The 57,671-nt window shown below is 64.4% G+C and carries 49 protein-coding genes and 1 tRNA gene; 37 read left to right on the top strand and 13 right to left on the bottom strand.

Features of this window, described 5'->3' with window-relative positions; all coding sequences use genetic code 11:
* Positions 1 to 37: 37 nt before the first annotated feature.
* The 8 genes from QM685_RS26885 to QM685_RS26850 all read left to right on the top strand — a co-directional run bounded on the left by QM685_RS26885 (position 38) and on the right by QM685_RS26850 (position 7,176).
* The gene (locus QM685_RS26885) at positions 38 to 868 is read left to right on the top strand and encodes a 3',5'-nucleoside bisphosphate phosphatase (RefSeq protein WP_415121146.1); all 831 of its coding nucleotides are present in this window, start codon (positions 38 to 40) and stop codon (positions 866 to 868) included.
* 139 nt (positions 869 to 1,007) lie between these two features.
* Positions 1,008 to 1,643, top strand: coding sequence for an L-threonylcarbamoyladenylate synthase (locus tag QM685_RS26880; protein WP_415121144.1), 636 nt, complete (start codon positions 1,008 to 1,010; stop codon positions 1,641 to 1,643).
* 47 nt (positions 1,644 to 1,690) lie between these two features.
* Positions 1,691 to 2,353, top strand: coding sequence for a site-2 protease family protein (locus QM685_RS26875; protein WP_415121142.1), 663 nt, complete (start codon positions 1,691 to 1,693; stop codon positions 2,351 to 2,353).
* Between the two features lie 7 nt (positions 2,354 to 2,360).
* Positions 2,361 to 3,563, top strand: coding sequence for a tryptophan--tRNA ligase (locus QM685_RS26870; RefSeq protein WP_415121140.1), 1,203 nt, complete (start codon positions 2,361 to 2,363; stop codon positions 3,561 to 3,563).
* A 4-nt stretch (positions 3,564 to 3,567) separates the two neighbouring features.
* Positions 3,568 to 4,164 carry a class I SAM-dependent methyltransferase gene (locus QM685_RS26865; RefSeq protein ID WP_415121138.1) on the top strand — a complete coding sequence of 199 codons (597 nt, stop codon included), beginning with the start codon at positions 3,568 to 3,570 and terminating at the stop codon, positions 4,162 to 4,164.
* A gap of 43 nt (positions 4,165 to 4,207) precedes the next feature.
* Complete coding sequence (gene dapA / locus QM685_RS26860; RefSeq protein ID WP_415121136.1) at positions 4,208 to 5,125, top strand: 4-hydroxy-tetrahydrodipicolinate synthase; 918 nt, start codon at positions 4,208 to 4,210, stop codon at positions 5,123 to 5,125.
* A gap of 129 nt (positions 5,126 to 5,254) precedes the next feature.
* On the top strand, positions 5,255 to 6,394 hold the full coding sequence (gene bamC / locus QM685_RS26855; protein ID WP_415121134.1) for an outer membrane protein assembly factor BamC: 1,140 nt from the start codon (positions 5,255 to 5,257) through the stop codon (positions 6,392 to 6,394).
* Between the two features lie 8 nt (positions 6,395 to 6,402).
* Positions 6,403 to 7,176, top strand: a complete 774-nt coding sequence (locus tag QM685_RS26850) for an MBL fold metallo-hydrolase (protein WP_415121132.1) — start codon at positions 6,403 to 6,405, stop codon at positions 7,174 to 7,176.
* Positions 7,177 to 7,309: 133 nt separating this feature from the next.
* Here QM685_RS26850 and QM685_RS26845 read toward each other — a convergent pair whose 3' ends face one another.
* Positions 7,310 to 8,008 carry a Bax inhibitor-1/YccA family protein gene (locus tag QM685_RS26845; protein WP_415121130.1) on the bottom strand — a complete coding sequence of 233 codons (699 nt, stop codon included), beginning with the start codon at positions 8,006 to 8,008 and terminating at the stop codon, positions 7,310 to 7,312.
* Positions 8,009 to 8,274: 266 nt separating this feature from the next.
* On the opposite strand from QM685_RS26845, the gene ndk reads away from it, so the two are divergent.
* From ndk to QM685_RS26760, 17 genes are all read left to right on the top strand, one after another.
* Positions 8,275 to 8,700 (top strand): nucleoside-diphosphate kinase, encoded by a 426-nt coding sequence (gene ndk / locus QM685_RS26840; RefSeq protein WP_415121128.1) that lies wholly within the window; start codon positions 8,275 to 8,277, stop codon positions 8,698 to 8,700.
* 217 nt (positions 8,701 to 8,917) lie between these two features.
* Positions 8,918 to 10,069, top strand: a complete 1,152-nt coding sequence (gene rlmN / locus QM685_RS26835; protein ID WP_415121126.1) for a 23S rRNA (adenine(2503)-C(2))-methyltransferase RlmN — start codon at positions 8,918 to 8,920, stop codon at positions 10,067 to 10,069.
* A 215-nt stretch (positions 10,070 to 10,284) separates the two neighbouring features.
* Positions 10,285 to 11,400 (top strand): helix-turn-helix domain-containing protein, encoded by a 1,116-nt coding sequence (locus QM685_RS26830; protein WP_415121124.1) that lies wholly within the window; start codon positions 10,285 to 10,287, stop codon positions 11,398 to 11,400.
* Between the two features lie 85 nt (positions 11,401 to 11,485).
* Positions 11,486 to 12,802, top strand: a complete 1,317-nt coding sequence (gene ispG, locus QM685_RS26825; protein WP_415121122.1) for a flavodoxin-dependent (E)-4-hydroxy-3-methylbut-2-enyl-diphosphate synthase — start codon at positions 11,486 to 11,488, stop codon at positions 12,800 to 12,802.
* A gap of 21 nt (positions 12,803 to 12,823) precedes the next feature.
* Positions 12,824 to 14,164: a histidine--tRNA ligase gene (gene hisS / locus QM685_RS26820; RefSeq protein WP_415121120.1), complete on the top strand. Its 1,341-nt coding sequence runs from the start codon at positions 12,824 to 12,826 to the stop codon at positions 14,162 to 14,164.
* 66 nt (positions 14,165 to 14,230) lie between these two features.
* The gene (locus tag QM685_RS26815; protein ID WP_415121118.1) at positions 14,231 to 14,860 is read left to right on the top strand and encodes a YfgM family protein; all 630 of its coding nucleotides are present in this window, start codon (positions 14,231 to 14,233) and stop codon (positions 14,858 to 14,860) included.
* Between the two features lie 78 nt (positions 14,861 to 14,938).
* Positions 14,939 to 16,084 (top strand): outer membrane protein assembly factor BamB, encoded by a 1,146-nt coding sequence (gene bamB, locus QM685_RS26810; protein ID WP_415121116.1) that lies wholly within the window; start codon positions 14,939 to 14,941, stop codon positions 16,082 to 16,084.
* 460 nt (positions 16,085 to 16,544) lie between these two features.
* On the top strand, positions 16,545 to 17,882 hold the full coding sequence (der, locus tag QM685_RS26805; RefSeq protein WP_415121114.1) for a ribosome biogenesis GTPase Der: 1,338 nt from the start codon (positions 16,545 to 16,547) through the stop codon (positions 17,880 to 17,882).
* A gap of 166 nt (positions 17,883 to 18,048) precedes the next feature.
* Positions 18,049 to 18,285, top strand: a complete 237-nt coding sequence (gene hfq, locus QM685_RS26800) for an RNA chaperone Hfq (protein WP_006051315.1) — start codon at positions 18,049 to 18,051, stop codon at positions 18,283 to 18,285.
* A 57-nt stretch (positions 18,286 to 18,342) separates the two neighbouring features.
* Positions 18,343 to 19,530 (top strand): GTPase HflX, encoded by a 1,188-nt coding sequence (gene hflX / locus QM685_RS26795; protein ID WP_415121109.1) that lies wholly within the window; start codon positions 18,343 to 18,345, stop codon positions 19,528 to 19,530.
* A gap of 49 nt (positions 19,531 to 19,579) precedes the next feature.
* On the top strand, positions 19,580 to 20,977 hold the full coding sequence (hflK, locus tag QM685_RS26790; protein WP_415121107.1) for an FtsH protease activity modulator HflK: 1,398 nt from the start codon (positions 19,580 to 19,582) through the stop codon (positions 20,975 to 20,977).
* Positions 20,978 to 20,990: 13 nt separating this feature from the next.
* Positions 20,991 to 21,896 (top strand): protease modulator HflC, encoded by a 906-nt coding sequence (gene hflC, locus QM685_RS26785; RefSeq protein ID WP_415121105.1) that lies wholly within the window; start codon positions 20,991 to 20,993, stop codon positions 21,894 to 21,896.
* A gap of 44 nt (positions 21,897 to 21,940) precedes the next feature.
* Positions 21,941 to 22,132: a DUF2065 domain-containing protein gene (locus QM685_RS26780; RefSeq protein WP_415121103.1), complete on the top strand. Its 192-nt coding sequence runs from the start codon at positions 21,941 to 21,943 to the stop codon at positions 22,130 to 22,132.
* A 169-nt stretch (positions 22,133 to 22,301) separates the two neighbouring features.
* A complete protein-coding gene (locus QM685_RS26775) occupies positions 22,302 to 23,453 on the top strand; it encodes an ATP phosphoribosyltransferase regulatory subunit (RefSeq protein WP_415121101.1) in 1,152 nt (383 codons plus the stop codon).
* A 185-nt stretch (positions 23,454 to 23,638) separates the two neighbouring features.
* Positions 23,639 to 24,985 carry an adenylosuccinate synthase gene (locus QM685_RS26770; protein ID WP_415121098.1) on the top strand — a complete coding sequence of 449 codons (1,347 nt, stop codon included), beginning with the start codon at positions 23,639 to 23,641 and terminating at the stop codon, positions 24,983 to 24,985.
* 18 nt (positions 24,986 to 25,003) lie between these two features.
* Positions 25,004 to 25,576: a phosphoribosyltransferase gene (locus QM685_RS26765; RefSeq protein WP_415121096.1), complete on the top strand. Its 573-nt coding sequence runs from the start codon at positions 25,004 to 25,006 to the stop codon at positions 25,574 to 25,576.
* Between the two features lie 352 nt (positions 25,577 to 25,928).
* Positions 25,929 to 27,815, top strand: coding sequence for a potassium transporter Kup (locus tag QM685_RS26760; RefSeq protein WP_415121094.1), 1,887 nt, complete (start codon positions 25,929 to 25,931; stop codon positions 27,813 to 27,815).
* Between the two features lie 224 nt (positions 27,816 to 28,039).
* Here the strand turns inward: QM685_RS26760 and QM685_RS26755 are convergent, their stop codons facing one another.
* The gene (locus QM685_RS26755) at positions 28,040 to 30,385 is read right to left on the bottom strand and encodes a Tex family protein (protein WP_415121092.1); all 2,346 of its coding nucleotides are present in this window, start codon (positions 30,383 to 30,385) and stop codon (positions 28,040 to 28,042) included.
* 180 nt (positions 30,386 to 30,565) lie between these two features.
* On the opposite strand from QM685_RS26755, the gene QM685_RS26750 reads away from it, so the two are divergent.
* The 3 genes from QM685_RS26750 (at position 30,566) to QM685_RS26740 (ending at position 34,449) form a co-directional block, all read left to right on the top strand.
* Complete coding sequence (locus QM685_RS26750; RefSeq protein ID WP_415121090.1) at positions 30,566 to 31,726, top strand: hypothetical protein; 1,161 nt, start codon at positions 30,566 to 30,568, stop codon at positions 31,724 to 31,726.
* A gap of 149 nt (positions 31,727 to 31,875) precedes the next feature.
* On the top strand, positions 31,876 to 32,094 hold the full coding sequence (locus QM685_RS26745; RefSeq protein WP_415121088.1) for a DUF465 domain-containing protein: 219 nt from the start codon (positions 31,876 to 31,878) through the stop codon (positions 32,092 to 32,094).
* A gap of 63 nt (positions 32,095 to 32,157) precedes the next feature.
* Positions 32,158 to 34,449 (top strand): ATP-dependent DNA helicase, encoded by a 2,292-nt coding sequence (locus QM685_RS26740; protein WP_415121086.1) that lies wholly within the window; start codon positions 32,158 to 32,160, stop codon positions 34,447 to 34,449.
* A gap of 224 nt (positions 34,450 to 34,673) precedes the next feature.
* On the opposite strand, the gene QM685_RS26735 is transcribed toward QM685_RS26740, so the two are convergent.
* Both QM685_RS26735 and QM685_RS26730 read right to left on the bottom strand, forming a co-directional pair.
* Complete coding sequence (locus QM685_RS26735) at positions 34,674 to 34,949, bottom strand: hypothetical protein (RefSeq protein WP_415121084.1); 276 nt, start codon at positions 34,947 to 34,949, stop codon at positions 34,674 to 34,676.
* 232 nt (positions 34,950 to 35,181) lie between these two features.
* Positions 35,182 to 36,435, bottom strand: coding sequence for a JmjC domain-containing protein (locus QM685_RS26730; RefSeq protein ID WP_415121082.1), 1,254 nt, complete (start codon positions 36,433 to 36,435; stop codon positions 35,182 to 35,184).
* Between the two features lie 32 nt (positions 36,436 to 36,467).
* Here QM685_RS26730 and QM685_RS26725 point away from each other — a divergent pair, with 32 nt between their 5' ends.
* Complete coding sequence (locus tag QM685_RS26725) at positions 36,468 to 37,010, top strand: FKBP-type peptidyl-prolyl cis-trans isomerase (protein WP_415121080.1); 543 nt, start codon at positions 36,468 to 36,470, stop codon at positions 37,008 to 37,010.
* On the opposite strand, the gene QM685_RS26720 is transcribed toward QM685_RS26725, so the two are convergent.
* From QM685_RS26720 to QM685_RS26705, 4 genes are all read right to left on the bottom strand, one after another.
* Positions 36,990 to 38,429: a hypothetical protein gene (locus QM685_RS26720; protein ID WP_415121078.1), complete on the bottom strand. Its 1,440-nt coding sequence runs from the start codon at positions 38,427 to 38,429 to the stop codon at positions 36,990 to 36,992. The genes QM685_RS26725 and QM685_RS26720 overlap by 21 nt on opposite strands.
* Positions 38,416 to 41,103, bottom strand: a complete 2,688-nt coding sequence (gene mutS, locus QM685_RS26715) for a DNA mismatch repair protein MutS (protein ID WP_415121076.1) — start codon at positions 41,101 to 41,103, stop codon at positions 38,416 to 38,418. The genes QM685_RS26720 and mutS overlap by 14 nt, the downstream gene beginning before the upstream one ends.
* A gap of 166 nt (positions 41,104 to 41,269) precedes the next feature.
* Positions 41,270 to 42,568: a lysophospholipid transporter LplT gene (gene lplT / locus QM685_RS26710; protein ID WP_415121075.1), complete on the bottom strand. Its 1,299-nt coding sequence runs from the start codon at positions 42,566 to 42,568 to the stop codon at positions 41,270 to 41,272.
* Between the two features lie 270 nt (positions 42,569 to 42,838).
* Positions 42,839 to 43,642, bottom strand: coding sequence for an inositol monophosphatase family protein (locus tag QM685_RS26705; protein WP_415121074.1), 804 nt, complete (start codon positions 43,640 to 43,642; stop codon positions 42,839 to 42,841).
* Positions 43,643 to 44,050: 408 nt separating this feature from the next.
* On the opposite strand from QM685_RS26705, the gene QM685_RS26700 reads away from it, so the two are divergent.
* Positions 44,051 to 44,884 (top strand): RNA methyltransferase, encoded by an 834-nt coding sequence (locus QM685_RS26700; protein WP_415121072.1) that lies wholly within the window; start codon positions 44,051 to 44,053, stop codon positions 44,882 to 44,884.
* Positions 44,885 to 45,195: 311 nt separating this feature from the next.
* On the top strand, positions 45,196 to 46,041 hold the full coding sequence (gene cysE / locus QM685_RS26695) for a serine O-acetyltransferase (protein ID WP_415121070.1): 846 nt from the start codon (positions 45,196 to 45,198) through the stop codon (positions 46,039 to 46,041).
* 54 nt (positions 46,042 to 46,095) lie between these two features.
* On the opposite strand, the gene QM685_RS26690 is transcribed toward cysE, so the two are convergent.
* The 4 genes from QM685_RS26690 to QM685_RS26675 all read right to left on the bottom strand — a co-directional run bounded on the left by QM685_RS26690 (position 46,096) and on the right by QM685_RS26675 (position 49,007).
* Positions 46,096 to 46,893, bottom strand: coding sequence for a UDP-2,3-diacylglucosamine diphosphatase (locus QM685_RS26690; protein WP_415121068.1), 798 nt, complete (start codon positions 46,891 to 46,893; stop codon positions 46,096 to 46,098).
* Positions 46,894 to 46,952: 59 nt separating this feature from the next.
* Complete coding sequence (locus QM685_RS26685; protein WP_415121066.1) at positions 46,953 to 47,447, bottom strand: peptidylprolyl isomerase; 495 nt, start codon at positions 47,445 to 47,447, stop codon at positions 46,953 to 46,955.
* A gap of 125 nt (positions 47,448 to 47,572) precedes the next feature.
* Positions 47,573 to 48,154, bottom strand: a complete 582-nt coding sequence (locus QM685_RS26680) for a peptidylprolyl isomerase (protein ID WP_415121064.1) — start codon at positions 48,152 to 48,154, stop codon at positions 47,573 to 47,575.
* 52 nt (positions 48,155 to 48,206) lie between these two features.
* Positions 48,207 to 49,007 (bottom strand): tetratricopeptide repeat protein, encoded by an 801-nt coding sequence (locus tag QM685_RS26675; protein ID WP_415121062.1) that lies wholly within the window; start codon positions 49,005 to 49,007, stop codon positions 48,207 to 48,209.
* A gap of 250 nt (positions 49,008 to 49,257) precedes the next feature.
* On the opposite strand from QM685_RS26675, the gene cysS reads away from it, so the two are divergent.
* The 6 genes from cysS to QM685_RS26645 all read left to right on the top strand — a co-directional run bounded on the left by cysS (position 49,258) and on the right by QM685_RS26645 (position 56,396).
* Entirely contained in the window at positions 49,258 to 50,655 is a 1,398-nt protein-coding gene (gene cysS / locus QM685_RS26670; RefSeq protein WP_415121060.1) for a cysteine--tRNA ligase, read from the top strand.
* Between the two features lie 47 nt (positions 50,656 to 50,702).
* On the top strand, positions 50,703 to 51,809 hold the full coding sequence (locus QM685_RS26665; protein WP_415121058.1) for a DNA-3-methyladenine glycosylase family protein: 1,107 nt from the start codon (positions 50,703 to 50,705) through the stop codon (positions 51,807 to 51,809).
* A gap of 128 nt (positions 51,810 to 51,937) precedes the next feature.
* Positions 51,938 to 52,909, top strand: coding sequence for an acetyl-CoA carboxylase carboxyltransferase subunit alpha (locus tag QM685_RS26660; protein ID WP_415121056.1), 972 nt, complete (start codon positions 51,938 to 51,940; stop codon positions 52,907 to 52,909).
* A 63-nt stretch (positions 52,910 to 52,972) separates the two neighbouring features.
* A complete protein-coding gene (gene tilS / locus QM685_RS26655) occupies positions 52,973 to 54,454 on the top strand; it encodes a tRNA lysidine(34) synthetase TilS (protein WP_415121054.1) in 1,482 nt (493 codons plus the stop codon).
* A gap of 417 nt (positions 54,455 to 54,871) precedes the next feature.
* Positions 54,872 to 56,122 carry an aspartate kinase gene (locus tag QM685_RS26650; RefSeq protein ID WP_415121052.1) on the top strand — a complete coding sequence of 417 codons (1,251 nt, stop codon included), beginning with the start codon at positions 54,872 to 54,874 and terminating at the stop codon, positions 56,120 to 56,122.
* Positions 56,123 to 56,302: 180 nt separating this feature from the next.
* Positions 56,303 to 56,396 (top strand) — tRNA-Ser (locus tag QM685_RS26645).
* A 567-nt stretch (positions 56,397 to 56,963) separates the two neighbouring features.
* Here the strand turns inward: QM685_RS26645 and QM685_RS26640 are convergent.
* Positions 56,964 to 57,590: an RraA family protein gene (locus QM685_RS26640; RefSeq protein WP_415121050.1), complete on the bottom strand. Its 627-nt coding sequence runs from the start codon at positions 57,588 to 57,590 to the stop codon at positions 56,964 to 56,966.
* Positions 57,591 to 57,671 lie beyond the last annotated feature (81 nt).

The raw sequence follows: 57,671 nt of genomic DNA, 5'->3' as shown, positions 1-57,671 counted from the left end.
ACCGCAGAACCTTTCCAGAACCACGATGAACGCCGCGATGAACGCCGATCTTCACTGTCACTCCACCGTTTCCGATGGCCAGTTCGCGCCGGCCGACGTCGCGCGCCGCGCGCACGCGAACGGCGTGACGCTGTGGGCGCTTACCGATCACGACGAAGTGGGCGGTCAGCACGAGGCGCGCGCCACCGCCGAAGCGCTCGGCATGAGCTATCTGAGCGGCGTCGAGATTTCGGTCACGTGGGCGGGGCGCACCGTGCACATCGTCGGGCTCGGCATCGATCCGACCAGCCAGATCCTGATCGACGGTCTCGCCCGTACGCGCGACGGCCGCGCCGCGCGCGCCGAAGCGATCGGCGAGCAACTGGCCACGCTCGGCATTCCAGATGCGTACGAGGGCGCGCTGCAATACGTGTCGAATCCCGACATGATGTCGCGCACGCATTTCGCGCGCTTCATGGTCGAGCACGGTCACTGCGCAAATACCCAGGAAGTGTTCGACCGCTATCTCGGCGACGGCAAGCCGGCCTACATCGCGCACCGCTGGGCCAAACTCGCCGACGCGCTCGGCTGGATCCAGGCCGTGGGCGGCGTCGCGATCGTCGCGCATCCGGGCCGCTACGCGTATTCGCAGCTCGAATTCGACACGTTCTTCGGCGAATTCATCGACCTCGGCGGCAAGGCGATCGAGGTCGTGACAGGCAGCCATACGCCCGACCAGTACCGCGAATACGCGGACGTCGCGCGCCGCTTCGGCTTCGAGGCCTCGCGCGGCTCCGACTTTCACGCCCCCGGCGAAGGCCGCATCGAACTCGGCGCGCTGCCGCCGCTGCCCGCCGATCTCAAGCCCGTCTGGGAACGCTGGCTGTGACCGCGCGCCGTGCCATGACGGCACGTCACGCGCGGTTCATGCGCCCCCGCCCATCCACGGTGCCAGCCCGGTCCACACGCGCTCCACTGCTCACCGCACCCAATCCGCCACGGTTCATCCGCGGTTACCGTAAGCCACCATGTCCCAATACTTCCGGCTTCATCCCGACAATCCGCAGCCACGCCTCGTCAAGCAGGCCGTGCAGATCATCAACGACGGCGGCGTGGTCGCGTTGCCGACCGATTCGACCTATGCGCTCGCCTGCCATCTCGACGACAAGGACGCGGTCGAGCGTCTGCGACGCATTCGCGGGCTCGACGAAAAACAACTGCTATCGCTTCTCGTGCGCGATCTGTCGGAGCTCTCCAATTTCGCGATGGTGGACAACCGGCAGTACCGGCTGATTAAATCGGTGACCCCAGGCCCCTATGTATTCGTGCTGCAGGCGACGAAGGAAGTGCCGCGGCGCGTGTCGCATCCATCGCGCAAGACGATCGGCCTGCGCGTGCCGGATCACGCGATCACGCTTGCGATTCTCGAGGAACTCGGTCAGCCGCTGCTCGGCACGACGCTGATCATGCCCGGCGAAACCGAGCCGCTGAACGACCCCGAGGAAATCCGCGCGCGTCTCGAAAAGCAGCTCGATCTGGTGATCGACGGCGGCGCGTGCGTCTGCGAGCCGTCCACCGTGATCGATCTGACCGGCTCGGAGCCGGTGCTGGTGCGGGCAGGGCGCGGCTCGCTCGCGCCGTTCGGCCTCACCGAAGCGGCATGAGCGAAAGCCGACGGAGGCGCGCAAGCGCGTTGTTACAATAGCGAGCTATGGATTCTTCCCTGATACAGACCATCGCGGTATACGCGCTGCCGGTGATCTTCGCGATCACGCTGCATGAAGCCGCGCATGGCTACGTCGCGCGCTGGCTCGGCGACAACACCGCCTACGTGCTCGGCCGCGTGTCGGTCAATCCGATGCGGCACATCGATCCGCTCGGCACGATCGCAATTCCACTGCTGCTCTATTTCGCGACGAGCGGCGCGTTCATGTTCGGCTACGCGAAACCGGTGCCGGTCGCGTTCGGCAATCTGCGCAATCCGCGCTGGGGCAGCTTGTGGGTCGCGGCGGCGGGGCCCGCGTGCAATTTTGTCCAGGCGCTGATCTGGGGCGTGTTCGGCGTCGCGCTCGCGGTGCTCAATGTCGACGAACCTTTTTTCACGCGCATGGCGGCCGCGGGTGTCGGCGTGAATCTCGTTCTCGGCGTGCTGAACCTCTTTCCGCTGCCGCCGCTCGATGGCGGCCGTGTGCTGATGGCGCTGCTGCCGCCGCGGCAGGCGCTGACGCTGTCGCGGCTCGAGCCGTACGGTTTTTTCATCGTGATGGCGCTCGTCATGACGGGCACGTTGACGCGTTACTGGCTGAACCCGCTCGTGACGTTTGGCTACCACGCGCTGACCGCAGTTCTGACTCCACTTGTTTCGCTTTTCTAATACAACCATGTTCCCAGACCGTATCTTCTCCGGTATGCGGCCCACCGGGTCGCTGCACCTCGGCCACTATCACGGCGTGCTGAAAAACTGGGTGCGGCTGCAGTCCGAATACCCGTGCTTCTTCTGCGTGGTCGACTGGCACGCGCTGACCACGCACTACGAAACGCCCGAAGTGATCGAAAAGAACGTGTGGGACGTGCTGATCGACTGGCTCGCCTCCGGCATCGATCCGGCGCAGGCGACGCTGTTCATCCAGAGCAAGGTGCCCGAGCATGCGGAACTCGCGCTGCTGCTCGGCATGAGCACGCCGCTCGGCTGGCTCGAACGCGTGCCGACCTACAAGGAGCAGATGGAAAAGCTCAAGGACAAGGATCTGTCCACCTATGGCTTTCTCGGCTATCCGGTGCTGATGGCGGCGGACATTCTGCTCTATCGCGGCTCGCTCGTCCCGGTCGGCGAAGACCAGGTGCCGCACGTCGAGATGACGCGTGAAATCGCGCGCCGCTTCAACCATCTGTATGGCCGTGAGCCGGGCTTCGAGGAGAAGGCCAACGAGGCCGCGAAGAAGCTCGGCGGCAAGCGTTCGAAGCTTTATCACGAGCTGCGCAACGCGTATCAGCAGGAAGGCGACGACGAGGCGCTCGAGCGCGCGCGGGCGATGCTGCAGGAGTCGCAGAGCCTGTCGATGAGCGATCGCGAGCGTCTGTTCGGCTACCTCGAAGGCTCGCGCAAGATCATTCTCGTCGAGCCGCAGGCGATGCTGACGGAGGCGTCGCGTATGCCGGGTCTCGACGGCCAGAAGATGTCGAAGTCGTACGGCAACACGATCGGCCTGCGTGAAGACGCGGAAACGATCACGAAGAAGGTCCGCACGATGCCGACCGACCCGGCCCGCGTGCGCCGCACCGATCCGGGCGATCCGGACAAGTGTCCGGTGTGGCAACTGCATCAGGTCTACACCGACGAAGCGACGCACGAGTGGGTGCAGAAGGGTTGCCGCTCCGCGGGCATCGGCTGTCTCGAATGCAAGCAGCCGGTCATCGAAGGGATTCTGCGCGAGCAACAGCCGATGCTCGAGCGCGCGCAGAAGTACATGGACGACCCGTCGCTGTTGCGCGCCATCGTCGCCGACGGCTGCGACAAGGCACGCCGTTTCGCGACCGAGACGATGCGCGACGTCCGCGAGGCGATGGGCCTGTCGTACAACTGAGTCGATGAACACGCTCGCTGTCCCGCACGGCTTGGGCGAGCCGTCGCGCTGGGTGTGCCACTGGACGCATCTGGTCGCGCCGGGCGGCGCGGTGCTCGACGTCGCGTCGGGCGCGGGGCGGCACGCGCGTTTTTTCGCGTCGCGCGGGCATCCGGTGACCGCGCTCGATCGCGACGCGGCCGCGCTCGATTTGCTGCGCGACGCACCGCTCGTCACGCCGCTCGTGGCCGACCTCGAAGGCGCGCCGTGGCCATTGCCCGGCGACGCGGCGTTCGCCGCCGTCATCGTGACGAACTATCTGCACCGGCCGCTCTTTCCACAGTTGCTGCGCGCGCTCGCGCCCGGCGGCGTACTGGTTTACGAGACCTTCGCGCAAGGAAACGAAAGCGTCGGCAAACCTTCCAATCCGGCATTTCTGCTCGCCCCCGGTGAGCTTCTCGACAGGGTGCGCGGCCAGCTCCGGGTGGTCGCGTTTCAGGATGGATTTCTCGCGCAGCCGCGTCCGGCTTACGTTCAGCGGATCTGCGCAATTCGGGAGGCGGCGCGTCCAGACGACCCCACAAAGGCGGTACCTCCACCTTGTTACGAGTTGGCTGGCTAATCCGCTACAATCGCGGTTTACCTGATCAAATTCATGGCTTTTCATGACTAACGGCAACCAGAGCGGTCTCCAGGACGGCGTTCAGATCCGCGGCAGCATTCCTGCCATCATCACCCCGATGCTCGAAGACGGCAGCCTCGATCTGCCGGCGTTTCGCAAACTGATCGACTGGCACATCGAGGAAGGCACGGACGCGCTCGTCGTCGTCGGCACGAGTGGCGAATCGGCCACGCTGTCGGTCGAGGAACACGTGCTGATGGTCAAGACCGCGGTCGAGCACGCCGCGGGCCGGATTCCGGTGATCGCGGGAGCGGGCGCCAATTCCACCGCCGAAGCAATCGAACTTACACAGCACGCGAAAGACGTCGGCGCCGACGCCACGCTGCAGGTCGTGCCGTACTACAACAAGCCGACCCAGGAAGGCATCTACCGCCATTTCGCGAAGATCGCCGAAAGCGTCGATTTGCCGGTCATCCTTTACAACGTGCCGGGCCGCACCGTTGCCGACATGAGCAACGAGACCATTCTGCGCTGCGCGCAGGTGCCGGGCATCGTCGGCGTCAAGGAGGCGACCGGCAACATCGACCGCGCCGCGCACCTGATCAAGTCGGCGCCGTCGCATTTCGGCATTTATAGCGGCGACGATCCCACCGCAATCGCGTTGATGCTGCTCGGCGGCCACGGCAATATCTCGGTCACCGCGAACGTCGCGCCACGCGCGATGAGCGAGCTGTGCAAGGCCGCGCTCGCCGCGGACGCGAAGACGGCGCGCGAAATTCATCTGAAACTCCTGTCGCTGCACAAGTACCTGTTTGCCGAAGCGAATCCGATTCCGGCGAAGTGGGCGCTGCAGCAACTGGGGCGTGTGCAGGGCGGCATCCGCCTGCCGCTCACGCCGCTCGACGCGCAATACCACGAAGTGGTGCGCGGCGCGCTGCGCGAAGCGGGCCTGCTCGGCTGAACGGGGCGACCGCCCAGCCGCCAGCGCCCGCACAAGACCGCCACCGGCATTTCCTTAACCGACGTCGCTTCAGCCCACGTTCCCGGCAGAAAGAACCAGGCATCGCGTTCCAGCATCACGAAGGACCTCATGAAACGTTCCGCACTTTCCCTCCACGCAACCCGCATGGCGGCGCTGGCGCTTGCCCTGACGACGCTCGCCGGCTGTGACACGCTGAACGACTGGTTTGCCTCCGACCGCGTCGACTACAAGACCACGGCGAGTGCGCCGCCGCTTGCCGTGCCGAGCGATCTGAGCACCACGCCGACCGACCAGCGCTATGTGGCGCCGCCCGCCAATCTGGCGTTGGGCGGCGCGACGACGCGCACGGTCACGGCCGCCGGCAATGCGATCGAAGGCCAGCCGACCGGGCAGGATCCGCTCGGCATGCACATCGAGCGCGACGGCGATCGGCGCTGGCTGGTGGTCGACGGCCGCTCACCGGAACAACTGTGGCCGCAGTTGCAGGAGTTCTGGCAGGACAACGGCTTCGTGCTGAAGACCGACGCGCCGGCCACCGGCATCATGACGACCGACTGGGCTGAAAACCGCGCGAACATTCCGGACGACTGGTTCCGTCGCACGGTGGGCAAGCTGATCGACTTTGCGTATTCGTCGGGCACGCGCGACAGCTTCCGCACGCTCGTGTCGCGCGGGCCGGGCGATACCACGGACATCTCGATCACGCATAGCGCGATGGAGGAAGTGATGACGGGGCAGGACAAGACGTCGTCGCGCTGGGAAGAGCGTCCGCGCGATCCGGCGCTCGAAGCGATGTTCCTGGCCAGGCTGATGGAGAAGTTCGGCCTGACCGAGGCGCAATCGAAGCAGTTGCTGACCGACGCGCGTCCGGGCGCCGTGCCGGCCACGATCGAGCAGAACGCGGGCGCCTCGACGCTCGATCTGCAGGAGTCGTTCGACCGCGCCTGGCTGCGCGTGGGCCTCGCGCTCGACCGCACCAACTTCACCGTCGACAACCGCGACCGCGAGAAGGGCATCTACTATGTGCGCTACGCGGATTCGATGCAGGAGCTGAAGAAAGAGGGGCTCTTCGGCAAATTGTTCTACAGCGGTAATTCGGCGCGCAAGCCGGGCCAGGAATTCCTCGTCAACGTGCGCGCGAAGGGCGATTCGGTCACGCAGGTCGCGGTGCTGGACGCGAACGGACAGATCGATACGTCGTCGGACGCGCAGCGCATCGTGTCGTTGCTGCATGCGCAACTGAACTAAGACAGGCCGTGCGCTTTGCGAGTCTGGGCAGCGGCAGTGAAGGTAACGCGCTGCTGGTGGAAGCGCACAGCGGCGCGACCGCGACGCGCGTGCTGCTCGATTGCGGCTTTTCCGCGCGGGAAGTCGAGCGGCGTCTGACGCGGCTCGGTGTGAGTGCCGAGAGCCTCGACGCGATTCTGATCACGCATGAACATAGCGATCATATCGGCAGTGCACTGACGCTGGCCCGCAAGTGGTCGATTCCGTTGTACATGAGCTGGGGCACCGCCCGCGCGGTGGGCGCCGACGAAGCCGATGTCGACCTGCAGGTGCTGTGGGGCGACGAGGCGGTGGCGATCGGCGACCTCAGCGTGCTCCCTTACACCGTTCCGCACGACGCCCGCGAGCCGCTGCAGTACGTGTTCTCGAACGGCGCGAGCCGGCTCGGCGTGCTGACCGACGTGGGTACGTCCACGCCTCATATCAGCACGGTGCTGAGCGGCTGCGACGCACTCGTGCTCGAATGCAATCACGACGTGCAGATGCTTGCGGGCAGCCGTTACCCGCCGTCGCTGAAGGCGCGAATCGGCGGCAATCACGGGCATCTGAACAACGAGGCGGCGGCCGCCATTCTGGCTTCGCTCGATCGTGCGCGCCTTCGGCATCTGGTCGCCGCGCATCTGAGCCAGCAGAACAATCTGCCCGAGCTGGCACAGGCGGCGCTGGCGGGTGTGCTGGGCGCCGCACCCACGGAGGTGGTGGTGGCATCGCAGAGCGAAGGCTTCGCGTGGTTGACGATCTGACGCCGGCCTGATTGCCGCTTGCGCTGCTGCGCGCGTCGCAGGTATCCATGCAATGAAAAAAGCCCATAACGATTGCTCGTTATGGGCTTTTCTTTCGAGCGCGGCGTTTGTGCGCGCCGCGGATTAGTCAGACTTAATTGCGGTTGCCGCCGAAAATGCCGAGCAGCGCAAGCAGGTTGACGAACACGTTGTACAGATCCAGGTAGATCGCGAGCGTCGCGGTGATGTAGTTCGTCTCACCGCCGTTCACGACGCGCTGCACGTCGAACATGATGTACGCGGAGAAGATCACGATTGCCATGACCGAAACCGTGAGCATCAGCGCCGGCAGTTGCAGGAACACGTTTGCGACCGAGGCGAGCAGCAGCACGATCACGCCCATGAACAGCCACTTGCCGAGCCCCGAAAAATCGCGCTTGCTGACGGTGGCGATGGTCGCCATCGACGCGAAGATCACACCAGTGCCACCGAACGCGAGCATGATCAGCGACGGGCCATTGGAGAAGCCGAGCACGAACGCGAGGATGCGTGACAGCATCAGTCCCATGAAGAACGTGAAGCCGAGCAGCACGAACACGCCGGCGGCGCTGTCCTTGGTGCGCTGGATCGCGAACATGAAGCCGAAGGCGATCGCGAAGAACGCCAGCATGCTCATTGCCGGACTGGTGGCGGCGAACAGCGAAAAGCCGGTGGCGAGGCCGACCCAGGCGCCGAGCACGGTCGGAATCATGGACAGCGCGAGCAGCCAGTAGGTGTTCCGTAGCACGCGGTTGCGTGTTTCGGCCGTACTCACCGCACCGTTGCGGCCAAACATATACGGATGATCGTTCATGGTCTCTCCTTACCTCAGAAGCGTGTTTCGATGGTGATTCGGCAATTCATGGAGTGCCGGCAGGCGCCACATTTACTCCTAAGATTAGCGCGGCGACAAGGAGTTTCAATACCCTCGATTGCCTACAGAACCTACGCTACCAGTATTTCGGTTCTTTTGCGCGCATCCTTTCGATATTGTAAGGGTTCAATCGCAATCATACACCGGAACATGCTACAATTGCGGATTCATTTGAATCTGTAACCTCTTAATTTTTTGGAGTTTTTATGGCGATCGAACGCACCCTGTCGATTATCAAGCCGGACGCAGTGGCAAAGAACGTGATCGGCCAGATCTACAGCCGCTTCGAGAACGCTGGTCTGAAGATCGTGGCATCGCGCATGGTTCACCTGTCGCGTGCTGACGCCGAGAAGTTCTACGCCGTGCACGCAGCGCGTCCGTTCTTCAAGGACCTCGTCGAGTTCATGATTTCGGGTCCGGTGGTTGTGCAGGTGCTGGAAGGCGAAAACGCGATACTGAAGCACCGCGACCTGATGGGTGCGACGGATCCGAAGAAGGCGGACAAGGGCACGATCCGCGCCGACTTCGCCGACAGCATCGACGCCAACGCGGTTCACGGCTCGGACGCGGCGGAAACGGCCGCTGTCGAAATCGCGTTCTTCTTCCCGCAAGTCAACGTCTACTCGCGTTAAGCGCTTACCGCTGGCGCCGTGCATCGGCGTCGGACGGGTAACCGCCAGCCGCCCCCGCGCCACGCGTTTCATGCAGCCGAACTGTTTTATCGCACGAATCGTACGCGGGACCCGGCAAAGTAGTAAGGTAAAAGCAGCAGGAATGGGCGCGAACGGCATTGCGTTCATGCAGCTTGTTGCATGAACGTAGTCTCGCACTGAAATGGCAGGATTCGATATGACGAGCAGTCCCACCGTCAACCTTCTCGACCTCGACGCCCAAGGGCTCGTCGCCTACTGCGACAGCCTGGGCGAAAAGCCGTTTCGCGCCAAACAACTGCAGCGCTGGATTCATCAATACAACGCTGCCGACTTCGACGGCATGACCGATCTCGCGAAGTCCTTGCGCGAAAAGCTCAAGGGGCGCGCTTCGATCACGATGCCGGGCATCGTCAGCGACCATATTTCGACCGACGGCACACGCAAGTGGCTGATCGACGTCGGCAACGGCAACGCCGTTGAAACCGTGTATATCCCCGAAGAAACGCGCGGCACGCTATGCGTGTCGTCGCAGGCTGGGTGCGCGGTCAACTGCCGGTTCTGTTCGACCGGCAAGCAGGGGTTCTCCCGCAATCTCACTACAGGCGAAATCATCGGCCAGTTGCGCATGGCCGAATTTGCGCTGCGCGCGTCGCGCGGCGATGCGACCGGTCGTGCGATGGGCGGCGACGGCAAGGGCGAGCGCGTCGTCACGAACGTCGTCATGATGGGCATGGGCGAGCCACTGCTCAATTACGACGCGGTCGTGCCCGCCATGCGCCTGATGCTCGACGACAACGCGTACGGCCTGTCGCGCCGGCGCGTGACACTATCCACGTCGGGCGTCGTGCCGATGATGGACCGGCTCGGCGCGGATCTGCCGGTGGCGCTCGCGGTGTCGCTGCATGCGTCGAACGATGCGCTGCGCGACGTACTGGTGCCGCTGAACAGGAAGTATCCGTTGCGCGAACTGATGGCGGCATGCGAGCGCTATCTGAAGGTCGCGCCGCGCGATTTCATTACATTCGAATATTGCATGCTCGATGGCGTGAACGACAGAGAGGCGCATGCGCGCGAACTGCTGGCCGTCACGCGCGACGTTCCATGCAAGTTCAATCTGATTCCGTTCAATCCGTTCCCCGAATCGGGCCTCATCCGCTCGAAGCCGGAACAGATCAGGCGGTTTGCGCAGGTGTTGATCGACGCGGGCGTCGTCACCACGGTGCGCAAGACTCGCGGCGACGATATCGATGCTGCCTGCGGTCAGTTGGCCGGCGCGGTGAAAGACCGCACGCGCCTTGCTGAGCGCACCGGGAAGGCAGCGAAGGTGATTGAGCTTCGCGCGGTGTAATCGCGCGGGACGGCGGATGTCGGCGTTCGGCGGAAAGACTGGCGAGCGCGTGAAATTCGCTCATGCCACCGCGGATTGAAAAGAAAGTTTGCAGAATCGATCGGGAGCGGCACACAAAGCCGCACATTTTGTTATAAACGGTTTGCGATTCGGACCCGGGGCTCGAGCCCGTCCAGTTGCACGAGTAAAAAAGAATCGACGCGAAAGGATTTGGGATGAGTGAGCCGCAGCACCCGCAGCCGCACGAGACAGACACGAGCGAAGGCCATCCGGCACCCGTTGCGCGGGCGGTGGTCCAGCCTGTCGTGCAGCCGGCCCTCGATTCGCTCGCGGCGGCTGGTGCGCGTTTGACCCAATTGCGTGAATCGAAGGGCTGGACGATCGAAGACGTGTCGGCTCGTCTGAAGGTGTCGGTCGTCAAGCTGAGCGCACTCGAGGCGGGCGACATCAGTCATCTGCCCGATACGACTTTCGCGCTTGGCGTTGTGCGCAGCTACGCGAAGATGCTCGGCGCCGATCCGGCGCCGTTTACGGCGGCGCTGCGGCGCGAAAAGGGCGTGCCGGCGCCGAATCTGTCGATGCCGGCGTCCTCGGGCAAGGATCTGCCGCGTGGCAAGGTATCGCTGACGCTCGGCGATAGCGGGCATAAAAGCCGTTCATGGTTGTGGGGGATCGCGGCGATCATCGTCGCGGTCATCGCGCTCGGCATGTGGCGTACCAATGGTGGCGATTCGTCCGCGTGGCTCGCGCGTCTGAAGGCTAGCGCCGGTTCGGCGAGCAGCAGCGATACAGGCGCGTCGGGTGCAGTCGCGCAAGGCCCGGCGGCACAGGCGCAAGATGGCGCATCGGCGCCGGAAGCGGCGGCCACGGCGGACAACGCGGCGAGCGCGGACAATGCGGCATCCGTGTCGGCAACGCCGATGCCCACGCCGCTCACCACCGGCACGGCGCCGAATTCGGTGCCAGCAATGAGCGGAACAACGGCGGCATCGAAGGCGGGCTCGCAGGCGCAGGCGACGGTAGCTGGCGCGAGCGCACCGGTGGTTGTAGCAGGCGCGGCGCCGGCGGTCACTGCCGCGCCGGGCGAGACGATCGTCGCGCTGCGCGTGACGCAGGACAGTTGGTTCAGCGTGCGCGGCAAGGACGGCAAGGAACTGTTCTCCGGCCTCGTGCATGCGGGCGATACGAAGGAAGTGAGTGGCGAGGCGCCGTTCAGGGTCACGGTCGGTAACAAGGCCGGTCTCGAATCGCTGACGCTCGACGGTCAGCCGGTCGATCCGGCGAAATATGCGGCAGCCAGGGGGAATGTGGCGCGCTTCGCGCTGCCTTGACAGATACGGTACGCGCCGCGGCCAGCCGGTCCGCGGCGCTTTTTCAATTCAGGCGCTGCGTTTTTGCGTAGCGTGTGTGGCGTAAATGGGTTTTTCGATGCAATCCGAAGCTCAATCCCAATCCTGTAGCAAGATCGTTTCAGACGAGCCGGTGTTCGGCGGCCCCGCGATGCGGCGCAAGTCGCATGCGGTCAACGTCCGCTGGGGCGGCCAACTCGTGACCATCGGCGGCGACGCGCCGGTGCGTGTCCAGTCGATGACCAACACGGATACCGCGGACGCGATCGGTACCGCGATCCAGATCAAGGAACTGGCGCAGGCCGGCTCGGAACTGGTGCGCATTACCGTCAACACGCCGGAAGCGGCGGCGGCCGTGCCGGCTATCCGCGAGCAGCTCGACCGCATGGGCGTGTCGGTGCCGCTCGTGGGCGACTTCCATTACAACGGCCATCTGCTGCTGCGCGATTACCCCGGCTGCGCGGAGTCGCTGTCGAAGTACCGGATCAATCCGGGCAACGTCGGTCATGGCGCGAAGCGCGACACGCAGTTCGCGCAGATGATCGAGGCGGCGGTCCAGTACGACAAGCCGGTGCGCATCGGCGTCAACTGGGGCAGCCTCGACCAGGACCTGCTCGCGAAGATGATGGACGAAAACGCGTCGCGCGCGACACCGTGGGAAGCGCAAAGCGTGATGTACGAGGCGCTGATCCAGTCGGCGATCGGCTCGGCGGAGCGCGCGGTCGAACTCGGCCTCGGGCGCGACAAGATCATCCTGTCATGTAAGGTGAGCGGCGTGCAGGACTTGATCGCCGTATACCGCGAGCTCGCGCGCCGCTGCGATTTCGCGCTGCACCTGGGTCTCACCGAAGCGGGCATGGGCTCGAAGGGCATCGTCGCGTCGACCGCGGCGCTGTCGGTTCTGCTGCAGCAGGGCATCGGCGACACGATCCGTATTTCGCTGACGCCGGAACCGGGTGCGTCGCGTACCGGCGAAGTGATCGTCGGTCAGGAAATCCTGCAGACGATGGGGCTGCGCTCGTTCACGCCGATGGTCATCGCGTGCCCGGGCTGCGGCCGTACCACCAGCACGCTGTTCCAGGAACTCGCTTCGCAGATCCAGACGTATCTGCGCACCCAGATGCCGGTGTGGCGCGATCAGTATCCCGGTGTCGAGCAGATGCACGTCGCGGTGATGGGCTGCATCGTCAACGGACCGGGCGAATCGAAGCAGGCCAATATCGGCATCAGCCTGCCGGGTTCGGGCGAGAATCCGGCCGCGCCGGTGTTCATCGACGGCGAGAAGGTCAAGACGCTGCGCGGCGAAAACATTGCGCAAGAATTCCAGCAAATCGTGAGCGACTACGTCGAGCGCCGCTATGGCCGCGCCGACGCGCTCAACTAAACATCGGCTATCGAACCACAGATGACTGAACAGAAGAAAAAGCTCGAGAAGCTCTCCGGCGTGAAGGGCATGAACGACATCCTTCCGCAGGAAGCCGGGCTCTGGGAATTTTTCGAAACCACCGTCAAGTCGATGCTGCGCGCGTATGGATACCAGAACATCCGCACGCCAATCGTCGAGCATACGCAATTGTTCACGCGCGGTATCGGTGAAGTGACCGACATCGTCGAAAAAGAGATGTACAGCTTCACCGACGCATTGAACGGCGAAAACCTGACGATGCGCCCTGAGAACACGGCGGCGGTGGTACGTGCGTCGATCGAGCACAACATGCTGTACGACGGCCCGAAGCGCCTGTGGTACATCGGCCCGATGTTCCGTCACGAGCGTCCGCAACGCGGCCGTTATCGCCAGTTCCATCAGGTCGGCGTCGAGGCGCTCGGCTTCGCGGGTCCCGATGCGGACGCTGAAATCATCATGATGTGCCAGCGTCTGTGGGACGATCTTGGCCTTACTGGCATCAAGCTCGAAATCAATTCGCTGGGTCTTGCCGAAGAGCGCGCCGCGCATCGCGTCGAACTGATCGCGTACCTCGAAAAGTACAGGGACGTGCTGGACGAAGACGCAAAGCGCCGTCTCTACACGAATCCGCTGCGCGTGCTCGATACGAAGAATCCGGCGCTGCAGGAAATCGCCCAGAACGCACCGAAGCTGATCGACTTTCTCGGTGACGAATCGCGCGCGCATTTCGAAGGCTTACAGCGCATCCTGAAGGCGAACAACATCCCGTTCACGATCAATCCGCGGCTCGTGCGCGGTCTCGATTATTACAATCTGACCGTTTTCGAGTGGGTGACCGACAAGCTGGGCGCGCAGGGCACGGTCGCCGCGGGCGGCCGTTACGATCCGCTGATCGAGCAGCTCGGCGGCAAGCCGACGGCGGCATGCGGCTGGGCGATGGGCATCGAGCGGATTCTCGAACTGCTGAAGGAAGAGGATCTCGTGCCCGAGGCGGAAGGCTGCGACGTGTATGTGGTCCACCAGGGCGACGCCGCGCGCGAGCAGGCGTTCATCATCGCGGAGCGTCTGCGCGACACCGGCCTCGACGTGATCCTGCATTGCAGCGCGGACGGCCAGTCGGCGAGCTTCAAGTCGCAGATGAAGCGGGCCGACGCGAGCGGCGCCGCGTTCGCGGTGGTGCTCGGCGAAGACGAGATCGCCAACGGCACGGTCGGCGTGAAACCGCTGCGTGATACGCAGTCCAACGGCGGTAAGAACGAGCAACAGAACGTGGCCGCCGAAGACTTGACCGAATTTCTAATCAATGCGATGGTTGCAACCGCCGAAGACGGCGACGACTGATCGCGATGTCGTCGGGCCGGCTGGCTCGACACGCACATGTAGCAAGAAAGAGGAAATCGCCGGGCGATGAGTTACCACGACGAACAGGAATCGATTGAAAATCTGAAGGCATGGTGGAAGCAGTGGGGCAATGCGACCACGTGGATCGTGCTGGTAGTGCTGTTGGCGGGCGCCGGCTGGAATGGCTGGAATTTCTGGCAGCGGCGCCAGGCGGCGGAAGCCGCGGTGCTGTATGACCAGGTGCAGCAGGCCGTGGCATCCGGCGACAAGGCGCAGGTCACGCGCGTCGCCACCGACATGGAAGACAAGTTCGGCCGCACCGCTTACGCGCAGATGACCGCGCTCGGCGCCGCCAAGGCACTGTACGTCGCTGGCGACGAAGCCGGCGCGAAAGCGCAGTTGCAGTGGGCCATCGATCACGCGAAAGACAACGAGTTCAAGCAGATCGCGAAGCTGCGCATGGCGTCGCTGCTGCTCGACGACAAGGCTTACGACCAGGGGCTCGCGCTGCTTGCCGAGCCGCAATCCGATGCGTTCAAGGGCGTCGTGGCGGACCGGCGCGGCGACCTGCTCGCGGCCCAGGGCAAGCGCGACGATGCGCGCACGGCCTACAAGCTCGCGCTCGACTCCCTCTCGAAGAACGACACTTCCGCGCGCCAGTTGATCCAGTTCAAGCTGGATGCGCTCGGCGGCTGAGCGTCCCGCGCGGCGCGCCGCGAGCCATGACCGGAACACGGTCTCCTTTAATCAATTTCCTGAATGCTTCGTCCACCGATGAATCTGCTGAAACGTTACGCCGTGCCCGTTATCTGTGCGATGACCGTTGTCACGATGGCGGCTTGCTCATCCACGAAAGACGAGCGCCGTGTGCCGACGCCGCTCACCGAGTTCAAACCCGTGCTGGAGGTGCAGCAGTCCTGGTCGGCAAGCGTGGGCAAGGCGGGCCGCTATCTGTTCTCGCCGGTCGCGGTCGGCAATGCCGTGTTCGCGGCTGGCGCGAACGGCACGGTCGCCAAAATCGATGCGCAAACCGGCAAGGACGTCTGGCGCACCAAGCTGCATGACGACCTGTCGGCGGGCGTCGGCAGCGACGGCACGCTCACGGCGGTCGGCGGCCTGAAGGGCGACGTGTACGTGCTCGACGCGGACGGCAAGCAACTGTGGACGGCCAGGGCGCCGGGCGAAATCATCTCGCCGCCGCTCGTCGGCAACGGTCTCGTGGTGGTGCGCACGATCGACGGTCAGATCGTTGCGTTCAACGCGCAAACGGGCGAGCAGAAATGGAACTTCCGTAACCGCGCGGTACCGCTCAACCTGCGCGTGTCGTCGGGCATGACGTTCGCGGGCGACGCGGCGGTGCTGGCCGGCTTCCCGGGCGGCTCGTTCGCCGCGATCAATCTGCAGACGGGCGACGCCTACTGGCAGACGCCGGTGTCCTATCCGAAGGGCGTGACCGAAGTCGAGCGTATCAACGACGTAACCGGGCCGCCGACGCTGGTGGGTTCGCAAACGTGCGCGGTGACGTTCCAGGGGCAGATTGGCTGCTTCGACGCGAACTCGGGCCGTGCGCTGTGGAGCAAGGCATTCTCGAGCACGACCGGTCTCGCGCAGGATGAGCGCAGCGTGGTAGCCGCCGACGACTGGTCGGTCGTGTCCGCGTTCGATGCGAGCAACGGCTCGGTGCTGTGGAAGAACGAGTCGCTGAAGAGCCGCGACCTGAGCGTGCCGATGCTGCTCGGCCGCGCGGCCGTGTTCGGCGACTACCAGGGTTATGTGCACTTCCTGTCCACTTCCGACGGCGCGCTCGTCGCGCGCGTGAAGACCGACGGCAGCGCGATTACCGCGGCGCCCGTGCTGGCCGGCGACACGCTGGTCGTGCAGACGCGCGACGGCGGTCTGTTCGGCTATCGCCCGCGCTGATCGCGCGAGGCGTGCTGTCTGGCGCGCGGGCCGGTTCTGCCGGCCGCGCGCTTTTTAATTAAGGTTTGAATCGGCTCCTGAGCTGGCCTTTGAGCAAGTTTGCCGGCCGCGTGATCGCGCGGGCTCAATAGAAAAATCGCCGGACGGGCTGGTCCGGCAAGTCGGATTGGAGCTGCCCTGGCCGCCACGCAAGGCGGCCCGCGCGTTTCTTCGACGGCACAGGCAACCGCACGATCGAACGGACGTGCGAGCCGTCGGGCAGCAGAGTGTGAATCTGGCGAGTCCCTTTGGCGCCGCCTGCGCAGCCCACTCCCGTCCACCCGGATGAGTATATTGATTGCACCTCCGGAGCTGGCCGAATTCGTGATAATTTCGCCGGAATGCCGCCGCGTGGCGGCTACCTGGCGTCGCTACGCGAGCGATCGCTTCCGATCCCGCGTTTCACCGTGAACAACATCAGATGAAACCCGTTATTGCCCTCGTCGGGCGCCCCAATGTGGGGAAATCCACGCTGTTCAACCGCCTCACGCGTTCGCGTGACGCGCTGGTTGCCGACCTGCCCGGTCTCACGCGCGATCGCCATTACGGCGAGGGGCGCACCGGTGAGCGGCCGTATCTGGTCGTCGATACCGGCGGCTTCGAGCCGGTCGCGAAAGACGGCATCCTGCACGAGATGGCGCGGCAAACCCGCCAGGCGGTCGAAGAGTCGGACATCGTCGTGTTCATCGTCGACGGCCGCAACGGTCTCGCGCCGCAGGACAAGTCGATCGCGGACTATCTGCGCAAGGTCGGCCGGCCGATTTTCCTCGTCGTCAACAAGGCCGAAGGAATGCGCTATACGACGGTCGCCGCCGACTTCTACGAGCTCGGCCTCGGCGACCCCCGCGCGATTTCGGCCGCGCACGGCGACGGCGTCACCGAGATGATCAACGAGGCGCTCGAAGTCGCGTATGCCGGGCAGCCGGAGGAAAGCGACGAAGACAGGGAAGCGCGCGGCGTGAAGATCGCGATCGTCGGCCGGCCGAATGTCGGCAAGTCGACACTGATCAACGCGCTGGTCGGCGAGGAGCGCGTGATCGCGTTCGACATGCCGGGCACCACGCGCGACTCGATCTATGTCGATTTCGAACGTCAGGGCAAGCCGTACACGCTGATCGACACGGCCGGGCTGCGCCGCCGCGGCAAGGTGTTCGAGGCGATCGAGAAGTTCTCGGTGGTGAAGACGCTGCAGTCGATCTCGGATGCGAACGTCGTGATCCTGCTGCTCGACGCCCGTCAGGATATTTCGGACCAGGACGCGCACATCGCCGGCTTCGTCGTCGAGCAGGGCCGCGCGCTCGTGGTGGGCGTGAACAAGTGGGACGGTCTCGATCCACATGTGCGCGAGCGCACCAAGGCCAACCTCGAGCGCAAACTAAAATTTCTGGACTTCGCCAAGTTCCACTTCATTTCCGCCGCGGAAAAAACCGGAATCGGGCCACTGATGCGTTCGGTCGACGATGCCTACACGGCCGCGATGTCGAAGCTGCCGACGCCGAAGCTGACGCGCGCGTTGATCGAGGCGGTCGAATTCCAGCAGCCGCGCCGCCGTGGGCCGGTGCGGCCGAAACTGCGCTACGCGCACCAGGGCGGGCAGAATCCGCCGATTATCGTGATTCACGGCAATGCGCTCGATGCGATCACCGATACGTATAAGCGCTATCTGGAAAATCGCTTCCGGGAAACTTTCAAGCTGACAGGGACTCCATTGCGAATAGAGTTCAGATCGTCGACGAACCCTTACGCGGACAAAGGCTGAAATCTGGGTCGGCCCGCAGGCTGAAACCCGCGTGTGTGCTGGGTTTGAGCGCAAGGTCCGGGCCCGCGCGCAGAAATGAAAATCAGCTATAGTGTAGCGGTTGGCGGCGGATCTCTTTTTCTTCCCCGTCAATTCAGTCAACCTGCAAAAAAATACGGAGTTTGCTATGAGCAACAAAGGGCAATTGTTACAAGACCCGTTTTTGAACGCACTGCGTAAAGAGCATGTGCCGGTGTCGATCTATCTGGTCAACGGCATCAAGCTTCAAGGGAACATCGAATCGTTCGACCAGTACGTCGTGTTGCTCCGGAATACGGTCACCCAGATGGTCTACAAGCACGCTATTTCGACGGTCGTGCCGGCCCGCCCGGTGAATTTCCACCCGGATTCCGAACAGTCCTAACCCTCGTCGCGGCCGGCACGGTGTCGCCCGTCGGCGATCATTCCCGGCCGCGTCATTTTGATACCCTCCAATTTGATCAATGCAGCGCTAGTCGGCATCGATTTCGGCAAGATCGATTTCGAAGCCAGTCTCGACGAACTCAGCCTGCTCGCGCAAAGCGCGGGCGCGAATCCCGTAGTCACCCTCACCGGGCGCCGTTCCAGCCCCGACGCGAAGATGTTCGTCGGCAGTGGCAAGGCCGAAGAATTGCGCGTTGCGTGCGAAGCGAACGACATCGAACTCGTGATCTTCAATCACGCTCTCGCTCCGGCGCAGCAGCGTAATCTGGAGCAGGCGCTTAATCGGCGCGTGGTCGATCGCACCAGCCTCATCCTCGATATTTTTGCGCAACGCGCCCGCAGCCACGAAGGCAAGCTGCAGGTCGAACTCGCGCAGTTGCAATACCTGTCGACACGGCTGATCCGCGCATGGACCCACCTCGAACGTCAGAAGGGCGGTATCGGTTTGCGCGGTCCGGGCGAAACGCAGCTCGAAACCGACCGCCGGCTGATCGGCGAGCGCATCAAGGCGCTCAAGATCCGGCTCGACAGGCTGCGCCGCCAGCACGGCACGCAGCGCCGCGCGCGCAATCGCAACCAGACGATGTCGGTGTCCCTCGTCGGCTATACGAACGCCGGCAAATCGACGCTCTTCAATGCGCTCACCAAGGCGCAGGCCTATGCCGCCGATCAATTGTTCGCAACGCTCGACACCACCTCGCGGCGCGTCTATCTCGGCGACGAAGCGGGGCAGGTCGTGGTGTCCGACACGGTCGGCTTCATCCGCGAGCTGCCGCACCAGCTCGTCGCGGCATTTCGCGCGACGCTCGAGGAAACCATTCACGCGGACCTGCTGCTGCACGTCGTCGATGCGTCGAGCGCGGTGCGGCTCGATCAGATCGATCAGGTCAACGAGGTGTTGCGCGCGATCGGCGCGGACACGATCCGTCAGGTGCTCGTGTTCAACAAGATCGACGCGGTGCCTGAGTTGGCGGCCCGTGGGGGCGCGGTCGAGCGGGATGAGTATGGTAATATTTCGCGCGTCTTTTTGAGCGCTCGCACCGGCCAGGGGCTTGATGCGTTGCGCGCTGCCATCGCTGAAATCGCTACTGCCGAACCGCTTGCCGATATGCCGCTCGACCCGTCGGAACACGACCGTCTGGCCGAACCGCGCGATAACCACAAGATTCCAGAACTCGGGCACTGACCCGTTCCAATTGCACTGACCCGCTGTCTACTCTGGTGAACGAACACAGGTGAACGATTACAACGAGCGGAGTATCTGGCTGCGCATGCGCGCCTTGCTTGCACTGAACGATCCACGCTGGGGCCGGGGCGACGGCAATGGCGACCGGCAACGGCCGAACGACCCGAAGCGCCCGGGCCGCGACGGTGAAGGTCCGCCCGACCTCGACGAAATGTGGCGCGATTTCAACCGGCGTTTGAGCCGGATCTTCGGGCGCCGGGGCGGTGGTGTCGGCGGCGGCCGGCCGGACAACGGACGCGGCGCGCGCATCGGCGTAGGCATCGTGATCGGTGTACTGATCGCGATTTATCTCGGCAGCGGCGTGTTCGTCGTGCAGGACGGCCAGGCGGCCGTCGTGATGCAGTTCGGCAAGTATCGCTACACAGCGGAGCCGGGCGTGCACTGGCGCCTGCCGTATCCGTTCGAATCACACGAGTTCGTCAATCTCGGGCAGATCCATCAGATCGAGATCGGCCGCACCAACGTGGTGCGCCTCGCCAACGTGAAGGATTCGTCGATGCTCACGCACGACGGCGATATCGTCGACGTGCGTTTCGTGATTCAGTACCAGGTCCGCAAACCTACCGACTATCTTTTCCGTGGTGTCGATCCCGATCAGAGCGTGATGTATGCCGCGCAGGCGGCCGTGCGCGGCATCGTCGGCGCGCAGAGCACGAGCGAGGTTCTCGATCAGGATCATGAAACGCTGCGCCAGCAATTGATGGCATCGATCCAGCAATCGCTCGATCAGCATCAGTCAGGTCTCGCGGTGACGGGCGTGACGATCCAGAGCGTGCAGGTGCCTGAACAGGTGCAGTCCGCGTTCGACGAAGCCGCCAGGGTACACGACGAAAACGAGCGCGCGAAGCGCGATGCGCAGGCCTATGCGGCGGATCTGCTGCCGCGCGCGCAGGCCGATGTCGCGCGGCAGATCGAGGACGCGAAAACCTACAGCGAGAACACGGTGGCGCAGGCGCAGGCCGAGGCCGAACGCTTCAGGCAGGTCTATGCGCAATATTCGAAGGCGCCAGACGTGGTGCGCTTCCGCCTGTACATGGAAACCATGCAGCAGATCTATTCGAATGCGACGAAGGTGTTCGTCGATGCGAAGAACGGCAACAACGTGTTGTATCTGCCGCTAGACAGGCTGGTCGAGCAGAATCGCGAGCGGCAGGCCGCCGCGGCGGCTGCCGCTTCGGGCGCCGCCGCGAGCGCGCCGCAAGTGGAGAGCGCGGCCGTGCCGTCGGCCGCCTCGGCTGCCGATACCGGCGCCGCGGCCGGCGCGTCCGCCGAGGCCGCTTCCGGCCCCGCGGCTTCCGCGCCCACGCCGGCAAGCCGGCCGAGCGCCGCGTCGCTGCGCTCGCGCGAAGCCTTCCGCAATCGCATGCGCGAAGACGACGTTCAATAAGGAGCGCACGAATATGAACCGAATCATTGCGCTCGTCGTCGCCGTCATCATTCTCGTGTTCGCGGCATCGTCGATGGTATTCGTCGTCGATCAACGGCATATGGCCGTGTTGTCCGGGCGCGGCGATGCGGCGCCCACACTGCTCGGCCCCGGCCTGCACGTGAAGCTGCCGCCGCCGCTGCAAACGGTCACGCTCGTCGACAACCGTATCCAGTCTCTCGACGCGCCGGACGAAGATCATTTCGTCACGTCGGATAAAACCGATCTGCTCGTCAATCCGGTCATCAGGTTCCGCGTGACCGACCCGCTGAAGCTGCTCGCCGAAACGAAGGGCGACGTGCAGAGCCTGCCGGACCGGCTCGCGCTGCTGTCGCGCGGCGCGCTCGGCGATGCGCTCGGCAAGCTCACGCTGTCCGACGTGCTCGCGAAGCAGCAGGCCGTCGCCGAAGAGGCGCGTGGCGCGATGAACAACGGCGCGGTGTCGCTCGGCGTGTCGGTGGTGGACGTGCAACTCACGCGCGTCGATTTCCCGGCGGCGATGACCGATTCGGTGTTCAAGCGGATGATCGCCGCGCGCGAACAGATCGCGGCCGACGAACGCGCGAAGGGCGCGGCGCAAGCCGACCAGATCCGCGCGGACGCGCTCGCGAAGCAGCAGGCGGTGCTCGCCGACGGTCTCGCGCAGGCGCAGGGCATTCGCGGCGAAGGCGATGCGAAGGCCGCGGAAATTGCCGCCGAGGCGTTCGGCAAGGACCCGCAGTTCTACCAGTTTTATCAAAGCATGCAGGCGTACCGGAAGACCTTCAAACCGGGCGATCTGATCGTGGTCGACTCGAACAGCGAGTTCTTCCGCTTCATGCGTAGCCCGACCGGCGGCGCCGCCCCGGACGCTTCCGCGCCGACTCCGCGCAAACGCTGATTACCGAAGGCCGCGGCATCCGCATCGCGGCCGCTTCAACTCGCATGGACATAGCCGGTTCGTTATTGCTCGCGATCGCACTGATGCTGATTATCGAGGGAATGTTTCCCTTCGTTTTTCCGGGCGCCTGGCGCGATACGTTCCGTAAAATAGCGGAACGGCCGCCGCATCATATTCGCGTCGGCGGCCTCATCGTCATGCTGCTCGGGCTCGTCCTGCTGTTTATCGCGACCTGAAGGGCGGCTTCGTTGTCCGACGAAGCTGGCGAGCGTCCGCGCGAGTCGCCAAGGCACTGTCCGGGGCATCCGTACGACCCGCCAGAATCAAGCCGTCGCACGCCATTCACACTCATCATCGGCGCTTCACGACGCCGTGTTCAACGTTCAACGCCGTAGGACTGTATCGATGTCGACCTGGTTGCTTCCCGAGAATATTGCCGACGTGCTGCCGTCGGAGGCCCGCAAGATCGAAGAATTGCGGCGTCATTTGCTGGACCGTTTCCGCTCGTACGGCTACGAAATGGTGATGCCGCCGCTGCTCGAATACCTCGAGTCGCTGCTGACGGGCGGTGGCCACGATCTGAATCTGCGCACCTTCAAGCTCGTCGATCAGTTGTCGGGCCGCACGCTCGGCCTGCGCGCCGATATCACGCCGCAGGTCGCGCGCATCGATGCGCACCTGCTGAACCGCCAGGGCGTCACGCGTCTGTGCTACGCGGGCAATGTCGCGCATACGCGGCCGCGTGGCCTGCATGCGACCCGCGAGCAGATCCAGATCGGCGCTGAAATTTACGGTCACGCGGGCCTCGAAGCGGACCTCGAAATCCAGCAACTGATGCTCGACGCGCTGCGTCTCGCCGGTCTCGCGAAGGTGCGCCTCGACCTGTGCCACGCGGGCGTGCTCGCGGCGCTGATCGAAGCGGAGCCGCCCGCGCATGCGCTCGGCGAAGCGCTCTACGACGCGCTCGCGGGCAAGGACGTGCCGCGCCTCGTCGAAATGACCGCGCAGTTCTCGCCGGTGATTCGCGACGCGCTGCGCGCGCTGCCCACACTCTACGGCGATGCCGCGGTACTCGAGGAAGCGCGCGCGCGCCTGCCGAACTCGCCGGCCATCGCCCGCGCGCTCGACGATCTCGCGTTCCTCGCGAGCCAGGTCGACGGCGCCGAAGTGATGATCGATCTCGCGGATCTGCGCGGCTATGCGTACCACAGCGGCGTGATGTTCTCCGCCTACGTGGATGGCGTGCCGAACGCGGTTGCGCGCGGCGGCCGTTATGACCACGTCGGCCAGGCGTACGGACGGGCGCGCGCGGCAACCGGTTTTTCGCTCGATCTGCGCGAGGTCGCGCGCATTTCGCCGATCGAAGCGCGCAGCAGCGCGATTCTCGCGCCATGGCGCCACGACGAAGCGTTGCGCGTCGCGGTCGCCGCGTTGCGCGATGCGGGCGAAGTGGTGATCCAGGCGCTGCCCGGCCACAAGCACGATCTCGATGAATTCGCGTTCGACCGCGTGCTGGTCGAGCGCAACGGCGCGTGGGTGGTCGAACCGCGCGCCTGAGCGTGCGTTCCTGCGTAACCCGGCCGGGCAGCCGCGAGAACCAGGGCGCGCGCCTGCCGATGCAAGCGGCCACGCTTCCTTCGCGATACTCAACATAACGTGCATACCGTTGAGCGGAAACGGAAAAATTCGGAAGCTTCCGCGAACCTAGGTAGAATACGTTTTTAACCAGCTTACGAAACAACATGTCTGCCAGCGCAGTGAATGTGAACCCCGGGCGCAACGTCGTCGTCGTGGGAACCCAATGGGGTGATGAGGGCAAGGGCAAGATCGTCGACTGGCTGACGGACCACGCTCAAGGCGTCGTTCGCTTCCAGGGTGGTCACAATGCCGGTCACACGCTTATCATCGGCGGCAAGAAAACCATCTTGCGTCTGATTCCGTCGGGCATCATGCGTCCCGGCGTCGCGTGCTACATCGGCAATGGCGTCGTGTTGTCGCCGGAAGCGCTGTTCAAGGAAATCGGCGAGCTCGAAGCCGCCGGCATCGACGTCCAGAAACGTCTGTTCATTTCCGAAGCCACCACGCTGATCCTGCCGTATCACATCGCGATCGACCAGGGCCGCGAAGCGCGCCGCGGCGCGGGCAAGATCGGTACCACCGGCCGCGGTATCGGCCCCGCGTACGAAGACAAGGTCGCGCGCCGCGGTCTGCGCGTGCAGGACCTGTTCGACGCACCGGCTTTCTCCGAGCGTCTGCGCGAAAACCTCGACTATCACAACTTCGTGCTCACGCAATACCTCGGCGTCGCCGCGGTCGACTTCCAGCAGACGCTCGACACGATGCTGAGCTACGCCGACCGTCTGAAGCCGATGGTTACCGATGTGTCGCGCCGTCTCTACGACGTGAACGCCGATGGTGGCAATCTGCTGTTCGAAGGCGCGCAGGGCACGCTGCTCGATATCGATCACGGTACCTATCCGTTCGTCACGTCGAGCAACTGCGTCGCGGGCGCGGCGACCGCCGGCGCGGGCGTCGGTCCGCAAAAGCTCAACTACATTCTCGGCATCACGAAGGCGTACTGCACGCGCGTCGGTTCGGGCCCGTTCCCGAGCGAGCTGTACGACGCCGACAACGCATCGCGTCAGGATCCGCTCGGCCTCGAACTGGCCACCGTCGGCAAGGAATTCGGCTCGGTCACCGGCCGTCCGCGCCGCACCGGCTGGCTCGACGTCGCCGCGCTGCGCCGCTCGATCCAGATCAACGGCGTGTCGGGTCTGTGCATGACCAAGCTCGACGTGCTCGACGGCCTCGACGAAGTGAAGCTGTGCGTCGGCTACACGGTCAACGGCAACCAGGTCGATCTGCTGCCGCGCGGTGCGTTGGAAGTCGCGCATTGCGAGCCGGTCTACGAAACGTTTGCGGGCTGGAAGGCAAGCACGGTCGGCATCAAGGAGTGGGACAAGCTGCCCGCCAACGCGCGTGCGTATCTCGCGCGCGTGCAGGAAGTCGCGGGTATTCCGATCGATATGGTGTCCACCGGTCCGGATCGCGACGAAACGATTCTGCTGCGTCATCCGTTCAAGGTCTAAGCGATGCAAGGTGTACCGATGATCGCGATGAAAGATCCGCGTAACGACGACAGGAACCTGTGGGTCGGCTGGGACGAATATCACCGGCTGATCGAATTGCTCGCGTTGACCGTGCACGAATCGGGCTGGAAGTTCGACAAGATCCTGTGCCTCGCGCGCGGCGGTCTGCGCGTCGGCGATCAGCTTTCGCGTATCTACGATCTGCCGCTGGCGATTCTCGCGACGAGTTCGTATCGCGAGGCGGCCGGCACCGAGCAGGGCGAGCTCGACATCGCGCAATACATCACGATGACGCGTGGCGAACTGCACGGCAACGTGCTGCTCGTCGACGATCTCGTCGATTCGGGCGTCACGCTCGCGCGCGTGCAGCAGCATCTGAAGGAGCGTTACCCGGCGATCACCGCGGTGCGCTCGGCGGTACTGTGGTACAAGGCCTGCTCGAAGGTGAAGCCGGACTATCACGTGCAGTATCTGCCGACGAACCCGTGGATTCATCAGCCGTTCGAGGAATGGGACACGGTGCGTCCGCACAACCTTGGCGCATGGATCAAGCGAGGCATCGCGCAGGCCGAGGAATCGTCGTCCAGGTAATGCAAGGGCGCGCGCCTGACGGGTGTTCTGCTTTTGCGGATTGTCTCCCGGGACTTTACGCTCCGGCAGCATGCCGCTTTCAACGCACTTTCCCATCGCAATTTCCGCAAAACGGGGCCCAGTCGGCTCCGTTTTTTTATGCGCGCGCTCCATCCGCAGCGGTGAGCGGTTCGTGAAAGCACGCGCGCCGCTCGCCGTCAGGACGGCCGCCCCGCGGCAGACGCGTCCATATCGCGGTGCTACACTGCGCGGACCATCCACGTGGTGTATCCACAACAAGCCGGGCGGTGTCAGGCGGGCAGTTTAGAATAGCGGTCGTTTTTTCTGCCCGGGAACGGATTCTCTCGCGTCTATGACAGATAACAATCACGTACACAAACAGCCGCTGCCTTCTCTTGCGATTGCCGCGATCGGCGTGGTGTTCGGTGACATTGGCACGAGCCCGTTGTATTCGCTTAAAGAGGCTTTCAGCCCGTCGCACGGCATTCCGCTGACCGATCAATCGATTCTCGGCGTGATCTCGCTGCTGTTCTGGGCGATCGTGATCGTGGTCGGCGTCAAGTACGTGCTGTTCGTGATGCGCGCCGACAACAACGGCGAGGGCGGTGTGCTCGCACTGATGGCGCTGGCGCTGCGCTCGTTCGATCAGAAATCGAAAGTGGCCGGCGTTCTGATGATGCTCGGCATCTTCGGCGCCTGCATGTTTTACGGCGACGCGGTGATCACCCCCGCGATCTCCGTGATCTCGGCGGTCGAGGGTCTCGAGATCGCCGCTCCTCATCTGTCGCATCTGGTGATTCCGCTCACGATCGTGATCCTGATCGTGCTGTTCTGGATCCAGCGGCATGGCACGGCCACGGTCGGCCGCCTGTTCGGCCCGATCATGACGCTGTGGTTCCTCGTGCTCGCAGCGCTCGGCCTGTGGCACATCGTGCAGTCGCCGAACGTCATCCGCGCGCTGAATCCGTACTACGCGTACACGTTCATGGCCGCGCACGTGCTGCAGGCCTATGTGGTGCTCGGTTCGGTCGTGCTGGTGCTGACCGGCGCCGAGGCGCTGTATGCGGACATGGGCCACTTCGGCGCGCAGCCGATTCGCATGGCGTGGTATGTGCTCGTGATGCCGTCGCTGGTGCTGAACTACTTCGGCCAGGGCGCGCTGCTGATGCACGACGCGAGGGCCATCGAAAATCCGTTCTTTCTGCTCGCGCCGGACTGGGCGCTGCTGCCGCTCGTCGTGCTGTCGACGGTGGCGACGGTGATCGCGTCGCAGGCGGTGATCTCGGGCGCGTATTCGCTGACGAGCCAGGCGATCCAGCTCGGTTATGTTCCGCGTATGAAGATCCTGCACACGTCGGAACTGGCGATCGGGCAGATCTATGTGCCGGTGGTGAACTGGATGCTGCTGTTCATCATTCTGTGCATCGTGATCGCGTTCAAGAGTTCGGACAATCTGGCGGCCGCGTACGGTATCGCCGTGACCGCGACGATGGTGATCACCACGATCCTCGCATGCGTCGTAATGGTGAAGGTGTGGAACTGGAACAAGTTCCTCGTCGCGCTGATCATCGGCGTGTTCATGGTGGTCGACCTGGGCTTTTTCGGCGCGAACCTGCTGAAGGTCGAAGAGGGCGGCTGGTTGCCGCTGTGCATTGGCGGGCTGCTGTTCTTCCTGCTGATGACGTGGTTCAAGGGCAGGATGATCGTCAAGGAGCGCACGGCCGCCGACGGTATTCCGCTGATGCCGTTCCTGCAGGGGCTGCTCGCGCATCCGCCGCATCGCGTGTCGGGCACGGCGATCTATCTGACCGGCAGCGACACGCTGGTGCCGGTGAGCCTGCTGCACAACCTGAAGCACAACAAGGTGCTGCATGAGCGCACGATCTTCCTGACCTTCGTCACGCGCGACATTCCCTATGTGAACGACGCGGAGCGCGTGACGGTCAGGGATATGGACGGCGGCCTGTACCTGGTGAAGGCGGCCTACGGCTTTAACGAGACCCCGGACGTGAAGGCGGTGTTGCTCGAAGTCGGCCGCACGCACGACATGACCTTCGAGATGATGGACACGTCGTTCTTCCTCGCGCGCGAGACGGTGGTGCCCACGCAGTTGCCGGGCATGTCGGTGTGGCGCGAACGCGTATTCGCGTGGATGCACCAGAACGCGGCGAAGCCGACCGATTTCTTCAGTATTCCGGCGAACCGCGTCGTGGAGCTGGGGACCAAGATTGAGATCTGATAGCGCTCTGTTTCCAGCCGACTGGTTGCTCCCACGCGTTGCATAGGGGAGCGCAAACAAAAAGCCCACGCATTGCGTGGGCTTTTTGGTTTCTGTGCGTAAGAGCATCGAAGCTACACAGCGCTCGCTATACGAAGGTACGCGGGCCTGCGTTCAGGCGAAGAGGCTCGCGCGTACGGAGAAGTGCACCAATCCGATGTGCCTGCACCGCACGCGCTGCGTGCCTACTTCTGCTTGAGCTTCGCAAACGCGGCGGCCATCGCGCCAGCGGGCTCGGGTTCGCGCGAGCGCTGCGGCGCGCCGCGTCCCGCACCGCCGCGATTGAAGCCGCCACGATCCTGCTGCGCGCCACCTCCACCGCCGCGGGCAGCCGTCGCGCCGGGTTCGTCGTCGAGACGCATCGTCAGCGCAATACGCTGGCGCTTCACGTCGACTTCGAGCACCTTGACCTTGACGATCTGGCCGGCCTTCACGACCTCGTGCGGATCCTTCACGAACTTCGTCGACATCGCCGATACGTGCACGAGACCATCCTGATGCACGCCGACGTCGATGAACGCGCCGAACGCCGCGACGTTCGTCACGACGCCTTCGAGCACCATGCCCGGGATCAGGTCGCTGACCTTCTCGACGCCTTCGCGGAACGTCGCGGTCTTGAATTCGGGACGCGGATCGCGGCCCGGCTTTTCGAGCTCGACCAGAATGTCTCGCACGGTCGGCAAGCCGAAACGCTCGTCGACGAATTCGTTCGGCGACAGCCCGCGCAATGCGTCGCGGTTGCCGAGCACTTCGCCGACCTGCTTGCTGATCTTCGCGAGAATCCGCTCGACGACCGGATACGCCTCCGGGTGCACCGATGAACGATCGAGCGGATTCTCGCCGTTGTTGATGCGCAGGAAGCCGGCCGCCTGCTCGAACGTCTTGTCGCCGAGCCGCGGCACGCGGCGCAGATGCTCGCGCGACGGGAACGGACCGTTCGCATCGCGATAGTCGACGATATTGCGCGCGAGCGTCGCATTCAGACCCGACACGCGCGCGAGCAGCGCGACCGACGCGGTGTTCGCATCGACGCCCACCGCGTTCACGCAATCCTCGACGACCGCATCGAGCGAACGCGCGAGTTCGCGCTGGTTCACGTCGTGCTGGTACTGGCCGACGCCGATCGCCTTCGGCTCGATCTTCACGAGCTCGGCGAGCGGATCCTGCAGGCGGCGCGCGATCGACACCGCGCCGCGCAGCGACACGTCCATGTCGGGGAATTCCTTCGCGGCGAGCTCGGACGCCGAGTACACCGACGCGCCCGCTTCGGACACGACGATCTTCCGCAGCTTGAGCTCCGGATGACGCGCGATCAGCTCGCTCGCGAGCTTGTCGGTCTCGCGCGACGCCGTACCGTTGCCGATGCTGATCAGCTCGGCCTGCGTTTGCGCGGCGAGGCGCGCGAGCTTCGCGAGCGAGCCGTCCCAGTCGCGGCGCGGCTCGTGCGGGTAGATCGTGTCGGTCGCGAGCACCTTGCCGGTACGATCGACCACCGCGACCTTGACGCCGGTGCGCAGCCCCGGATCGAGACCGATTACCGCCTTCGGGCCGGCCGGCGCCGCGAGCAGCAGGTCCTTCAGATTGCGCGCGAACACGCGGATCGCCTCGTGCTCGGCTTCGTCGCGCAGATTGGTCAGCAGCTCGTTCTCGAGATGCGGCTGCACCTTCACGCGCCAGCACCAGCGGCACACGTCGGAGAGCCACTTGTCGGCGGGGCGGTTCTGATTGGCGATGCCGAAGTGCCGCGCGATCAGCGCTTCGCCCGGATGCGGCACCTGTGCGTCGAGTTCCTCGCCGAGCCCCAGCCTGATCATCAGCACGCCGGCATTACGGCCGCGGAACAGCGCGAGCGCGCGATGCGACGGCACCGTGCGGATGGTTTCCGAGTAGTCGTAGTAGTCGCGGAATTTCTCCTCCTCGGCGGTTTCCTTGCCTTCCACCACCTTCGACGACACCACGCCCTGGTTGTACAGGTAGTCGCGCAGCTTGCCGAGCAGCTCGGCGGTTTCGCCGAACTGCTCGGAGAGGATGTCACGCGCGCCGTCGAGCGCGGCCTTGGCATCGGCGACGCCTTTGTCCGCGTCCACGTAGGCGGCCGCCTCGCTTTGCGGGTCCAGCAGCGGATTGCCCAGCAGCGCGTCGGCGAGCGGCTGCAGGCCGGCCTCGCGGGCGATCTGCGCACGCGTGCGGCGCTTCGGCTTGTACGGCAGATACAGATCTTCCAGCACCTGCTTGCTGTCGGCGGCTTCGAGCGCGCCGCGCAGTTCGTCGGTGAGCTTGCCCTGTTCGTCGATGCTCGCGATGATCGCGGCGCGCCGGTCTTCCAGCTCGCGCAGATACAGCAGGCGTTCCTCGAGATTGCGCAGTTGCGTGTCGTCGAGATTGCCAGTCACTTCCTTGCGGTAACGGGCGATGAACGGAACGGTCGCGCCTTCGTCGAGAAGTTCCACCGCGGCCGCGACCTGGCGCGGCTGGACGGACAATTCGACGGCGATGCGCTGGACGATCTTGAGTGCTACGGTTTCCGTCATAAGGTCAAGGTGTTCCTGCGGACTCAGTGAGGGGCCGCGCGCGGGCGGCGGGTCGGGACAGGCCGGGCGTGCGCCGCGACCAGGAGCGGGGCATTTTGCCATAAATGCCAGAGGGCTCAATCGCGGGATGTTAGAATTTCGGGCATGTTCCGTTGACCCCCTACGACGTTGCCAATCTCCTTGTCCCTCAACCGCCGGGTCTCTTTTCTGTCGTCAGATTCGCTGCCGGGTTCGTCTCAATTGCCGCTCACTTCGTTGCGTTCGCCGCTCGTTTCGCGCACGTCGGTTGCGTCGGCGGCGCGTGCAGTTTCGCGTGTGGTGGCCACGGTGAGCGCGGCGTGCGTGGTCGCCGCGGCGGCTGCCGTGCCGGCGTCCGCTGTCGCGCAAACGGCGGCCCAGACCGCAACGCCCGGGCAGGGCATCGCGCCGGTCGCGGCGCCGGGCAACGCAGCCACGTCAGCCGCTGGAGCCGCGCTACCCGCCCAGACGGCGGACGCGGTAACCGCCGGCAGCGCGCAGAGCGCGAGCGAGGCGGCCGCGCTGGACCAATCGTTCGAGGAACGGCAACAGTCGCTCGACCAGCGTACCGACGACAACAACTATCAATACGCGGTCGCGCAGCACAACTGCTATAGCCGCTTCTTCGTCAACCACTGCCTGAACCGCGCGCGCGACTCGATGCGCTCCGCGCAAGTGGAAATCCGCAAGGAACAGCTCGCACTGGATGCCGAACAACGCGCGCAACGCGCGCGAGAGCGCGATGAGCGCACGGCGCTGCGGCGCGCGCAAGCCCAGGCGGAAGCGCCGCAGCGTGCCGCTGAAGACGCGCGCAACGAGCAGGCGTATCAGGACAAGCAGCGTCAGCACGCACTCGACGAGGCGCAGCGCAACGCCGAGGCGCCGCAGCGCGCGGCCAACGCGCAGGCCTACGAGGACAAGCAGCATCAGCACGCGCTTGATCAGGCGCAACGCAATGCCGAGGCGCCGCAGCGCGCGGCCAACGCCCAGGCCTACGACGAAAAGCAGCGCCAGCACGCGCTGGATCAGACGCAGCGCGGCATCACGCCGGCGCAGGCGGCGGCCAACCAGCAGGCTTACGATCAGAAGCAGGGCGATTTTCAGCGCAAGCTCGAGGAAGCGCGCCAGCAGGGCGCGCAAAAGGCGCTCGAGCGTCAGCAGAAGCAGGAAAATTTCGAGAAGAAGCAGGCCGACGCGGCGCAGCACAAGCTCGACGTCGAGGCGCGTCAGAAGCAGGCCGCCGAGAAAGCCGAGCAGAAGCGTCAGGACCAGTTGAAGCAGCAGCAACTCGAAGAGCAGCAAAAACAGCAACAGCAAGAGTAAATGTGCTGTAGTCAGTGACTGTGCTGTAATGATCCCGGCGGTCGTCGCCAGGATCGCCGTAGTCGCCGTAACGCGTTTTGAGCCGGACAGCAACCTCAGGCATCGGGCTGCGCGCACGCGGTCCATGCCGCAGACGAGAGGAGGCGAGCATGCGCGATCATCGTCACGTCATCGACGCGAACACACTTCGTGACCGCATTCTGCAACTGGAATCGGAGCATAGTGGGCTCGACCGGTTGATCGAGCGGATATCGGATGAGCCCGGCATCGACGACTTCGAGTTGCAGCGCCTGAAAAAGCGCAAACTCAAAGTCAAGGACACCATCATCTTGCTGCAATTGCAGCTCGAACCGGACGCACGCGCCTGAGTTCGCGGCCTGGCAGGCGCCGGGCGCGCAGCGCGCGAGCCGGACCTAGCAGGAACGCTTGCCTTGAATTCACCGCACGAAACCTCACCCCGGGGCGCGCCGGGTAACGCTTCCACCAGCGACACGCCGGCGCCGCGCGCGGCCGCGTCCGTGGCGGGCGTCACGCTGAGCCGGCGCCGCGCGACGGAGCTCGACGAGATCTTCGCCGACAACGGGCTGCTCGCGCGCCAGATCGACGGCTATCGGCCGCGCGCGTCGCAGATCGAGATGGCGCGCGCCGTCGCCGCCGCGATGGAAGCGTCGGGCCGCGCGATGCCCGAGCCCGCGATGTTCGAGGCGCAGAAGCGTCCGGCGCGACGTGTCCAATCGATGGGCGCCGATCGCGCCGCCTCGGCCGACAGTGCCGACCGTGCCGACAGCACGGAAGCGGACGGCGGCGACGACGACGGCGAGAACACGCTGATCGTCGAGGCGGGCACGGGCACCGGCAAGACTTATGCGTACCTGGTGCCGGCGATGCTGTGGGGCGGCAAGGTGATCGTCTCCACCGGCACCAAGCATCTTCAGGATCAACTGTTCCAGCGCGATATTCCGACCGTGCGCGACGCGCTCGCGGTGCCGGTGTCGGTTGCGATGCTGAAGGGGCGCGCGAACTATCTGTGCCACTACTACCTGCAACGCACCGCGGACAACGGCCGCCTGCCGTCGCGCCAGGAAACCTCGTATCTGCAGGACATCGTGCGCTTCGCGAAGATCACGCGCACCGGCGACAAGGCCGAGCTCGCGAGCGTGCCGGAGACCGCGGCGGTGTGGTCGATGGTGACGTCGACACGCGATAACTGTCTCGGCCAGGAGTGCCCGCATTACAAGGACTGTTTCGTGATGCAGGCACGCCGCGAAGCGCAGCAGGCAGACATCGTGGTGGTCAACCACCATCTCTTTTTCGCCGACATCATGTTGCGCGATACCGGCATGGCCGAGTTGCTGCCGACCGCCAACACGGTGATCTTCGACGAAGCGCATCAACTGCCCGAAACCGCGACGCTGTTCTTCGGCGAGACACTGTCCACCGCGCAGTTCCTCGAGCTCGCGCGCGATTCGGTGGCCGAGGGCCTCGGCCATGCGCGCGATGCGGTCGACTGGGTCAAGCTCGGCGCGACGCTCGAGCGCGCGGCGCGCGACGTGCGGCTTGCGTTCAAGGAAGACACGGTGCGGCTGTCGATTGGCCAGTTGCCCGACGATCATCCGCTGTTCCCCGCGCTCGGGACGCTCGAAGCGGAACTCGATGCGCTGGCCGCCGCGCTGGCAGGGCAGGCCGAGCGGGCCGAATCGCTCGGTGCCTGTCTGCGCCGCGCGCGCGAGTTGCAGGACGTGCTGAGCGGCTGGACCACGCCGCCTACCAGCGCCGAGCGCGACGCGGCTGATACGCGCGATGGCGCCGTGGCCAACACCGATGCACAGCGCGCCGACCCGAATGAAAAGGTGCGTTGGATCGAGGTGTTCTCGCATACGGTGCAATTGCACGAAACGCCGCTGTCGGTCGCGCCCATTTTCGCGAAGCAGCGCGCCGGCGTGCCGCGCGCATGGATCTTCACGTCGGCCACGCTGTCGGTGCGCGGCGACTTCACGCACTACGCGGCGCAGATGGGGCTGAATTCGAAACGTTCGATGACGCTGCCGAGCCCGTTCGATTATCCGTCGCAGGGGTTGCTGTACGTACCGCGCAATCTGCCGCAGCCGTCGTCGCCGATGTTCACCGACGCGGTGTTCGATGCCGCGCTGCCCGCGATCGAAGCATCGGGCGGCGGCGTCTTCATGCTGTGTACGACGCTGCGCGCGGTGGACCGCATTTCGGCGAAGCTGCGCGACGCGATCGAGGCGCGCGGCTGGGACTATCCGCTGCTGGTGCAGGGCGATGCGAGCCGCACGGAATTGCTCGAGCGCTTTCGCGCATACGGCAACGCGATTCTGGTCGGCAGCCAGAGTTTCTGGGAGGGGGTGGACGTGCGCGGCGATGCGTTGTCGCTTGTCGTGATCGACAAGCTGCCGTTTGCGCCGCCCGACGACCCGGTGCTGTCCGCGCGGCTCGATGCGCTTACGAAAAAGGGCTTGAGCCCGTTCGCCGTGCATCAGTTGCCGCAGGCCGTGATTACGCTGAAGCAGGGCGCGGGCCGGCTGATTCGCGCGGAGACCGATCGCGGCGTGCTGATGATCTGCGACACGCGTCTCGTCGACAAACCGTACGGGCGCCGTATCTGGCAAAGTCTGCCGCCGTTCAAGCGGACCCGTGAGATCGACGTGGTGCGCGAATTTTTTGAAGAGAGTGCCGTGCCGGGCGCGGCGGCTCAACAATAGATCCGTTCTGGGCTGGTGCTAAAAAGCCGCCGCTGTAAAAAGCGGCGGCTTTTTCAATCGTTTTCAAATGATTCGGCCGTGCAAAGCCTGCGCGGGATCAAAAAATCCAATCCAAAAAGCAAAACGCCACGGAGATGAATCCGTGGCGTTTTGCCTGACTGCCCGGGAAACCGAACCGATTTCCCGAAGCAGTTCTCGCCCGGAGGCGAACCCTACGCGACAGCTTACTGGCTTGCGCCCGAAGCCGGAGCAGCAGCCGAAGCAGCAGCGTCCGACGCGGCAGCGCTAGCGTCCGAAGCAGCAGCCGAAGCCGAAGCAGCAGCGTCGCTCGCAGCAGCAGCAGCACCCGAAGCAGCCGTAGCTGCATCCGAAGCCGCGGCAGCCGGTGCCGAAGCAGCCGCTGCGTCGCTAGCCGGTGCAGCGGCCTGGTCGTTGCTCTTGTTGCAAGCAGCCAGTGCCACAGCTGCCAACAGGGATGCTACGAGGAGGGATTTCTTCATGATCACGTCCTTTTATGGTTTAAAGGTAAGCAACAGCGCAAAATAAAACCGGTAATGTGCTCCAACACCGACCTGGGCCGCTGGTGGAGATGCTCTTTCGACGAGCTGAAATCTTCCCTACGGCTTGGGCGGAAATTATATGCACTTTCGTACTGACAGTCGATAAATCCGGGGTCAATACGTTGTCTTTCTCATACAAAATTTCACTGTACGGTATAACAGGCGGGCAGAGTTACGCAAGCTCGCCTACCTGTATCCAGCCCGCACAATACCACTCGTGTAGTCGTGCTGTCACCGACGAATCGTGTGAGAGTGTTACAAAGCGTTTCGCACTCATGCAGCGCTGATTTGCGAAATCAAACAGCCATTTTTTTGTACCGTCCAGCGAGATTTCTTCTCCATTTACGAAGAAAAAACGGCTTTCATACAACAGGTTAGTCTTGCGATCGAGCCGTAGACCGCTTTTCCTCGCCGCGCCGATGAAACGCGCTTCGTTGAGCGGCCGATGCGGCGGATCGAAGACCACACTCGGCTTGGGTTCGCTGAGGTAGGTGCCAAGGAACGACGCAATATCCTGCTCATTCCATTTGATCCGAGCAAGGATCGCGCCAACCCGTTCGACGAGCGCCGGGGGCAGCTCGGCCGGCCGCTCGACGGCGGATTGCCGTGGGTCGCGATAAAGCGCGCCGGCCTTGCCCGCGGCCTCACCCCGCTCGGCCAGATAATAGAGAAACTGCGCGGCCAGCTCGCCCTCTGAGGGCGCGCGAAAACCGATCGAACAGGTCATGCATTCGCCCTCGGCGGTGCCGTCGTGCGCGATATGCGGCGGCAGGTACAGCATGTCGCCGGGCTCCAGCACCCACTCTTCCTCGGGTTCGAAGTTCTGTAAAACTTTCAATGGCAAACCGGCTTGCAGCGTCAGATCTTTCTGCGCGCTGATGCGCCAGCGGCGCTTGCCTTTTACTTGCAAAAGAAACACATCGTAGGAATCGAAGTGGGGGCCGACGCCGCCGCCGTCGCTCGCGTACGAGATCATCAGATCGTCGAGACGCGCGTCCGGCACGAAGCGGAAACGGTCGAGCAATGCGCGCGCGCGGTCGTCGTGCAGATCGACACCCTGCACGAGGAGCGTCCATGCGCGCTGCGTCACCGACGGCAGTTCGTCGGGTGCGAACGGTCCGTGCTCGAGTTGCCATTTGTTGCGGAAGTGAGTGATCAGACGCGCTTCGACTTCGTCCTGATCGGCCAGCGCGAAAAGTTGATCACGCGAGAGCGGTGCTTCGATGTTCGGCATCGCCTGACGGATCAGGAGCGGCTTTTTCTGCCAGTACCGGCGCATGAATTGCGACGGGCTCAGATTGCCGAGCAATGCGGTCGGAACATCGGGCGAAAGTGGACGAATCGGCTGGGTGGAGAGCTCTGAAGCAGGCGACGAATTGCGTGTCGAAGCTGCCTCGGCCGGGTGGTGAGCGGGCCGCCTGGGCATCGTATAATGTGAGTTGTATTCTGGAGAGTCGAATGAAAATCGCAAAGAACACCGTCGTGTCGGTCGCCTACAAGCTGTCGGATGCGCAGGGCAATCTGATTGAGGAAAGCGACGAGCCGATGGTCTATCTGCACGGCGGCTATGATGGCACGTTCCCCAAGATCGAGGAAGAGCTCGACGGCCACGAGGCCGGCTTCGAGACCCAGATCCAGCTCGAGCCGCAAGACGCGTTCGGCGAGTACGATCCCGAGCTCGTGAAGATCGAGCCGCGTGATCGCTTCCCGGAGCCGCTCGAAGTCGGCATGCAGTTCGAAGGCACGCCGGAAGACGGCGACGAGGACATCGATGCGCTGGTCTACGTGGTGACCGACGTCGCGGAAGACAAGGTCGTGCTCGATGGCAATCATCCGCTCGCCGGCATGGCGCTGCGTTTCGCGTTGACCGTGAAAGACGTGCGCCCGGCTACCGAAGACGAAATCGAACACGAACACGCGCATGGCGCGGACGGCCTCGAAGTCCTCGACGACGATGAGGACGAAGACGAAGAAGGCAACTCAAAACCCACTCTGCACTGAACTCGCCGGTTTGCCGGGCACGCCCGACGGGGCGTCCGGCACGCGCGGCACCGTCGCGGGGGCAGGCGGCGCCGACGCAGGTAAAACGGGCGTGGCCGGAAGTATCGACCCCGGCGGCATCGAGATCGCCGGCCCGTAGCCGCCACCGCCCTGGTCGGACGGGATGCGTGGCAACTGATCCTGCGGCGACTCTCCCGGCGTTGGCAATAGCGGCGGCAATTCCGACGCCGGCCCGAACCTTTCCACATTCGGCATATCCGGCGCACCCGGCATCGACGCGCCGGATTCGTCGCGCGGCGATCCTGGCGGCGGCAAAACCGGCGGCGTAGCCGGCAGCGGCATCTGCTTCGGCACATCGCGCACGCTCACGCGAAATGGCGGTTTCCTGCCGAAATCTGCTTCAATCTCAACCCACTCGTTAAGACGATCACGCGGTGCAAGCCCGATACGCGTGAGATTCGTCACGGTCATACCTTTGTCGTTGCGTAACGGCTGATCGATGACGAAGCCGCCGGCCGCGCGCTCGTCGTCGGAATGAACCACGACCACCGGTCCGTGGAAGATCTGCGCGAGCTTGACGAGATTGCGCTTGAATTCCAGGAAGCCGTCGCGCCGCGGGCTGTGCGCGAAGTGCAGCCATGCGAACCGTTCGGGCCGTTCATAACGCTCCGGGTCGAAGTCGCCCTGAATGAAGATGACGATCGCGCGCGCATCGCGGCGTTTCGCGTATTCGCCCGCGTGCTCGAGCCAGAACGCGTTGGCGATTACGCGATCCTCGAACTCGCCATTGCGGCCGCCCGCGGTCAGATAGTGATTGTTCGGGCCCGGCGCGTTCAGACCGACGAACACGATGTCGCCGGCTTTGTCATTCACGACCCAGCGCACGTTCTCGCGGAACGGACGAAAGCGCGAGACTTCGCTTTCACGCGTCAACGCGATGGGGTTCTGGCCCATCGACGTCGGATCGGCGAACAGCGTTTGCCGCAGCAGATCGAGCCGCTCGACCGGATCGAAGCCGCCGGCTTCGGCCGTGCCGCAATCGACCCAGTCGTGCTGACCGGGAATGAAGAAGAGGGCAGGCCGCGCGCTTTCGAGCAGCATGTAGCGGCGCTCGTAGAGCGCGTCGCGGCAGGCTTCCTTCGGCCCTTTCAGATTGCCGTTGTAGACGATGAAGCTCACGTCGCGCTCGCGGCCGATCGCCTCGAGCAGCCGCCGCGTGGACGCTTCGTCGGCGGGGCTGTGCATCGTGTCGGCGATGACCGCGAACGCGAGGCGCGAGGCTTCGGCGTGCACCGGCGGCGTCCATGCGCACAGCACCGTGAGCGAAACGATACCGCCCGTCAAGGCGCGTGCGTGGCGCAGCGCCGCGCGAAACCCGCGCGGGCGCCGCGAATACTCCGATGTGTCAGTGGTCCGCATCCGGCGCGACGGCCAGTTCGTGCAGTTCGTACAGCAGCTCGAGTGCCTCGCGCGGCCGCAGATCGTTCGGATCGATGCCGCGCAGACGCTCGACGAGCGTCTCCATGGCGGGCGATGCGGGCCTGACTTCGTTGTCGGCATCGTAGTCGTCGTCGGCGTCTTCGGCGAGCATTGCCGGCGGTGCGGCAAACAGATCGAGTTGCGGCGCGGGCTGCGCGGCCGATTGCTGTTCCAGATGCGCGAGATGCTTGCGCGCCGCGCGGATCACCGCGTTCGGCACGCCGGCGAGTTGCGCGACCTGCAGGCCGTAGCTTTGATTGGCCGGCCCCTCGTTGACCGCGTGCAAAAACACGATGCCGTGCCCATGCTCGACCGCCGACAGATGCACGTTGGCCGCATGCGGAAACTCCGCCGGCAGTTGCGTCAGTTCGAAGTAATGCGTCGCGAAGAGCGTGTAGCAGCCGTTGTGCGCGAGCAGGTGGCGCGCGATCGCCCAGGCGAGCGCGAGGCCGTCGAACGTCGACGTGCCGCGGCCGATCTCGTCCATCAGCACCAGACTGCGCGGCGTCGCGTCGTTGAGGATCGCGGCGGCTTCGGTCATTTCGACCATAAAGGTGGAGCGGCCGCCGGCGAGGTCGTCGGCCGCGCCGATGCGCGTGAAGATGCGGTCGATCGGTCCAAAGGCCGCGCGCCGCGCGGGCACGTAGCTGCCCACGTATGCGAGCAGCGCGATCAGCGCCGTCTGGCGCATGAAGGTCGACTTACCGCCCATGTTCGGGCCGGTGATCAGCAGCAGCTTGCGCTCGGCGTCGAGCGAGCAGTCGTTGGCGATGAACTGCTCGACCTGCGCCTCGACGACCGGATGGCGGCCCTGTTCGATGTCGATGCCGGCCTCCGCCGGGAACGTCGGCGCAACCCAGTCGAGCGCGCGGGCGCGCTCGCCGAAAGCGGCCAGCAGATCGAGCTCGGCGAGCGCCGACGCGACGCGCTGGCAGTCCGGAATGAACGGCAGCAACGATTGCAGCAGCGCGTCGTACAACGCGCGTTCACGGGCAAGCGCGCGTTCCTGCGCGGACAGCGCCTTGTCCTCGAAGGTTTTCAGCTCGGGCGTGATGTAGCGCTCGGCGTTCTTCAGCGTCTGACGGCGTCGATAGTCGTCCGGCACCTTGTCGGTCTGGCCGCGCGTGACTTCGATATAGAAGCCGTGCACCTTGTTGTACTCGACGCGCAGATTGCCGATGCCGGTGCGCGCGCGTTCGCGCGTTTCGAGATCGATCAGGAACTGGCCGCAGTTTTCCGAAATATCGCGCAGCTCGTCGAGCTCCGCATCGTAGCCGCGGGCGATCACGCCGCCGTCGCGCACCATCGCCGCGGGTTCCTGCGCGACCGCGTGCCGGAGCAGTTCGACACAGGCTGGCGGCGGCTCGAGCGCCGCATCGAGACGCGTGAGCGAATCGGCCTGCGGCGCAACAGCCGCGAGTTGCGCGCGCAACGCGGGCAGCGCGATGAACGTATCGCGCAGGCTCGACAGATCGCGCGGGCGCGCCGACAGCAGCGCGAGACGTCCGGTGATCCGTTCGATGTCCGATATCTGCCGCAGCGCGTGGCGCAATGTGTCGAGATCGGCGCCGGGCGGTGCGTCGAGCAGCGCGCCGATGGCCTGCTGGCGCGCCTGCGCGATTGCCGGATCGCGCGGCGGATGATGCAGCCAGTGACGCAGCAGGCGGCTGCCCATCGTCGTGCAGCAGGTGTCGAGCAGTGAGCACAGCGTCGGCGATTCGGTGCCGCGCAGCGTCTCGGTGAGTTCGAGGTTGCGGCGGGTCGCCGGATCGAGACCGATATATTCGGATTCGTATTCGACTTTCAGACTGCGTACATGACGCAATTGCTGGCCTTGCGTGGATGCCGCGTACAGCAGCAACGCGCCGGCCGCGCCGCATGCGCAGCCGAGCGAATGCGCGCCGAAGCCGTCGAGGCTCGCTACTTCGAGTTGATCGCACAGACGCTTGGTGCCCGACGCGATATCGAAATGCCACGCCGGCACGCGCGTTAGCGCGCCCGCGTTGGTGGGAGGTGTCCAGCTTGCCGAATCGGCGGTGCTGTCGGCGACGAGAATTTCCGCGGGACGGATGCGCTCGAGCGCGGCGGCGACCTGATCGGGCGCGACCTCGGCGAGCCGCAGCGCGCCGCTTGCGAGATTGAGCCACGCGAGGCCGACGCTCGTCGCGACGCCGCGGCGGTTATGCGCGACGCACATCGAGAGCAGGTAGACGTCGTTCTTGTCGGACAGCAGCGCGGCGTCCGTCAGCGTGCCCGGCGTGACCACGCGCACGACCTTGCGCTCGACCGGCCCCTTCGACGTGGCCGGGTCGCCGATCTGTTCGCAGATCGCGACGGATTCGCCGAGCTTCACGAGCCTCGCCAGGTACTGTTCGACCGCGTGATGCGGCACGCCCGCCATCTTGATCGGATTGCCCGCCGACGCGCCGCGCTGCGTGAGTGTCAGATCGAGCAGACGCGCGGCTTTTTCCGCGTCGTCGAAAAAGAGTTCGTAGAAGTCGCCCATCCGGTAGAACACCAGAGTGCCCGGATGTTCCGCCTTGATGCGCAGGTACTGCTGCATCATCGGTGTGTGTTGTGCGACGTCGTTGGCCGCTGCGGTTTGAGTGCCCATCCTCGGTGTCTTCTTGCGGTAGATGCCCAGGGCGTGAGTTTAACCCGCCGGGGCGGCGAACGGACCCTGGCCGAATGGCCGATCCTCAATGCAGTGTCGCTATGTCAGCATGGCGGCATGCATACCGAACCACTCATGAAACCCCTGCGACAGGACCGTCATGCATTCATTCCTCGACCATCGCACGCACGTCCACCGTGCGCTCATTCGCGGCGCTGCGCCGTTTCGCGAGCCACATCAGCAGCGTGATGAAACTGCCGAACACGACGATGATCCATTGCGCCGGCATCTTCGCGGTGAGCAGCAGCGCGTAAGTACCGAGCATCAGCAGCACGGCGAGATTCTGGTTGAAGTTCTGCACGGCGATCGAGTGACCAGCCGACAGCAGCGTCGCGCCGCGATGCTGGAGAATCGCGTTCATCGGCACGATGAAAAAGCCCGACAGCCCACCGAGCACGATCATCAGCGGATAGGCGAGCAGGATATAGAAGGGCGCGACGTGCGAGCCGAAGCGCAGGCCCGCGCCTGGCGGGAACAGGTCCTTGTTGTAGAAGGCCATCGCAATCGCCACCGCGCCGGTCAGCACGCCGACCGGCAGCACGCGCAGCGATTTGCGCAGCGGAATCAGCGCCGCCGCCGCTGCCGCGCCGATTGCGATGCCGACGCCCGTCACGCCCTGCATCACCGCGGCCTTCGACAGCGACAGCCCGAGGTTCACGTTTGCCCATTTGAGCACCAGCAACTGCATCGTCACCGCGGCGCCCCACATCAGTGTCGTCACCCACAGCGCGATCTGCGCGAGCTTGTCGGCCCACAGCACGTGGAAGCAGTGATGGAAGTCGCTGAGCAGCTTCTTCGGCTCCGACAGACGGTTCGGATAGCGTGCGCCGGTATCGGGAATGAAGATGTTGATCGCGGCGGCGATCGCATAGGTGAGCATGACCGCGAACATCGCGAGATCGGCGGCGGAGCCCATCAGCGGCAGATGCGCGCGCGCGACGAAACGCTCGACGACCGCACTGATCAGCGCGCCACCGAGCATCGTGCCGACGATCGTCGACAGCACCGTCGCCGATTCGAGCCACGCGTTCGCCTTCACCAGTTTTTCGGCGGGCAGCAGCTCGGTGAGGATGCCGTACTTGGCCGGCGAATACGCGGCCGCGCCGAAGCCGACCACGCCGTAGGCAATCATCGGATGAACGCCCGCGATCATCAGCAGGCAGCCGCCCGCTTTCAGCGCGTTGGAGATGAACATCACGTGGCGCTTCTGCATCGAGTCGGCGAACGCGCCGACGAACGGCGCGAGCAGCACGTACGAGATCGTGAAGAAAATCTGCAGCAGCGGCGTGACCCAGGCGGCCGAACGAAGCACGGAAAGCAGCGCGATGGCGGCGATCAGCAGCGCATTGTCCGCCAGCGACGAAATGAACTGCGCCGCGATGATCGTGTAGAAGCCTTTTTTCATGAAGCAGGTGAGAGGCTGCGCGCTGGTCGTGAATGGGGCGGAATCAAGGTGGCGGGGAGCAGGGAACGGTCCTCGTCGCGGCTCGGGTCGGCGGGCGGGACCACGGCAGGGCATGCCGCCGCGCAAGCGAAACCGCGCCCACGCGGTTCTCCGCTTTGTAGCACGATCGTCCACACGCTGCAGCCCCGCCGACCAGAAAGCGGCCGAAGCCGCTTTCTCGCACAACGATTAACGATTACGCTGTCCCGCGCACGAGCCGCGGCGGAGACTTCAAGCCGACTGCTGGCGCGTGCGGCTGTAGCGCGAGAGGATCGGGATCATCTGCGCGTAGACCTTCGGGTTGCCCGTGACGATTTCGCCGACGTGCAGGAAATTCGAATCGCCCGTGTAGTTGCCGACCAGACCGCCGGCTTCGGTGATCAGCAGGCTGCCCGCCGCGACGTCCCATGCATTGAGGCCCTGCTCGAAGAAACCGTCCATGCGGCCGGCCGCGACGTTCGCCAGATCGAGCGCGGCGGCGCCCGGCCGGCGCAGGCCGGCGCAGGCTTCGGTCATTTCGGCGAACTGGCGGCCGTACGATTCGAGGCTGTCCTTTTCGCGGAACGGGAAGCCGGTGCCGATCAGGCAGTCGGCGAGACGGTCGCGTTTGGCGACGCGGATGCGGCGATCGTTGACGAACGCGCCACGGCCGCGCGACGCGGTGAACAGATCGTTGCGGTTCGGATCGTAGACGACGGCCTGAGTGACGACGCCCTTGTGCGCGAGCGCGATCGACACGCAGTAGTACGGAAAACCGTGGATGAAGTTGGTGGTGCCGTCGAGCGGATCGATGATCCACTGATATTCGGAATCGTCATCCGATTTGCCGGACTCTTCGGCAAGGATCGCATGATCGGGGTAGGCGGTCTTCAGCGTTTCGATGATCGCCGCTTCAGACGCTTTGTCGACCTCCGTGACGAAATCGTTGTGCTGCTTCTTGCTGACCTGGATCAGGTCGAGATCGAGCGACGCGCGGTTGATGATCTGGGCTGCGCGGCGCGCGGCCTTCACAGCGATATTGAGCATGGGATGCATAAACTGGTCCTTGTGCCGGCGCAGCACGGCTGCTTGCCGGTAAATAAGCGCGAAACCTGCGCTGACGGGCGCCACAAAGGCGCGGAAACAGCACGGAAAACAGCACGGAACGCCAGGCCGGACAGCACCGGTGCGCATTTCGCGCATTGCATTCCGCGCATTGCATTCCGTCCACGGAGACAAATTGAATAAGAACGTAGCGGCCGGCTGGCGAGGGCCTCGGGCAAATGCAGGCGCCGCCGGACGCGAAGGGCGCTATTTTACCTGAGTTAATCGGGTTTTACGTGAGCCCGGGCGCCGCCGCGCATGCGCGGCGATTTCGCGCCGCCGCCGGTTGGGGCTACCATACGCGTCTTCAGTTTGTCTTCATTCAGCTTTCATTCAGTCCCTGGCCAGCCGAGTTTCATCGTGGATCACACCCACCATTCCTCCGACCCCGCCGTGGCCGACCTGCGCGGCGGCTTTACGTCGACGCGCTTCGTGCTCGTCGAACCCAGTCATCCGGGCAACGTCGGCGCCGCGGCGCGCGCGTTGAAAACCATGGGCTTCTCGAGACTCGTGCTGGTGTCGCCGCGCGTGCCGAACGTGCAGAACGATCCGGAGGCGATCGCAATGGCAAGCGGCGCCGACGACGTGCTCGCTTCCGTGCACGTCGTGCCGACGCTCGCCGACGCGCTCGCCGGCGTGCACTGGTCGGTCGCGCTGACCGCGCGGCTGCGCGAATATGGTCCCCCGCAACGGACGCCGCGCGCCGCCGCGGCCATCGCGCACGAGCAGGCGGTACACGGCGAGATCGCGCTGGTGTTCGGCAACGAGCGTACCGGGCTGTCGAACGAGGACGTCGAGCGTTGCAGCGCGCTCGCGCATATTCCCGCCAATCCGGCCTACAGCTCGCTCAATCTCGCGCAGGCGGTGCAGGTGCTCGCATACGAATTGCGCACCGCGTATCTCGCCATCGATGAGACGGGCGGCGGCGCGTCCGCGGTGGCCGGCGCAGGCGCGGGGCAGGCGGAGCCCGCCGGCGCGCGCGCACGGATGGCGGCGAGCGACGAGATCGAAAGCATGTTCACGCATCTGGAAAGCGCGCTCATCGCGCTCGAATTTCTTGATCCGGCCAATCCGAAGAAACTGATGTCGCGGCTACGGCGGCTTTTCGCGCGTTCGGGGCTCGAACGCGAGGAGGTCAACATCGTGCGCGGCATTGCCAGGCACATCCTGCTGAAGACGAAACGGACCGACTGACGCTTCGACCGAACGCCTGACCGGGGCGAACCGCACGACGCTGGCCTCGGTGCCCGCGCGCGCCGCATTGCTCTTATGACGACCTTGCGACGACCTTGCGAGCAGCGTGGGCTTCCGGCAGGTTTCGCGCAATCGCCCTACAATCCACGAAACGTTCGAAGCAAAGCTGCCACCGCGATAAGCGGCAGCGTTGCCGTCATGCGTGGCGCGAAATGCAGAGGCGTGCGGAATCGCGCTCAAAAGTACGACTCAAGCGCACGACGCCAAAACACGCAGACGCTTTTCCCCCCCCCCACAACACAATCCCTGCCATGTTCACGAGACTTCGCGAAGATATCGCCACGATCCGCGAGCGCGACCCCGCCGCCCGCAGCGCATGGGAAGTGCTCACGTGTTATCCGGGCCTGCACGCGCTCGTGCTGCACCGGTTCGCGCACGCATGCTGGCGGGCCAAACGCCGCTGGCTTGCGCGTTTCGTCTCGCAGATGGCGCGCTTCATGACCGGCATCGAAATCCATCCGGGCGCGACGGTGGGGCGACGCGTGTTCATCGATCATGGGATGGGCGTCGTGATCGGCGAGACCGCGCAGATCGGCGACGACTGCACGATCTACCAGGGCGTGACGCTCGGCGGCACGTCGCTCACGCGCGGCGCGAAACGGCATCCGACGCTCGAGCGCGGCGTGATCGTCGGCGCCGGCGCGAAGGTGCTCGGCGGCTTCACGGTCGGCGCGGACGCGAAAATCGGTTCGAACGCGGTCGTGACCAAACCGGTGCCCGCGCGCGGCACGGCGGTCGGCAATCCGGCGCGGATCATCGTGCCGGCGCCAGCTTCGGCTGCCACGGCCGATGCCGGCGCGGATTCGAAGCACGCCGCGCGCGACGCGAAACGCGGCAGTGAAACCAGCGCGTTCTGCGCGTACGGCATCACGCCTAACGCGGACGATCCGGTGTCGCTCGCGATTCACGGTCTGATCGATCACGCGGCCACGCAGTCGCGGCGCATCGACGAAATCGTCGATGCGCTCGAGCGGCTCGGTACCAGTCTCGAAGGGCTGCAGGGCGCGGATGCCGCGTTGCTCGATCTGCGGCGCCTGTCGGCGGCGATCGCGGGCAAGGTGGATGGGGCGGCGGTTGAGCGCCAGGCTCCGGTTTAACGAAGAACCGGGGCGGAATTCACGAAGAACAGCGCGCGACGCGGCGCTACCGCCTCAATCCAGCGGCACCGCCCGAATTCCCTCGGCATCGATCCGCAGATATCCGCCACGATGCCCGCCGTGGTCGAGATCCCAATCCGGCAGAACCCAGCGCGTGCCGCCCGGTTCGCGATGCCGCGCAGGCAGATGCGTGTGCCCGTGGATGATCGTCGCCGTTTTCGACGCCTTGAAAAGCGCGGCGACGCCCTTTGGCGTCACGTCATATTTCATCGATATCGGCCGCATCCGGCCGTGCTCGCTTTTCGAGCGCATGTTCTCGGCGAGTTTGCGGCGCCAGCGGAACGGCGACGCGAGAAACAGCATCTGCGCGAGTCGATTGCGCGCGAAACGCCTGAACAGTTGATAGCCGCGATCCGCGGTGCACAGACCATCTCCGTGCGCGAGCGCGATGCGCATGCCGAACGCGGTGATCACGAACGGGTCGGGCAGCCAGATCGCGCCGGCCGCTTTCATGAAACGCTTGCCGAGCAGGAAGTCGCGATTGCCGTGCATGATGTAGAGCGCGATGCCGCGCTCGGACAGCGTATGCAGCAACGCGGCGATATGCGCGACGAACGGCTCCGCGAGCATGTCGTCGCCGACCCAGTACTCGAACAGGTCGCCGAGGATGAACACCGAGTCTGCCGCTTCGGCGGTGACGCGGATGAAATGCTCGAACGCGGCGACCGTGTGCGGAATCGCCTCGCTCAGATGCAGGTCGGAAAGGAAAAAAAACGGGCGTGCGGCGTGCGGGCGTTGGCCCTCGCCCGGCACGCCCGCGGCGACGCTTCGCAGCGGCGTCTCTTGCAGCATTGAAGGTGCCTGATTCCAGTTCAAACGGGTCGAGGCCCGAACGATGCCTGAGCGATCGCTTAGTCGACGACCACGGCCTTTTCGATCACGACGTCGTCGAGCGGCACGTCCTGATGGAAGCCCTTCGAGCCGGTCTTGACCTTCTTGATCTTCTCGACGACGTCCATGCCTTCGACGACCTTGCCGAACACCGCGTAGCCCCAGCCCTGCGGCGTCGGCGACGAGTGGTTCAGGAAGTCGTTGTCGTTCACGTTGATGAAGAATTGCGCGGTCGCCGAATGCGGATCGTTCGTGCGGGCCATCGCGATCGAGCCGCTCTCGTTCTTCAGACCGTTGTTTGCCTCGTTGGTGATCGGCTCGGCCGTCGGCTTCTGCTTCATGCCCGGTTCGAAGCCGCCGCCCTGGATCATGAAGCCGTCGATCACGCGGTGAAACACCGTGTTGTCGTAGTGGCCGGCCTTCACGTAGTTGAGGAAGTTCTCGACCGACTTCGGCGCCTTCTCGGCGTCCAGTTCGAGTTTGATGACGCCGTGGTTCGTATGCAGTTCAACCATGATGGAATCCTTTGATGAACGGGGTGGATAAAAGGCGCGGCGTGTCGTCATACGCTGACGACGTGCCGCGCCGGGGCGTGGGTTGCGCGCTCGCGCGTTCGCCTGTCTGCCTGCTCGTCTCGCGACTACTTGCTCACCACGGTGGCCGACTGGATCACGATCGGCTTCTGCGGCACGTCGCTCATCGGGCCGCGCGTGGTGGTCGGCGTCGCCTCGATGCGCTTGACGACGTCCATGCCGCTCGTGACCTTGCCGAACACCGCGTAGCCGTTGCCGTCCGGATTCGGGTAGTCGAGGTTGGCGTTGTCCACCGTGTTGATGAAGAACTGCGCGGTGGCTGAATTGGGATCGCTGGTGCGCGCCATCGCGATCGTGCCCGCGGTGTTCTTCAGACCGTTGCGGCTTTCGAGCGGAATCGGCGCGCGCGTCGGCTTCTCGACGAAGCTCTGCGTATAGCCGCCGCCCTGGATCATGAAGCCCGGAATCACGCGATGGAAAATCGTGCCGCTGTACTGGCCGGCCTTCACGTAGTCGAGGAAATTCGCGACCGTCTTCGGCGCCTTCTCGGGATACAGCTCGACGCGGATGTCACCCTCCGACGTCTTGAGCAGGACGGACGGATGCGCAGCCTGTGAGCCGGCCTGCGCAAAGACAGGTGCGTTTGCGATCAGGGCGGCGCTGCCGAGCGCCAACATCAACCATTTCATGAAGATCCTCGAGGTTGGAAAAAACGTGCTGCGGGCAGTGCAGTGAAAGGCGTTAGTTCGACGGCGCCATGTAAGGCGGCATCGCGAGCGAACCGTTCGCGCCGCCGAACTGGAAGCTCGGCGTCTGCGTCATGTTCGACGTGGCGCGCGCCGTATAGTCGTTGGACTGCGTGGCGGCCGGTTGCGCGGGCTTGTGGCCGGCCGTAGGCGACACGATTTTCTGGATGTCCGCGAGACGCTGCGTGGTCGTCGCGCTCGCGTTGCCGAGGCTCTGCGCGCGGCGATACGCTGCATCGGCCATGCGCAGATAGAGGTCGCCGAGGTTCTCGTACGCGAGACCGTAGTTCGGATTGACCTGGGTCGCCGTTTCGAGCGCGGCGCGCGCTTCGGACAGGCGGCCGTGCTTCGCGTAGAGCGACGCGAGGTTGTTGTACGGTTCAGGCAGCTCGGGGTAGAGCTGCGTGAGTTCGGTGAAGGCGGCAATCGCTTCGTCGTCGCGACCGAGGTGTGCAAGCACCGTGCCGCGTTTGAACCTGGCCTGCGCGTCGTGCGGATTCGACGCGATGCGCGCGTCGAGCTGGGTCAGCGCGGCCTGCCAGTTTTTCTGCGCGATCGACGCGTCGATTTCCGGCGTGTTGTCGCGCACGGCCGGGCCTTGCGGCATGACGGCGGCCTTCTGTGCATACGCGCCGGCGAGCGGCACGATGGCAAGCGCGGCAGCCACGGTGACACGCCCCGCGAGGGTGCGCGCCGCATCGAAAGCAACGCCGCCGACGATGCGGTCAAATGCGCCGCCGAACGCAGTCGCGGCGAGGGTCGCAGCGCTGCGCGCGCGGCCGCTGGAGTGTTTCATAGGCTCAGGTCTGGGTGTTATACTCCGAGCCATTCTAACAAAAGGTCTGCGCGTTCCGTCGAACCGCCGACTGTCTTTTCGCCACTCGTGGCCGTCTCCGCCTGGTTCGCCGTATCGCCTGCAGCCTGATCGCCGCGCGAGGTGCGCCGGTTTCAACTGTATGCGACGCACCCGCAGTCCTGTTCGTTTCGCGGGTCGCGGCACTCATGAAGCACAATGCGGACTTCTTTCGGCCCACGCACCGTTCTCTATGGAATCTCTGCGCATCTACAACACGCTCGCGCGTGACAAGCAAACTTTCGTGCCGCTGCGGGAGGGCGTCGTGCGGATGTACGTCTGCGGGATGACCGTATACGACTATTGTCACGTCGGCCATGCGCGGGTGATGGTCGTGTTCGACATCGTGCAGCGCTGGCTGCGCGCGCTCGGCTACGACGTGACCTACGTGCGCAACATCACCGACATCGACGACAAGATCATTCGCCGCGCGCTCGAGAACGGGGAAACCATCAAGTCGTTGACCGACCGCTTCATCGCCGCGCTGCATGAAGACGCGGACGCGCTCGGCATTGCGCGTCCCGACATCGAGCCGCGCGCGACCGACTTCATTCCGCAGATGCTCGGCATGATCGAGACGCTGGAGAAAAACGGCTACGCGTACCAGGCGAGCGACGGCGACGTCAACTACGCTGTACGCAAATTCGCGGGCTACGGCAAGCTCTCGGGCAAGTCGCTCGAAGATCTGCGCGCGGGCGAGCGCGTCGCGGCCAACGACGCGAAACAGGATCCGCTCGACTTCGTGCTGTGGAAACAGGCGAAGCCCGGCGAACCCGCCGACACCGGCTGGGATTCGAAGTACGGGCGCGGCCGTCCCGGCTGGCATATCGAGTGCTCGGCGATGGGCTGCACGCTGCTCGGCGACCAGTTCGACATTCACGGCGGCGGCCAGGACCTGCAGTTTCCGCACCACGAAAACGAGATTGCGCAAAGCGAGGCCGCGACCGGTCAAACTTTCGTCAATTACTGGATGCACAACGGCTACGTACAGATCGACAATGAGAAGATGTCGAAGTCGTTGAACAATTTTTTTACCATCCGCGAGGTGCTTGCGCAGTACGATGCGGAGGTCGTGCGCTTCTTCATCGCACGCGCGCATTACCGCTCGCCGCTGAACTACAGCGACGTGCATATCGACGACGCGCGCAACGCCCTGGCGCGTCTGTATACGGCGCTGAAGGACGTCACGCCCGATAACGCCGCGCTCGACTGGAACGAAGCGTACGCGCGGCGTTTCCGGGCCGCCATGAACGACGACTTCAACACGCCGGTGGCGGTGTCGGTGCTGTTCGAACTGGCAACTGAAGTGAACCGCACGCGCGACCCCGCGCTGGCCCGGCAATTGCGCGCGCTGGGCGCGGTGCTCGGCCTGCTCGGCCGCGAGCCGCGTGCATATCTGCAGCAGGCGGCGGGTGCCGCGGCCGAAGGCGCGCTCGAGCCCGCCGCGATCGAAGCGAAGATCGCGGCGCGCATCGCCGCCAAGAAGGCAAAGGACTATGCGGCAGCAGACCGGATCCGGGCCGAATTGCTCGAGGCCGGTGTTGCCCTTGAAGACAAACCCGGCGGGTTGACCGAGTGGCGGCGCGTGTGAGCGCACCTCGTACTTCCCTCTGATCGACTCGCCAGGCAGGAGGCAGGATGGCAACGGCCACGAAGACGCCGGCTAAACGCGCGGCGTCTCAAACCAGGGCGGCAGCCGCGGCGTCGGCCGCCGCGGCGAAGTCGGCGCGCGCGCGCGGCGGCGCGGTGAAGAAAGCGTCGTCGAAGGCGGCCGGGGCAGCGGCGAAAGCCGGTGCCGCGACCGGCGCGGCGAAAAAGAGCCCGGCGAGGCGTTTGCTCAACGGCGCGGATGGCGCGGGTGTCGGAGGCGCGCTGGCGCCGGCCGCGAAGCGCGCGAAGGGCAACGGCGCATCGCGCGCGAAAAGCAATGGCGCGTTGCCGGCCGGTCTCGGCGGCGACGTGCAGGAACTCGCGCGCGACACCAACGCGGGCGAGGTCGTGCGCAAGACGCGCGTGTCCGCCACCTCGGCGAGCACGGCCAGCGCAAACGGCGAAGCAGCTGGCGCGAGCGCGCTCGCCAGCGAAGTCGCGGTGCCAGTGCAGATCGGCGGCCTCGCGCCCGAAGTCACGCGCCCCGCATACTGGGACAAGGCGTGCGCGGACCTCGTCAAGCGCGACCGCATTCTCAAAAAGCTGATTCCGAAATTCGGCCCCGTGCATCTGCTAAGCCGCGGCGATCCGTTCGTCACGCTCGCGCGCTCGGTGGTCGGGCAGCAGATTTCCGTTGCCGCCGCGCAGGCGGTGTGGGGGAGGGTCGAAGCCGCCTGTCCGAAGCTCGTGCCGCAGCAGTTCATCAAGCTCGGTCAGGAGAAGCTGACCGCCTGCGGCCTGTCGAGGCGCAAGGCCGAGTACGTGCTCGATCTCGCGCGGCATTTCGTGTCGGGCGCGCTGCACGTGGGCAAATGGACGTCGATGGACGACGAGGCAGTGATCGCCGAGCTTACGCAGATTCGCGGCATCGGCCGCTGGACCGCGGAGATGTTCCTGATCTTCAATCTGTCGCGTCCCGACGTGCTGCCGCTCGACGACCTCGGTCTGATCCGCGCGATCAGCGTCAACTATTTCAGCGGCGAACCGGTCACGCGCAGCGAAGCGCGCGAGGTCGCGGCGAACTGGGAACCGTGGCGCACCGTCGCGACCTGGTATATGTGGCGTAGTCTCGATCCGTTGCCGGTCGACTACTGAAGAAGAACAGGAAACGCGGCCGTTTCAAAGGCTATCGCATATATGATGTCGATAGTTGAGAAAAGGTTTTGACATCGGCGCGCGCGGTTAGAATACGCGCTGCCCGGTAAGTCCAAGGATTACAACCAATGAAGACCACGTTTCTGGATTTCGAACAGCCGATCGCTGAACTCGAAGCGAAGATCGAAGAATTGCGCTTCGTGCAGGACGATTCGGCCGTCGATATTTCGGAAGAGATCGAGCGGCTGTCGAAGAAGAGCCAGCAACTCACCAAAGATCTGTACGCGAACCTCACGCCGTGGCAGGTTTCGCAAATCGCCCGTCATCCGCAGCGTCCGTACACGTTCGACTACGTGAACGAGCTGTTCACCGACTTCCATGAACTGCACGGCGACCGCAGCTTCGCGGACGACCAGTCGATCGTCGGCGGTCTCGCGCGTTTCAATGGCCAGGCGTGCATGGTGATCGGCCACCAGAAGGGCCGCGACACCAAGGAGCGCGCGCTGCGCAACTTCGGCATGCCGCGCCCCGAAGGCTATCGCAAGGCCGAGCGCCTGATGCGTCTCGCCGAGAAATTCGGCTTGCCTATTTTCACGTTCATCGACACGCCCGGCGCGTATCCGGGCATCGGCGCGGAAGAGCGCGGCCAGTCGGAAGCGATCGGCCGCAATCTGTATGTGATGGCCGAACTGAAGACGCCGCTGATCGCGACGATCATCGGCGAGGGCGGCTCGGGCGGCGCGCTCGCGATCGCGGTCGCCGACAGCGTGCTGATGCTGCAATTTTCGACCTATTCGGTGATCTCGCCGGAAGGCTGCGCGTCGATTCTGTGGAAGAGCGCCGCGAAAGCGCCGGAAGCCGCGGAAGCGCTTGGCCTGACCGCGCATCGACTGAAGGCGCTCGGTTTGATCGACAAGATCGTCAACGAGCCGCTCGGCGGCGCGCATCGCGATCCGAAGGGCATGGCCGCGCTGCTGCGCCGCGCGCTCGCGGATTCGCTGCGTCAGTTCCAGGGCATGAGCATCAACGACCTGCGCGAACGCCGTTTCGAACGGCTGATGGCGTACGGCAAATTCAAGGAAACGACGCCGGGCGCGTAAGCCTGAGCGCGCGTTTGTCTTCGTCTATCTTTTTCGTCCATCCGCGCGCCACGCGCTAACGACGTGACCACCACCGCCGATTCGTCCGCCGAGCGCCCCGTGATCGAGGCGCTCGGCGCGGCACTCTCCGCGCTCGATGCGCGCGCGCCGAACGCGCGCATCGCGGTCGCGTTCAGTGGCGGTGTCGATTCGAGTGTGCTGCTCGATGCTGTGGTGCGCGTCGCGGGCGCTCCGCGTGTCGTTGCGCTGCATGTGCATCACGGACTGAGTCCTCACGCCGATGCGTGGCTCGCGCAGTGCGACGCGTTTGCGCGCGAGCGTGGCGTCGAATTCGACGCACGGCGCGTGGAGGTGTCGCGCGCGAGCGGTGTGAGCGTCGAGGCGGCGGCGCGCGATGCGCGTTATCGGGCGCTCGATGCGATGTGCGCGGCGCACGATATTCACGTACTGTGGCTCGCGCAGCATGCGGACGACCAGGCCGAGACCGTGCTGCTGCAACTGCTGCGCGGCGCGGGCCTCGCGGGTCTCGCGGCGATGGCGCCGGAATTTCTGGCGACGGGTGCAGCGGCGACGCGCGTGCGGCCGTTATTGCATCTGCTGCGCGCGCAGCTCGATCACTACGCGAGCGCGCGCAAACTGCGCTGGATCGACGACGAATCGAACGCTGACACCCGTTACGCGCGCAATGCGCTGCGTCATCAGGTGATGCCGGCGCTGGCGGTGCATTTTCCCGGTTTTCGCGACGCGCTTGCGCGCACGGCCGCGCATGCGGCGTCGGCGCAGCGTCTGCTCGACACGCTTGCGCGCATCGACATGGAGACGGCGTCACGCGACGAAGGGCGCGCACTCGATCAGCACGCGCTGCTCGCACTCGACGACGATCGCGCGCTCAACCTGCTGCGCTACTGGATGCGCACGCTCGGCTTCGTCGCGGCATCGAACGCGCGTCTCGCCGATGCGCTGCGGCAACTGCGCGAAGTCGGCGCGGGGCGGGACGGGCATCGTCTGCGCATCGATCACGCGGGCCATGCGCTGCGCGGCTATCGCGGACTTGTCTACTGGGAAGCGGGCGACAGCAGCGAGCCAGCCGACGAAACCGCGCTCGTCGAGCGCGAGATCAGCGAACTCACGTGGCGGGGCGAAGCGGTCTGGCATTTGCCGCAATGGCGCGGCACGTTCGTGTTTGCGATGGTGGATGCCACTGCCGATGCCGCCGGCGTTTCGCATGGTACGGCCTCGCACATCGAAGCCGTCGACACTGTTCCACTCAGCGTTCTCCAGCGCGCACCGCTCAGCGCGCGAGCGCGCCGTGGCGGCGAACGCATGCGCGCAAGCGCGTCGAATGCGCCGGGCCGCACGTTGAAGAATCTGTTCCAGGAGCGCGGCATCCCTGCCTGGAAGCGCGACGTGCCATTGCTTTACGTCGGCGACGAGCTGCTGTTCGTGCCGCTCATCGGCGTAAATCGCGCAACGGTGCGCGAAGCATCGTCGATCGGCGAGGCGCGCGTGAAAATCATCTGGCGCGAGGATCTGCTGATCGCCTGACCGACCGGTCGGGCGATCCCGAGGCACGCGCGGGCGAAAACCGGAATCGCGAAACAGCGCGCAAATCCGCGAAAAACAGGCCTTTGCAGGCTGGATTCAACGCGTTTGAACGCTCCCTGTGTCTTGTCTTTTTACGCCTAATCGGGTACTTTAGCTCGTTTGCCCGACCCGATTTCGCCGTCGCTTTTGTCGCTATCGTTCGTTATTGCCGGTTTGCGAGCGTGATCCGTCGTTGCCGTTATTTCCGATCAGCCACTAGCGACCCTGTTTCCGGGCAAATCCGCGCCTGCTGCACGCGCGCTGCATTTACGCCGCCACACACTTCGCCGCCGTTCACGAGACGTTGCGCGCCTCTGTGCTTTCCGTGCGGTCGTCTCCAGCGCGCCCGCGCGGTTTCTCTCCTAGTTCAGAACGACAATGGCACTCATCGTACATAAATACGGCGGCACCTCGATGGGCTCGGTCGAGCGCATCAAGAACGTCGCCAGGCGCGTCGCGAAATGGCACAAGGCCGGCCACAAGATGGTCGTCGTGCCGTCGGCAATGTCCGGCGAAACCAATCGCCTGCTTGGCCTCGCGAAAGAAATTACGACCCAACCGAGCCCGCGCGAACTCGACATGATCGCCGCCACCGGCGAGCAGGTCAGCTCGGGGCTGCTCTCGATCGCGCTGCAGGAAGCCGGCGTCGAGGCGGTCAGTTATGCAGGCTGGCAGGTGCCGGTCAAAACGGATAGTGCGTTCACGAAAGCGCGTATTAGCGACATCGATGGCGAGCGTGTCATGCGCGACCTCGACGCAGGCAAGGTGGTGGTGATCACCGGCTTCCAGGGCATCGACCCCGAAGGCAACATCACGACGCTCGGCCGCGGCGGCTCGGACACGTCCGCGGTTGCGGTCGCGGCCGCGCTGAAGGCCGACGAGTGCCTGATCTACACGGACGTCGACGGTGTTTATACGACGGACCCGCGCGTCGTCGAAGAAGCGCGCCGGCTCGATCGCGTGACGTTCGAGGAAATGCTGGAAATGGCCAGCCTGGGTTCGAAGGTGCTGCAGATCCGCTCGGTGGAATTCGCCGGCAAATATCAGGTGAAGACACGCGTGCTGTCGAGTCTGACCGACCCGTTGATGTCGCTCGAAGAGGAAATGAAGTCGGGCACCCTGATTACTTTTGAAGAAGACGAGACCATGGAAAAAGCTGTCATCTCGGGCATCGCGTTTCAGCGCGACGAAGCTCGTATCGCCGTGATGGGTGTGCCCGACAAGCCGGGCATTGCATATCAGATTCTCGGCCCGGTGGCGGACGCGAATATCGACGTCGACATGATCATCCAGAACCAGAGCGTCGAAGGCAAAACGGCGTTCACGTTCACGGTCGGCCGCGGCGACTATGCTCGCGCAATGGAAATCCTCACCGGCACGGTGAAGGCGCATGTGCAGGCTGAGCAGGTGCTCGGCGACCCGAAGGTGTCGAAGGTGTCGGTGGTCGGCGTTGGCATGCGTTCGCACGTCGGTATCGCGAGCAAGATGTTCCGCACGTTGTCGGAAGAGGGCATCAACATCCAGATGATCTCCACCTCCGAAATCAAGATTTCGGTGCTGATCGACGAGAAGTACATGGAGCTCGCCGTGCGCGCGCTGCATAAGGCCTTCGAACTGGATCAGGCATAAATTGCTGGAACAACGGGGCGCGAAGAAGCGCCCCGTTTGTTTTGTGGCGTCTGTGTGAACAAATTGCGTCGCCAATCGCAAGGTTGGCACAAAAAATGTTCTTCGGACATTGACCTGATCGACCCGGCCCGCTATCATCTTGGCTTCGTTGCACTGACTCCCTGTGCAACAGAAAGTTTGGGAGACGTGGCCGAGAGGTCGAAGGCACTCCCCTGCTAAGGGAGCATCTGGGCCAAAACCTGGATCGAGGGTTCGAATCCCTCCGTCTCCGCCAGGAGTTTGAGCAAGAAAGCCCCGTAAGTTTAAGGACTTACGGGGCTTTTCTCATTGTGTTTCGAGTACCTTGTTTGCCCCTCCACCCTTGATGCCGGAAAACGCGCGCGAGTCGACGATGCTCCACAGGAGCCTGATGCCCGCCCGGTAGGCTTGGGACCGATCGTAACTGGTGTCGAGCGCGGCAAGATGGATCCCGGGCGGCGTGAACGGATCCGGGGTCGCTGCTCGAACGCGCCCGCGGGCCGCGTCGAGATACGCGCGGGCACTGCTGTGACGTCGATTTTTTCGTGTAGAAGTCTGATATCGCCCGAAGCTGTCCTGAACCGGGCCATTGAAGTCGGGATTCCGCGCGAGTCCTTTCTCGCTGGTTGCCGAAAGGAAAATGCTGTTCAGTGCGTCGTCCGGACCATCGGAGACCTCATCGGCCCGTCGACATCATGGAAAGCGTCCGGACCGCGCTCCTGATGCTTGGCCTTCTTGAAGTAGGGGATCTTCAAAAGTTCATAACACGCTCCAGTCGTCCATCTATTAGAACGTGCGAGTACGTGTGGGAGCCGGGTCCGGTTCAGGCTTCCGGATGGATCATTTTCCCCGCTTGGACACGCGTTCTCGCCAACTCCTCTTCGTCGGCTTTTTCAATCGCTTTTCTCGCGATATCTTTGATATGTGCCTGCGGAATGATGAGCACGCCATCATCGTCGCCGACCACGAAATCTCCCGGTGAAACCTTCACGCCGTTCGAAAAGACGACGTCACAGCGAAAATTCACCGCCGCGCCACGGCCCTTGCTGGTCTGGCCATAACCGCCCATCGAAAACACGGGCAGATCGATCTCACCGATTTTTGTCGAGTCACGATGAAAGCCTTCGAGCACGGCACCGGTCGCACCCAATGCACGTGCCCGCGTGCTCATCAAATCGCCCCACAGTGCATAATTCGGCGACCCTCCGGTACAGAGGTAAACCTCGCCCGGCTTCAGGTCTTCTATCGCTTTCAGCATCACGTCGAAGTTGCCTTCGTCGGTGTTCATCATCTGTACCGGCATCGCGCGCCCGACCACGATTTTATGCCTTTCCGAAGAGCGAATCGACGGCGGAAGGAAGCGATTACGAAACCCTAAAGATTCCATTACGTCTCCAATCAGCGTTGTGCTGAGGCGGTTCTTGATCGTCCCGAAATAGTCGCTCGTCATGGTTGCCTCTTGATACTCTATCGAATCATTTCAACGACAATAGGAAGAACTGGAAATTATTGAAGGCTATCGTCGAAATAA

The organism is Paraburkholderia sp. (assembly GCF_047605525.1).
GTDB lineage: Bacteria > Pseudomonadota > Gammaproteobacteria > Burkholderiales > Burkholderiaceae > Paraburkholderia.
The sequence above is the reverse complement of the archived record's forward strand: the minus strand, read 5'-3'. Positions and strand labels throughout refer to the sequence as shown.

Bases quoted from the DNA above. Each gene is read 5' to 3' on its own strand.
- QM685_RS26885 (WP_415121146.1), top strand. From the start codon at position 38: ATGAACGCCGATCTTCACTGTCACTCCACCGTTTCCGATGGCCAGTTC.
- QM685_RS26880 (WP_415121144.1), top strand. From the start codon at position 1,008: ATGTCCCAATACTTCCGGCTTCATCCCGACAATCCGCAGCCACGCCTC.
- QM685_RS26875 (WP_415121142.1), top strand. From the start codon at position 1,691: ATGGATTCTTCCCTGATACAGACCATCGCGGTATACGCGCTGCCGGTG.
- QM685_RS26870 (WP_415121140.1), top strand. From the start codon at position 2,361: ATGTTCCCAGACCGTATCTTCTCCGGTATGCGGCCCACCGGGTCGCTG.
- QM685_RS26865 (WP_415121138.1), top strand. From the start codon at position 3,568: ATGAACACGCTCGCTGTCCCGCACGGCTTGGGCGAGCCGTCGCGCTGG.
- dapA (WP_415121136.1), top strand. From the start codon at position 4,208: ATGACTAACGGCAACCAGAGCGGTCTCCAGGACGGCGTTCAGATCCGC.
- bamC (WP_415121134.1), top strand. From the start codon at position 5,255: ATGAAACGTTCCGCACTTTCCCTCCACGCAACCCGCATGGCGGCGCTG.
- QM685_RS26845 (WP_415121130.1), bottom strand. From the start codon at position 8,008: ATGAACGATCATCCGTATATGTTTGGCCGCAACGGTGCGGTGAGTACG.
- ndk (WP_415121128.1), top strand. From the start codon at position 8,275: ATGGCGATCGAACGCACCCTGTCGATTATCAAGCCGGACGCAGTGGCA.
- rlmN (WP_415121126.1), top strand. From the start codon at position 8,918: ATGACGAGCAGTCCCACCGTCAACCTTCTCGACCTCGACGCCCAAGGG.
- QM685_RS26830 (WP_415121124.1), top strand. From the start codon at position 10,285: ATGAGTGAGCCGCAGCACCCGCAGCCGCACGAGACAGACACGAGCGAA.
- ispG (WP_415121122.1), top strand. From the start codon at position 11,486: ATGGGTTTTTCGATGCAATCCGAAGCTCAATCCCAATCCTGTAGCAAG.
- hisS (WP_415121120.1), top strand. From the start codon at position 12,824: ATGACTGAACAGAAGAAAAAGCTCGAGAAGCTCTCCGGCGTGAAGGGC.
- QM685_RS26815 (WP_415121118.1), top strand. From the start codon at position 14,231: ATGAGTTACCACGACGAACAGGAATCGATTGAAAATCTGAAGGCATGG.
- bamB (WP_415121116.1), top strand. From the start codon at position 14,939: ATGAATCTGCTGAAACGTTACGCCGTGCCCGTTATCTGTGCGATGACC.
- der (WP_415121114.1), top strand. From the start codon at position 16,545: ATGAAACCCGTTATTGCCCTCGTCGGGCGCCCCAATGTGGGGAAATCC.
- hfq (WP_006051315.1), top strand. From the start codon at position 18,049: ATGAGCAACAAAGGGCAATTGTTACAAGACCCGTTTTTGAACGCACTG.
- hflC (WP_415121105.1), top strand. From the start codon at position 20,991: ATGAACCGAATCATTGCGCTCGTCGTCGCCGTCATCATTCTCGTGTTC.
- QM685_RS26780 (WP_415121103.1), top strand. From the start codon at position 21,941: ATGGACATAGCCGGTTCGTTATTGCTCGCGATCGCACTGATGCTGATT.
- QM685_RS26775 (WP_415121101.1), top strand. From the start codon at position 22,302: ATGTCGACCTGGTTGCTTCCCGAGAATATTGCCGACGTGCTGCCGTCG.
- QM685_RS26770 (WP_415121098.1), top strand. From the start codon at position 23,639: ATGTCTGCCAGCGCAGTGAATGTGAACCCCGGGCGCAACGTCGTCGTC.
- QM685_RS26765 (WP_415121096.1), top strand. From the start codon at position 25,004: ATGATCGCGATGAAAGATCCGCGTAACGACGACAGGAACCTGTGGGTC.
- QM685_RS26760 (WP_415121094.1), top strand. From the start codon at position 25,929: ATGACAGATAACAATCACGTACACAAACAGCCGCTGCCTTCTCTTGCG.
- QM685_RS26755 (WP_415121092.1), bottom strand. From the start codon at position 30,385: ATGACGGAAACCGTAGCACTCAAGATCGTCCAGCGCATCGCCGTCGAA.
- QM685_RS26745 (WP_415121088.1), top strand. From the start codon at position 31,876: ATGCGCGATCATCGTCACGTCATCGACGCGAACACACTTCGTGACCGC.
- QM685_RS26735 (WP_415121084.1), bottom strand. From the start codon at position 34,949: ATGAAGAAATCCCTCCTCGTAGCATCCCTGTTGGCAGCTGTGGCACTG.
- QM685_RS26730 (WP_415121082.1), bottom strand. From the start codon at position 36,435: ATGCCCAGGCGGCCCGCTCACCACCCGGCCGAGGCAGCTTCGACACGC.
- QM685_RS26725 (WP_415121080.1), top strand. From the start codon at position 36,468: ATGAAAATCGCAAAGAACACCGTCGTGTCGGTCGCCTACAAGCTGTCG.
- QM685_RS26720 (WP_415121078.1), bottom strand. From the start codon at position 38,429: ATGCGGACCACTGACACATCGGAGTATTCGCGGCGCCCGCGCGGGTTT.
- mutS (WP_415121076.1), bottom strand. From the start codon at position 41,103: ATGGGCACTCAAACCGCAGCGGCCAACGACGTCGCACAACACACACCG.
- lplT (WP_415121075.1), bottom strand. From the start codon at position 42,568: ATGAAAAAAGGCTTCTACACGATCATCGCGGCGCAGTTCATTTCGTCG.
- QM685_RS26705 (WP_415121074.1), bottom strand. From the start codon at position 43,642: ATGCATCCCATGCTCAATATCGCTGTGAAGGCCGCGCGCCGCGCAGCC.
- cysE (WP_415121070.1), top strand. From the start codon at position 45,196: ATGTTCACGAGACTTCGCGAAGATATCGCCACGATCCGCGAGCGCGAC.
- QM685_RS26690 (WP_415121068.1), bottom strand. From the start codon at position 46,893: ATGCTGCAAGAGACGCCGCTGCGAAGCGTCGCCGCGGGCGTGCCGGGC.
- QM685_RS26685 (WP_415121066.1), bottom strand. From the start codon at position 47,447: ATGGTTGAACTGCATACGAACCACGGCGTCATCAAACTCGAACTGGAC.
- QM685_RS26680 (WP_415121064.1), bottom strand. From the start codon at position 48,154: ATGAAATGGTTGATGTTGGCGCTCGGCAGCGCCGCCCTGATCGCAAAC.
- QM685_RS26675 (WP_415121062.1), bottom strand. From the start codon at position 49,007: ATGAAACACTCCAGCGGCCGCGCGCGCAGCGCTGCGACCCTCGCCGCG.
- cysS (WP_415121060.1), top strand. From the start codon at position 49,258: ATGGAATCTCTGCGCATCTACAACACGCTCGCGCGTGACAAGCAAACT.
- QM685_RS26665 (WP_415121058.1), top strand. From the start codon at position 50,703: ATGGCAACGGCCACGAAGACGCCGGCTAAACGCGCGGCGTCTCAAACC.
- QM685_RS26660 (WP_415121056.1), top strand. From the start codon at position 51,938: ATGAAGACCACGTTTCTGGATTTCGAACAGCCGATCGCTGAACTCGAA.
- QM685_RS26650 (WP_415121052.1), top strand. From the start codon at position 54,872: ATGGCACTCATCGTACATAAATACGGCGGCACCTCGATGGGCTCGGTC.
- QM685_RS26640 (WP_415121050.1), bottom strand. From the start codon at position 57,590: ATGACGAGCGACTATTTCGGGACGATCAAGAACCGCCTCAGCACAACG.